Raw genomic sequence first — 53,228 nt, 5'->3', positions numbered from 1 at the left:
CCCGGTTCCGCCTGTGCGCTGCCGTCCTTGCCCGGCTGCGGCGCGCGGGCCTGCACCGGCTGCGGTGCGGCGGCCCACGGCAGTCTCGGCGCATCTGGCCACACCGAGGCCCGCCGGCCGCCCTGCGCTAGCCCCAGCGCGAGGCCAAGGGTCAGCGCAAGCAGCGTGCCCGCGGCGGCACCAGCCCCTTTTCGCCTAATCACGCGCCGCTTCCCGGCGCCGGGCCACCAGCAGCCAGGCCAGCGCCGCAATCACCACCAGCAGCACACCGACCAGCGCGACGGCCGCGATCACCAGCCCGGGCACGCCGCCGCGGGCTCGGCGGACGCGCCGGGCCTGGGCCGCCACGGTCGCCGCGCTCAGCGTCACCACCTGGGTGCGCGTCGCGCGGTAGCGGTAGCGCGTGCCGGCGGCGTCGGCGTACGGTCCCGCGGGATCCTTGACGTAGTGCGCCGTGGTGGTCACGCGGTAGCGCCCCGGCGCCGCGCCGGCCAGCGCCAGGCGGTAGCCGAAGCGCGAGTTGGGCGCCATCTGCAGCTGGCTGGCGTGGCTTCGGGTGTGGCGGCCGGTCGCCAGGTTGACCGCGGTGGCCGAGACCTCAAGCTGGTTCAAAAAGGTCGGCGCGACGTTCACCAGCGGCACGCTCAGCCCGCCGCGCGCGTCGAGGGTCGCCGTTCCCACCGCCAGGCGCGGCGCGAAGGTCGCGGCGCGGTTGCGGGCCACCACGGCGATGCTGTAGCGGTAGCGGTTAACGATGCCAAGGCCCGGCCCGGCCTGTTTGTCACCGGCCTTGGGCGTAAAGGTCAAGGCACCCGCAATCAGCCCGGCCAGCGGCTGGCGGGGCAGGGTCAGCCCGGCGCGGTAGGTCACCCGCCCGCGCGGCGGCAGGGTGACGGTGCGGGCGCCGGTCAGGCAGTCGGCCGCGGCCACCGTCAGCGTCTTGTCCGGGCGGCTGTGGCCCGAGTAATCGATCTGGCCGTTGGCCCCGGTGGCGGCGGTGTGAAACGCAACGGCGACCTCGACCCTCGCCGCCGTGCGGTTCTGCAGCACCACGGCTAGGTCGGTGCGGTGGCCCGGCGCCACCACCACGTCGAAGTAGCTGCCCGCCTCGCCGCGCTGCGCGGCGCCGGTCACGGCCCGCACGGCAAAGGGCAGGCTCGCGGCCCGGGCACGGTTGCCGGCGGCGAAGGCCACCAGCGCCCCGCCGAGCACCAGGCCGACCCCCACCGCCAGCAGTAGGCGCAGCCGCCGGCGCATCATGCCGGGTTGGCCGGGCCGGCCGCCAGCGTCCAGTCCAGCACGTTGGTGTAGCTGCCCGCCTTCACCGCGGTGCCGGCCGGGACGTCGAGGTACACGGTGGTGGCCGCGATGGCGGTCACCCCGGTCGCGCCGCCGCCGAGCTGGACACCGTCCTGCAGATCGACGAGCCCGTCGCCCAGGGCAACGCTCAGGTGCGCGTTGGCGTTGAGCACCGCCGCGCCGGCGGCCGTGCCGGAGTCGGCCTGCTGCCAGCCACCGGCGGTCACGTTCAGCGTCCAGCGGTCGGTGTCGAGCCCCTGGAAGTCCGTCACCTTGGCGGTCAGGTCGCGGTCCGCGGCCAGGTGGGTGATGCCCTTCTGCCAGACGCCGGCGACGGACAGCGGGTCGGTGGCGGCGGCAAAGCCCAGCCGCGGGGTCACGTCGGTCAGGGTCAGGTCGCCAGCGGTGAACTGCACCGCGGCGGCCGTCGTGTCGGCGGTGGCGGCCGGCGCGGCATCCGGGGTGGCCGTGGTGGTCCATGCAGCCGGGGTGGCGGCTATCGGCGCGGCGGCGGCCCCGGTCGGGCGGCCGGTGGCCAGGGTGGCGGCCGCAATCAGGGCGGCGGTGGTCAGGGGTGCAATCAGCTTGTGGGTCATCGTTTTTCTCCTCAAATGGGTTATTTAATAATAATAATAATAACTATATAAATTATTACGCTTCTTAAAATTATCACGCCATCCATTATACCCAATTGTTCGTATCTTGCAAGCACGGATAACCCCGTTATCATTTTCGCCTAAAAAACGCAATTCCCCGAGCGCCGCGCGCGCCGGATTAGTATAATGAGGAGGAACCAGAAGGGAGAACCTCGAATCAATACGCTGATTAACCTATACGCCCCATTCTTCTCCGGCGCGGAGTGGCACGCCGCGGTCATGACCGGCACCGGCCTGGCGACCATCCTGACGCTGGCCATCATGGAGTGCCTGCTGTCGGTGGACAACGCCGTGGTGCTCGCTGCGCAGACCGCCACGCTCAAGGAGCCGCACAAGGAGCACATGGCCCTGATGTACGGCCTGTGGGGCTCCTACGTCTTCCGCTTCATCGCCATCGGCCTCGGGAGCTTTCTGATCAAGTTCTGGGCCGCCAAGGCGATCGGCGCCGCGTACCTGTTGTACATGTCGGTGCATTTTTTCTACGAGCAGCACCAGCCGCGCCCGAGCGGCGAGGCCAAGCCGCTGACCAAGCCGCGCTCGTTCGCCGGCACGGTGGCGGCGATCATCCTGCTGGACATCGTGTTCTCCATCGACTCCATCCTGACCGCCCTGGCGATCGACAGCAACCCGGTGATTGTCCTGATCGGCGGCTGCATCGGCATCCTCGCCATGCGCTTCGTCGCCTCGGCGATGATCGTGCTGCTGGACAAAATTCCGGAGCTCTTGACCATGGCCTACATCCTGATCGGCTTCATCGCCCTGAAGCTCGGGCTCAGCCTGCCGATGATCAACCTCGAGATTTCCAACACGTTCTTCAGCGTGTTCGTGCTGGTCGCCTTCGTCGCGACGTTCGCGCTGCACTGGTGGCACGTCAAGCACCCGAAGAACCCAAGGTAGGGGCAACCTCGTTCGTCTCAATCAGTGCTCAGGCCCGCCGGAACGGCATCTATACCCCGGAAGTTGACGTCAACGTCAGCTCCGGGGTATTTTAGTCGCATCATTGCTGCGCTGATGTTGCCCGGTTGGCATGTTTTTACCGAAATGGTATAATCGAGGGGTGGTTGACGCAATGGAATACTTTGGCGAAACCAGCAAACTCACGCGTATCCTGAGCAACGAGCGTCTCCGCACCAAAGCTTATGGGCGCGCGATGGCGGTCAGAATCCGGCAACGCCTTGAAGAGATGACCGTCGCACACGATCTTTCACAGCTTTCACACCTACCACCAACGCGGCTCCACAAGCTGCAGGGACGCCGCGCACATCAATTTGACGTGGACATCAGCCCGAACTGGCGCATGATTATCGAAGGCTACGATGAACACGACGTACCTTCCACCGTGCCATCTGCCATTGTCACCGTCTCAATCATCAGCATTGAAGACTACCACTAGGAGGGACAACATGCTGAATCGCAACAACAAAATCACACTGACCGACGCAGGAGAAACCTCCGCCGCGGATGTGATTGAGGAGACCCTGGCGCTACACCGCATCACGCAAACCGCATTTGCCAAGCGAATTGGCGTGTCGCAGAAGCATCTCTCCCAAATTATGCACCACAAGGCCTTCGTCTCGACTAAGCTGGCCTTGGCCATTGAGCAGGTCACCGGCATCCCCGCAGCGATGATGCTGGAACTGGACGTTCGCTATCGTCTCAATCACACGCCCCGGCCGACTCCAACTGCACAAGAGAACCCGACCGAATTTCTCCAGCGTTACGACTGGGCCTCGGCCGTTTAGCAACCCAATGTGAAAAAGCTTGCGAGCATCCCTCTGGTGACAGGTGATGCCCGCAAGCTTTTTTATGACGTCGTCTTCTCTGCTTAGGCCCGGTCCACGGCAAAGCCGAGGTGCGGCATGTCCAGCCCGTAGTAGCGCTTGACGTCGCGGCCGCGCACCAGCATGCCGTTGCGGATTGCGACGTTCATCGACGCGAGGTTGGTGTCGCGGATGATCGACCAGACGCGCGGCACGCCGAGCGTCGAAAACGCGTAGGCCTTGGCGCCGCGGGCCGCCTCGATGGCCAGGCCCTGGTGCCAGTAGTCGCGCTGCAGCAGGTAGCCGATCTCGACCACCGATTCGCCTCGGAACTGCTGGATGGTCAGGCCGCACTGGCCGACGAAGCGACCGTCTGCTTTGCGCTCGAGCGCCCAGAGGCCAAAGCCGTCCTCGCGGTAGCGGCGCAGCTGATTGTCCAGCCACGCCTGCACCTCGGCTTGACTGAAGCCGTGGGCGTACGCGTACATGGTGAGCGGATCGGTCAAAGTCTTGCTGAGGCTGGCCAGGTCGGCCTGCGTGAGCGGCCGGGCGACCAGCCGTGGGGTTTCGTAGATCATGGGGGCTCCTTTTGGGTCGTGAGGCAAAAGCGGCGGCGCGTGAGTGACTCACGCGCCGCCAAGGACGTTGATTGGTTGAAGCGCATCGCGCTACACGTCTCGCGATACCCGCGCTTCTTCGCCCTGGGTTCGTCGAGCTACGAAGCGCACCACGGGAGCGGCTAGCTACGCCAAGTCACTCGGGCCAAAGTGCGGCCCAAGCGCCTCGGCTAGGCTAGGCGTCCCGCTAAATTCGCGTTGTTCCGCCCTGGTTTTCGTCGAGCTACGTCAGGCAACGCCGGAGCGCACAGCTAATCGGTGGCCTAAGTGCGCCCCGCTCCGCTCTGGGTTTTACGCCTCCGGGTTCTCCTGGTCGAAGGCCAGCTTGCGCTCGCGGTTGTAGCCGATGAAGGCAAAGACCGTGCCGATGATGCGCACGACCCAGGACGCGAAGCCGAAGATCATCGAGGCCAAGAGCCCGCCGACCATCTGCACCGCCTGATTGTCGGACAGCGCGTCGAGCTCCTTTTCCAGGTTGCTCAGGTCGGCAACCACGCGGCCGACCGACGAGATGGCGATGACCAGGAACACGATCTGCAGGGCCGTCGCCACGATGAACAGGATCAGCGCGGTGCGGCGCTTCTTGTCCTCGCGCGGCACCTTGACCAGCAGGTAAATCGACAGGCCGAACAGCACCAGCGCCAGCGCGATGTTCGCCACGCCGCCGAAGCCCGTGCAGGTGATGACCCCCAGAATCGCGATGACCAGGTACAGCGTCGCGTACGTCGCCTTAGGTTGTTCTTCTTCCATCATTATTTCCTCCTTGATGCGCCGGAATAAAAAGCGCAATGTCATAAGCATATTATCACGCAAAACCGGCGAAAGCACCAGCGCGCGGTGCCCCGCGGTGGTAAAATCACGGTAAAACGATTTAGGAGGTCCCCCATGACCGATCGCTTCTACCCCACCGAGCTCACCTGCTTTTGCCTCGTCGAAAGCCAGGGCCAGCTCCTGGTTCAGCACAAAACCGACTCCGAGTTCGCACCCAGCCTCACCTTCCCCGGCGGCCACTGCGAGCCCGGCGAGTCGCTGACCGCAAGCGCCACCCGCGAGCTTGAAGAGGAGTGCGGCCGGACCGTCACCGACTGGCGGCTGGCCGGCGTCGTCAACTTCAGGCGCGAAGACGGCAACAAGGAGCTGATCTTCCCCTTTGCGGCCACGCTGCCGACGCCGCTGCCCACGCGCGTGGCCCCTGGCACCAAGAACGAGGGCGCGACCGGCTGGCTGCCGGTCGCCCAGGTCGCCGCGGCGCCGATGAACGCCGTGGTCCAGGGCGTCTGGGACGCCTACCGCAAGGGTGAGGTGCGCGAGCTGTACTTCGACTAAACCGCCACTGCCGCAATTTTTTTCTTTTTACGCTTGCCTTGGAGTCCACTCCAGGGTGTACCGTAGTCCTCGAGGTGATCACATGACGTATCGAATCGGCGAGTTCGCCGCCCGGCTCGGCCTGTCCGCGGACACGCTGCGCTACTACGAAAAGGAGGGCCTGCTGGCGCCGCACAGAGACGCCAACGGGCAGCGCGACTACACGGAGGAGGACGTGGCCTGGCTGTTGTTTCTGCTGCACCTGAAGGGCACCGGCATGACCATGGCCCAGCTGCGTCGCTACGTGCGGCTGCGCGCGCAGGGCGACGCGACCATCGCCGCGCGCCTGGCGCTTTTGCAGGACGTGCAGGAGGAGGCCCAGGCCCAGCTGCGCGCGCTGCAGCACAACCTGACCGTGCTGGACGATAAGGTCGCGTGGTACCAAGGCAGGCTCGACGGCAGCGTGGCCGCCAGCGAGAGCTTCGCCGCCTACTTGCAACGCATTGCACATACGGAGGACTAAGTTAATGACTGAACAGATTTCCAAGCTCTACCCGCGCGGCGCGGCCAACGTCGACTACGCGCGCTTTTTTACCGGCAACAGCTACCTCAAGACCCTGATCGCCGACCCGCAAGTCAGCGTCGGCGTCGGCGAGGTGACCTTCGAGCCGGGGTGCCGCAACCACTGGCACATCCACCACGATGGCTTCCAGCTGCTGATCGTCACCGGCGGCACCGGCTGGTACCAAGAGGCCGGGCAAAAGGCGCGGCTGCTGCACCCGGGCGACGTGGTGGTGACCCACGACGGCGTCAAGCACTGGCACGGCGCGACCAAGGATTCCTGGTTCTCGCACCTCGCCATCACCGCCGGCACCCCGGAGTGGCTCGAGGCCGTCTCGGACGCCGACTACAACGCACTGGAGGACAATGACTAATGGCAAAACAAACCGCCGGTCGCGACGCGCTGGGCGACTTCGCCCCGCAGTTCGCGGCCCTGAACGATGACGTGCTGTTCGGCCAGGTCTGGGCGCGCGAAAACGAGCTGCCCCTGCGCGACCGCAGCCTGATCACCTGCTCGGCCCTGATGGCCCAGGGCCTGTTCCCGCAGCTGAAAGCGCACATGAAGATGGCCAAGCAAAACGGCGTGACGCAAACCGAGATGGTGGCGCTGATCACGCAGCTGGCCTTTTACACCGGCTGGCCCAAGGCCTGGAGCGCCTTCGACCTGGCCAAGCAAGTTTACGGAGGCAACGCGAATGACTGAGACTTACGAGCTGAGCAACGGCGTGCGCATCCCCGCCCTGGGGCTTGGCACCTGGCTGATCGACGACGCGGCGGTTGAGGCCGTGGTGGCCACGGCGCTTGACGCCGGCTACCGCCACCTCGACACCGCGCAGGCGTACGGCAACGAGGCCGGGGTCGGCCGCGCCGTGCGGCGGGCCGCGGTGCCGCGCGAGGAGCTGTTCATCACCACCAAGCTTGCCGCCGAGCGCAAGGACTACGCCGAGGCGAGTGCGGCAATCGACCGCTCGCTTGAGGTGATGGGCCTGGACTACCTGGACCTGATGCTGATTCACAGTCCGGAGCCCTGGGCCGATTTTCGCTCGGGCAACCACTACTTCGAGGGCAACCTTGCCGCCTGGCGCGCGCTCGAGGACGCCCAGGCCGCCGGCAAGCTGCGCGCCATCGGAGTGTCGAACTTCGAGCCCGCGGACCTGCAAAACATTCTGGACCACGGCCGCGTCGTGCCGCAGGTCAACCAGGTGCTCGCGCACATCGGCAACCTGCCGCAGGACGTCATCGCGTTCGATGCCGAACACGGCATCCTGACCGAGGCCTACTCCCCCGTCGCCCACGGCGCGATGCTGGCCAACCCGCAGATTCGCGCGGTCGCCGCGCGCTACGGCGTCTCCGTCGCCCGGCTGGCGATTCGCTTCATCCAGCAGCTCGGCCTCCTGCCGCTGCCCAAGGCGCAAACGCCGGCACACATCCGAGACAACGCCGAGCTTGACTTCACCATCGCCGACGCCGACATGGACGCGTTGACCGTCATTCACTTCGCCGACTACGGCGAAGACAGCGCCTTTCCGGTGTACAGCGGCAAGCGCGACTAGGGCCGCAGGTGGCCGCATCGACCGATTCGACCAACGCCACACAGTCTCACTGGCACCACACTGAAAAAAGGACCGTCGCCGGTTCGCCCGCGCAACGCCATCATGCACTGCGCGGGCAGACCAGGCGACTGGTCCCTTTTTGTGTCTGCTGATTCCAGGCCGGCCCGCGCCTTGGCGGTCAACTGGCCCCAACTTTTTCGCCGGCACTGGCCCTTGGTCGCCGCGGCCCGACGCCTATACTAAGAGGTGTTGCCAGGCCACGGCCATCGCGGCGATGCCGCCGGTGATCGCCGCGTCGTCGGTCTGGCGAAAGCTCAGCACGACGCTCGGGTAGGCCGGGCGCAGGTCGTGCCAGCAGCGGTCCGGGTCCACCAGCCCGACCCCGGCAGCGGCGGCGCGCGCGATCAGCTCCGCCACCGGCACCCGGGTGCGCAGGGCCAGCGGCACGAAGCTGCCGGCGGCCGTGCCAAGCGGCGTCACCGCCGGCCCGAACGCGGCCGCCACGGTGTCGACCAGAAGGCGCCGGCGGTTGGCGTAGACGATGGTCAGCTGGCGCAGGTACCGCTCCAGCGCGTCGTTGGCGATCAGCTGGCTGAGCACTTGCTGCTGCAGCTGCGAGTTGCGGTTCGGCAGCTTGCCGTAGATGGCCGCAAAGCGCGGCACCAGCGCCGCAGGAATCACCAGCACCCCGGCGCACAAAGACGAGCCCAGCGTCTCGTCGAAGTTCATGTAGTAAAACGCGTTCCGCCCGCCGAGCGCCTGGTGCAGGGCCGGCGCCGCCTGGCCGTCGTAGGTCAGCGTGCCGTCGGTGTCCAGCTCGATCAGGACCTGGTCGTTGGCGGCCAGCCGCGCGGCCACCGCGCGCCGGGTTACGGCGTCAAGCCCGGCACCGTCAGGAAAATTGTGCGTCGGCGCCAGCAGCAGCCCACCGGCGGCCGCGGCGGCCGCTGTCCCCTCGCCGCGTGCCAGCGCGGCCCCACCCGCACCGACAAGCCCGCCGGCGACCTGCGCCAGGTCGCGCACCGGCACCACCGGTACGCCCAGCGTCGCCCACACCTCGCGGGCATTGGGCGCCACGGGCTCCGGCACCGCCAGGCCGCGCTGCGCAAGCGCCGGCACCAGGTGGGCGATGATCGCCGCGGCCTCCGTGAAGCCCGCCGTCACCACCACCTGGCTTGGGTCGCAGGCGACGCCGTGCAGCCGCGCCAGCAGGTGCACCAGCTGCTGGCGGTAGCTGGGGTCCCCGGCCGCCGGCTGAATGTGCGCGATGCCGCGCGCCAGCACGCGCTGCGTCGCCGCCTGCCAGGCCTGGGCGGGAAAAAGCCGCAGCTCGTCGTAGCCCTCCGTGAAGTCGAAGGCAAAGGCGCGCTCCCGGCGCGGCAGCGCAGAGGCGGCCGGCACCGCCAGTGGAAGCGTTGCGGTCACCCGGTGGGCCGCCCCCGCCCGCGCGACGAGGTAGCCCTCGGCCACCAGGTCCTGGTACGCGTGGTCCACCGTGTTGCGGCTCACGCCCAGCTGCCGGGCCAAAAAGCGCGTGCTGGGCAGCTTTTGCCCGGCCGAACGCACCCCGGTCTCGATTTCGGCGCGCAGCTGCAGGTACAGCTGGCGGTGCAGCGGCGCCGCCAGCGTCTCATCAAGTCTCAGCATTTTTCCCTCACCCTCACAACGCAATCAGAAAGGACTCTCTCATGACCATTCTACTCATCAACGCCCACCCCGACTACCAAAACCCAGCCCGCGCCACCAACCAGCTGGAGGCCCACGCCCTCTCCGTGCTGCACCGCCTTCGCCCCGGCGCCACCGTCGAGCGGCTGAACCTGTACGACCCGGCCCTTGCGATGCCCGAGCTCACCGGTGCGGTGATGGCCGACCCGGCCAGCGTGGCGGCCCAGCAGGACGCGCTGATCGCCCAGTGGCGCCGCGCCGAGCTGATCTTGATCCTGTCGCCGCTGCACAACTTCAACGTCACCGCCAAGTTCAAGACCTACGTCGACAACATTTTGATCGCCAACAAGACCTTCAAGTACACCGACGACGGCTCCGTCGGGCTGCTCGACGGCACGCAGACCGTCGCCTACATCCAGACCAGCGGCAGCGACTACTCAAAGGACCTGCGCTACGTCAACGCCGACCTCGCGCCCCTGTACGTGCGCACCATCCTGAACTTCATGGGCCTCTCCAAGATGACCCTGATCCGTGCCCAGGGTCTGGACCTGATCGAAAACGACAAGCAGGCAATCATTGAGGCAACCAAGCGAGACATCACCGCGTACCTGAGCGGGCTGGCATCACGCTAGCCACCCCATCACAAACGCAAGCGGGCCCCCAATCATCGTCAGTTGACAATGGTTGGAGGCCCGCGTCAGTGGGGCGTCACGCCGCAACCCGGCGGCGCTTGGCGAGCCTGGTGCGGTTCAGCAAAAGTGAGCTGGTGACCACGGACAGCGACGAGGCCGCCATGGCCAGGCCGGCGAGCTCCGGGCTCAGCACCACGCCGAGGGCCGAGAAGACACCCGCCGCGACGGGAATGCCCAGCACGTTGTAGATGAAGGCCCAAAATAAGTTGAGCTTGATGCGCCCGAAGGTTTTCTGGCTCAGGGCCAGCGCCGTCGCAACGTCTCTCAGGTCGTTTTTGACCAGCACGATGCCACCGGCGTCGATGGCGATGTCCGTGCCCGAGCCCATCGCGATGCCGAGGTCCGCGACGGTCAAAGCCGGCGCGTCGTTGATGCCGTCGCCGACAAAGGCCACCTTGCCGTGTTCCTGCAGGCGCTGGACCGCGGCCGCCTTGTCCTGCGGCAGGACGTCGGCGATCACCTGGTCGATGCCGACCGAAGCCGCGACGGCGGCGGCGACGCGCTCGTTGTCGCCCGTCAGCATCACCGTCTTCAGGCCCCGGTCGTGCAGGGCCTGGATGGCCGCCTGCGAGGTCGGCTTGGCGACGTCTTGAATCGCGATCAGGCCGGTGACCGCGCCGGCCTGGCCGACGTACACCACGGTCTTGGCCGCGTCCTGAAGCGCTGCGACCTGGGCGGCCAAGTCCGCCGGCACGCGGTAATCGGCCGCAAGCTTGGCGTTGCCGACGAAGGCCGGCGCGCCGTCGACGGTACCGGTGACGCCCTTGCCGGCGACGGCGGCGAAGTCGCGCGGCGCCGGCGCACTCAGGTCAAGCGCCTTGGCCTTGGCCAGGATGGCGGCGGCCAGCGGGTGCTCGGACGCGCCCTCAAGCGCCGCGGCGAGGCGCAGCACCGCCGCTTCGTCGCCGATCACATCGGTGACCACCGGCGTCCCATTGGTGATGGTGCCCGTCTTGTCGAACACCACGGTGTCGATGCCGTTGGCGGCCTCCAGCACCTCGCCGTTCTTGATCAAAATCCCGGCGCGGGCGGCCCGGCCGGTGCCGACCATCAACGCGGTCGGCGTCGCCAGCCCCAAGGCACACGGGCAGGCGATGACCACAACGGACACGGCGAAGATCAGGCTGGTGGCCAGCCCCGCGCCGAGCAGCACGAACCAGAGCCAAAACGTCGCGATGGCGGCAATCAAAACCGCGGGCACGAAGACGTCGGCGACCCTGTCCGTCAGCTTCTGGATCGGGGCGCGGGAGTTCTGCGCGTTTTTGACCATCGCGACGATCTGCGCGAGCATCGTGTCCTCCCCCACCTTGTCGGCGGTGAAGTCCACGGTGCCGGTACCGTTGAGGGTCGCGCCGATCACGCGGTCACCGGTGGTTTTTTCGACCGGCAGGCTCTCGCCGGTGACCATCGACTCGTCGATGCTGGTGGCGCCTGAGACGATCACGCCGTCCACGGCGATTTTCTCCCCGGGGCGCACGCGGATGCGCTCGCCGACCACGATCTGGTCGACCGGCACCCGCACGACGTCATCCCCGCGGACCACCGCCGCGTCCTTGGCCTGCAGGTTGGCGAGCTTGGCGACGGCGCTCGAGGCGTTGTCGCGCATCCGCTCCTCGAAGACCTGGCCGAGCATGATGAAGGTCACCACCACCGCCGCGGTTTCAAAGAACACCGGCCGGCCGGTCGCCATCGCGTACAGGCTGTAGAAGTAGGTGATCGCCGTGCCCAGCGCGACCAGCGTGTCCATGTTCGCGTGGTGCTTGGTGAAGCTGGCCCAGGCGCTGCGCCAAAACGGCACGGCGGTGACGGCCATGATCACGGTGGTCAGGCCAAGCGCCAGCCAGTCGCCGCCCGGCAGCATCACCCCAAGTGGCATCAGCACCATCTGGGCCAGCATCGGCAGGCTGAGCACCAGGGCGACCCAAAAGCGTGTCCGAATGCTCATCAGCGAATCACCACCTGGCCGTGAAACATGTCCATGCCGCAGCTGAAGGTGTAAGTGCCGGCCGCCGTCGTGCTCAGCGTCACGGTCTGCGGCTGGTTCAACGGCAGCGCGGTGTCAAACCCGAGCTGCTCGGAGTGCACGACATCCAGACAGCCCTGGGCGCTGGTGCGGGTGAAGGTCAAGGTGGCCGGCACCCCGGCCTTGAGCTCGACAATCTGCGGCTGGTAGCCGCCTGCGACTTGAATGTTGACGTTTTGACTTGCTTGACTCATGTTGATTCCCTCCGGTATTATTCGATGACTAACTGACCGTGAAACATGTCCATCCCGCACGCCCAGGTGTAGGTGCCGGGCTTGCTGGTGTCGATGGTGATGGCCTCGGGCTCGCCCTGCGGCAGCGCCTGGTTGATGCCAAAATCGGGGAACACCACCCGGTCCAGGCAGGCCGACGGGTCGCTGCGCGTGAAGGTCAGCACCGCCGGCACCCCGGCCTGCAGCACCACGCGCTCCGGCGTGTAGCCGCCGGCCACCTTCACGTCGATGTGCTGGGTCGTCCCCTGCACCGTCGCCGCCGCGCTTGCGACCTGGTGCTTGCCGAAGAACCACCAGAGAATGAAGCCGATCAGGGCCAGCGCCACCACAGTCACGATGAGCTTACTCATGGCTTGCCTCCTTCATCTCGCAGGTGCAGGCGTCGCCCAGACAGTTGCAGGGCACCTCTTCCGGCGCCGTCTGCGCCTTGGCATTCAGCACCGCGTGCAGCTTGGCGATGTCGCCAAGGCTCAGCGTCGTGTCCTGCACCAGCGCGGTCAGCACCGCGCCTTTTTTCATGTCGCACAGCCGAGCAAAAAAGTCTTGGGCCTCCTGCTGCATCGTCGCCTGCTCGCCAATCAGCGGCGTGTAGGTGAACTGGCGCCCGTCCTTGGTCGTCGCCAGCGCGCCCTTGCCGACCAGCCGGCGCAGCAGGGTTTTGACGGTCGAGTCCGACCAGTCGCGCTTCTCACCCAGCACCGCGATGATGTCGTTGCTGGTCGCCGCCCCCTTGGTCCAGACGACGCGCATCACTTCCCACTCCGCGCGGGACATTTCTTGAACTGCCATGGTTAACCTCCTGTGTTTACATCTGTCACTCACAAGATTCATCTTAGCCATCGTGTTTACGTTTGTCAACGAAATGAGCAAAAAAAGTTTCGCCCACCACCTGGCGGGCGAAACTGAGGTGGTACTAAAGACGGCACGCGGCCGGTGCCTGCCGTCCATCCAGCACAGCAACGCGACCCTTCACGCGAACGCCAAACCCGATTCGGGTCAGGCGCCTCAGCGAAGCACACACGCTCGACCAAACACTGCCACCCTCCACTGTGTAGGGCGCCGGCGCGGCCCACCGCGGCTGGAGGCTCCGGGCCAAGGCGAGCCAGCGTGACATTGCTGTTAACCGGCCGCACTTGCCGGTTTACAGCAACGGCGGGTCCTGAGACCGCACTTCGGGCTCAGGAGAGCCGCACGCGTTCCGCCGCCTTGGCCCGGAGCCGGAAGCCACGGTGCGGCCACGCCTGCGCCCGGCATCTTGGCCCGGAGCCGGAAGCCGCGGTGCGGCCACGCCTGCGCCCGGCATCACAGAACCGCTACCGCAGCTGCTCGTCCGCGTTGTAGAAGCGCGGGTACGCCAGGTAGCAGGCGATGACGGAGCCGATGCTGGTGGCCGCCAGCAGCATGAACGTGACCATGATCTGGTACATGATCGCCTTGGTCGGGTCGACGCCGGCGAAAATCAGGCCGGACATCATCCCCGGCAGGCTAACGATGCCGACCGTTTTGGCCGAGTCGATGGTCGGCGCCATGCCGGTGCGGATCGCCTCGCGGACGATCGCGCGCGAGGCCTGTTTGAGGTCGGCGCCGAGCGCCAGCCGCTCGAGCACCGCCTGGCGCTGGTCGCGAAACTGCGTGTTCATGCTGCGGTAGGCCAGGCCGATGGCGACCATCGAGTTGGACGCGATCATCCCGGACACCGGCACAATCTGGCTCGGCGTGAAGCGCAGGGCGCCGGCGCCGACCAGAAGCGCCAGCGTCAGGATCGTCGCCGTGCCGATCGCCAACAGGCTGATTGGGAAGGCGTGCGGAATGCCGGCCGCGCGCTTGTTGGCGTTCAGCGCGGCGTTGAAGAGGATGATGGCGACCATCAAGCCGGTCAGCCACAGCCGGTCGACCTTGATGATGTAGGTCAGCACGTACCCGACGACGGTCAGCTGCACGACCGCCCGGACGACGCCGATCACCATGTCTTTTTCCAGGCCGATCTTCTCGTGCAGGTTGATGCCCAGCGCGATCAGCACCAGCACGACGGCGAAGGCCAGGGCCGTTGGGCTCACAATCAGGTTAGTCATGCTGCACCTCCCCACCGCGAATGGTGACCAGCTTGCCGGCGGCCGCGATCTCCGTCTCGTCGTGCGTCACCGACAGCACGGTCAGCCCCGCGTCGTGCTGGCGCAGGATCAACCGGTGCACCAGCGCCTTGGTGTCGGCGTCCAGGCCGGTGGTCACCTCGTCGAGCAGCAGCACCTTGGGCGGAAAAAGCAGGTTGCGAATCAAGGCGACGCGCTGCTTCTCGCCGCCGGACAGCGCGGTGACCTTGGCGTCCAGCTGGCTTGGCGCCAGCGCGACTGAATCCAGCGCGGCCAGCGCCCGGTCGCGGTCGAAAGGCTGGTTGCGGATTGCGAACGGGAAGGCCAGGTTGTCCTGGACGGTCTCGCCGAACAGGCTCGGCTGCTGGAAGCAGTAGGACACCTCCTTGCGGTAGGCCGGCTTTTCGATGGCGGCCTGCGGTTGGCCGTTGTAGGTGATGGTGCCGGAAGTCGGGGTCAAAAGCGTCGCGAGAAGCCTCAGCAGCGTGCTTTTGCCCGACCCGGACGGCCCGGTGATGGTCCACAGCGCGTTGGCCGGCACGGTCAGGTCGATGCCCTTCAGGATTGCCTGCCCGCCCGGCGCGTACGAGACGCGCGATAACTCGAACACGTTAGTCATGGTTGATTATCCTCCTGCCTCCAGTATACACGGTTTCCTGGGGATTGCCACTGGTGACCACGACGGCCGGCGTCGGCCCCACCGTTGTCTCGAGTGGGGCCGCCGCCGGCCTGACTTATGCTATACTAAGAAAAAACGTTACGGGGGCAGCGACATGTACAATCGCAAGCAAGAGTTCAAACACGACATCAGCGCAGAGGGGTACCGCAACCTAGGACGCCTCGGCAACAGTTTCCTGCTGCCGAGCTGGGCGCTGCTGGTCCTGCGCTCGCTGGTTCACTTCTCGCTGTTCGGGCTGATCTTCAACGTCTTCGGAGTCGGCTTCTGGTTGTGGGTGATTGGCACCATCTGGCAGGACTTCAGCGAGCCAGACCTGCGCCGTGGCGGCGCGGTTGGTTGGTCAATCGGCCTGGTCATCGGGCTGGCGTTCGTCGTTTATGCCTGCATCGCCCTCGGTGGCTGGCTGTGGTTCGACCTCGTTGTCAGCGTCATTGTCGGTATCCTGTGGTTCAAGTTTTTCCGCTACTACTACGCCTAATCAGGATGCCTGAACATCGCCCAAAAGCCCGTCTCGGGCTTTTTTTTCTTGGGCTCAATGACCTTCTCAGGCTTTGGCCGCGGCACAAACTCCGCGTCCAGGCGGGCCCGCAGCGCCTCGCCGTACTCACGGTCGGTGAGCCAGCCCGGCGCCGGCAGGGAAAAGCCATCCGCAATGCCATGATGCGGTGCAAGCTTCTCGCCGTCTTTGGCCACCAGCTGGTAGCGGAAGGCCGGCCCGTAATCCGGATGCAGCCGGGCGCCCCGGGTGCCTTCCAGCGCGCGGCGGCCGGTGTCCATCACCACGAGGTCCGACTGCTGGCCCTCCGCCATCAGTGCGGTCGGGTCCAGCTCGTCGAAGGCCGCCGCGATGTCGGTGATCATCGTGTACCGGTCGTAATGTTCGACCTGCCAAGTCGACTCCTCGTCCGAGCGGTAATGAAAGACCGGCCCCACGTCGAGCGGGTGGCGCTTGAGCCACTTCAGCAGCTTGGCCGGCACCGTGTAGTCATCCGTCGGGTAGTCGACGGGCACCACGGCTCCGATTTCGTCCTGGCTCAGCGCCTGCTCCGGATTGTCTGGACTGAACGTCGGGAGCTGGAAATGGCTGGCCAGCCAGAGCCCAATCGGCATCGGCACGGGGTAGGTGACGGTGGCCGCGTGCGAGTTGTAGCTGTTAAAAAGGGCGCTGAACGGCGCCTGGTGCGGCCAGGCCAGGTCCTGACCGAGCGTGGCGGCGCTCAGCCCCACCCGCTCATCGTCGGGCAGGCTGCGGGCGATGGCCTCCGCGGGATCCTCCTTGTCCCAGCCGGCCCCGTAAGCCACCATCAGGGTGCGCCACGCGTAAAGAATGCGCGCGAACAGCAGCTGATTCATCCCGCGCACCGGGACGATTTTGTAATTATCGTGATAGGTTACCTGTAGCATTGTCTCCCACGCTTTCTTCTGTCTCCGCCTTCGTTAGTCCCTGCCGTAGCCGATGCGAATAATCTCGCGAATGGCGCGAATCGTCTCGTTGCGCGTCATCCAGGCCGAGAGCCCGTCGGTGTAGACACGTTCATCGTAATAATGATTGGTCATCTTCCCGGCCGGCCCGTGCGACAAGTAACCGGTGTACCAATCACGGTGCTCATGCGCATCGATGACATAGCGCACCAGCGGCACGTGGTTGTGCTGGATGTAAAGCTCACGCCCCGATGTGTCCATCTGGCCGGCGCGGTTGAGGTAAGGGCCATCGAGCGGGCCACTGCTGCTCCGCATGAACCCCCCATCGCTCACCTCGGTCAGCGGGTAGGCAATCCCTCTCAGGTCGAAGTTGTGCTTGAACCAGGCCATCTGATCCGGGGTCACGCCGCTCAGCGTCTCCGGCACCGGATGATCGTCGTTCCACGCGATCACCGGGCTGGCGACGTCGTAGGTCGCGTCATCGTAATCGGCCGGCACAATCGCGTGCAAAAGCTCCGGCAGCAGCGGTGCCCGCTCCCCCGCTTGCCACTGGCCGAGCAGCCACAGCGCCATCGGCATCGGTAGCGGGAAGGTCGCATGCCGGGCATCCGCGTCGTACTGCCCGAGAAAAGCAACCGCCGCCTCATCGGTGGGCCAGGCGAGATCCTGATCCAGATCCGCGGGCCGCAGCGCACGGAAGCCGACGTCATCCACGTGCCGCCCCTCGACCACCGTGACCGGGGTGTCGGCCGGCAGGCTCATGGTCTCCCAGATGAACTGCATTCGCGCAAACAGGTCCTCATCGAGGTCGTCGATGGGAATCGCCTTCAGCGTTGCGGGTAAGTCAATCGTTGCCATCACACATCTCTCCTTACTAAGTCAGCCTAATCTTAGCAAAAACGGTGTCGCGACTCAACGGCCAGGCGCGCGGCGCCTCGCCGACCAGATGTGGCCATGCCGCACGCTACTTTGCCTTGCAACGTAGTCACGCATGCGCACGCCCCGGGACACGCAAAGACGCGCCAAACCCGGCCCGGGGTGGCCCCCGAACCGGATTCGGCGCGATTGAATTAGCTTCAGTTGAATCTGCGCGCGGTGCTGTGCACGGCCTGTTGCTGCAGGACCTCCCGGAACCGCCCGGGGCAATGCTGGTATGTGTGCAGCCGGTGCGTGCGCCGCGCGTCTGGGGACCGCCGCGGCTACCTCATCGAGTAGGCCGTCCCTGTGGTGCGACGCGCGGATGGTGATCCGTACCCTTTTCATCTTCCCGCTGTGGTGCTGGGCGGGTTCCACTATCCTATGCATACGATGGCCTAGTCGGGGCCTGGTCTGAGTTGGCTACTGGTGGCGCTTGCCGCCGGATCGTTCGCCTAAGCCGCGGGTGTTGCCGGCAACGCGTTTGCCGCCCCACGACTCCGATGCTCATCTATTGTGTATCGTACCCGCGGTAAAATTTCCCGTCAACTTATCTGCTCGCGCTACAGCATTCCCCGAATCGGCTCCGGTCGTGAACGCCGCGTGCAGCGTGTTGGGTGCAATCAGCGCGCAGTCACCGGCGCTCATCACCCGCGCCGCCCCGCCGCCACCGCGATCAGCTCCGCGGCTTCGTGCCAGTGCGGCGCGAAGTACGCGTGGTCCCACGCCTGCGTCAGGTTGGGGTACCACCCCAAGGGAAAATCGGCCGCCCCGTGGCTGGCGCCTCGTGGTACTGCGTTGCAAGACTCATCATGCTTTTTGCCTCCCGTCGTCTCGCGTCGCCTCCAGTCTCCCGCAGTCGCCCGTGCGCGCCAAAAAGGCCTCGCAATCGCTGTGCGAGGCCAGCGTATTGGACCGCTTCAGGCCGTCCGACTGCCGCGCGCCGTGCGCAGCCGCCACAGTGACCCGGCCGCGACCAGCGCGGCCAGCCCGAGCAGCACCACGACCGGCCACCGCGCCGCCGTTCTGGCCGGCGCCAGCACGATCCCCTGCAGCTGCCCCAGCGGGTTGGCGTCCCCCGGCACGACCCCGGCCGCGGCGGCGACCGCCAAAAGCAGTGCCAGCCTCCCGCTGAGCTGGCGCACGGCCAGCGTCCCCAGCTGGCACCAGCTCACCGCAAGCACGGCCAGCGGCAGCCAGTAGGCCAGCTGCGTCAGCCACTGGTGGCCCAGGGTCAAGTCGTTGCTCAGCGGGTACCGCCAGCTCACCACCTCGCCGCCGCCGAGCACCAGGCCCCACAGCGCGGCGACGCCGACCGCCACCGCGGCAAAGCCCGTCAGCAGCGACACGCCGACGCCGAGGTCCACGGCCTGCAGGTGCAAGCGCCGCCTGGTGGTCAAGAGCTGGAAGCGCCAGGCCGGCGTGTCGAACAGCTCCCGCCACAGCGCCCCGGCCCCGATTGCGACGAACACGACCACCGGCGCCCAGGCCAAAAAGGCGAGGCAGCGCGCCGCCAGTGCCCGCGGCGCCAGCGACCAGGTCGACCAGATCAGCGTCTGGCCGCTGGCCGCCACCTTGAGGGCGCGCCGGCGCCGGCTTTTCAGCGCCGCCAGCGTCGTCTGGGTCAGCGCCAGCCCGCTGCCGGGTTGCACCTTCTCAAGCGCCAGGGTCGTCGTCAGGGCGGCGGCGTAGTTGCGGGTGAAGCCTCGGTAGTCCCGCACTTCAAGCGCCGAAGCCGCGTGGTGCTGGTCGGTCACCAGCCGCTTTTTGAGTGCCAGCGCCTGCCAGTACGGCCGCTCGGCTGCCTTCGGCTGCTTCGGCTTCGCCGGGGCCTGCGCCACCTCCTGCGCCAGGTCCTCCACCTGCCGATTCAGCCTGGCCGCCAGCGCCTGCTCCTCCTGCGCCTTGCGCCAGTAGGTCACACCGGCCACCCCGCTGCCGAGCAGCATCGCCACCGCGGCTAGCGCCACCAGAAGGCGGGACCGCCGCAGCCGGCACCACCACAGATCAAGCATCGCCCTCACTCCTTTCCTCGCACCGCCACCCGGGTCGAGCAGGCGCCTCGCACCGCCAGCCCGGTCCGGATCACGCACCCAAGGCGCCGCCCGACTCGGCGCCTACTCCGTCGCCGCCCGGTGGAACAGCTCCTCGTACCGCGCCTCGGCCGCCGTTGTCACCACTTCCTCCTGCAGCGCGGTGCCGACCTTGAACAGGTAGTGGTTCGTGACCTTCTCAAGCTCCGCCAAGTTGTGCGACGACACCAGCACGATGCGGCCGCTGTCTTGCAGCCCCACCAGCAGCTTGCGGATGATGATCACCGAATCCGGATCCAGACCGTTCAGCGGCTCGTCCAGCAGCAAAACCGGCGTTTGCGGCAAAAGCGCCAAGGCGATCGCCACCCGCTGCTTTTGGCCCATCGACAGGCTGCCGACGGGCTGGGCCACGAAGGCGGCCAGGTCCAGCTGGGCCGACACGGCGGCGATGGCCGCGGCGTCTCGGCCGTGCTGTTTGGCCACGAAGCGCAGGTGGTCGGCACCCGACAGCCGCGGGTACAGGACACCCGCGTCCTGTCCGTAGGCGATGGTGTTGAAAACCACGCCGGCACTCGGCGCCGCGCCGTCCAGCGTGATCGTCCCGGTCTGTGGCCGCAGCAGCCCGCACAGCAGGTCGAACAGCGTGCTTTTGCCGCTGCCGTTCGGGCCCACCAGCCCGTAGACCCCGGGCTGGGTCAGCGTCAGGCTGGCCTTCTCGTACACGGGGTGGTGCCGGTAAGCAAAACTCATCTGGTACAAACTGATCTCAGTCATGCGACTCGCCGTCCTTTCACAGGTACCAAGGCCCCGAGCAGCGCCAGGGCCGCCACCGCGATGATGCCGCCCAGCACGTACGGCCACACCGTCGCACTGGTGCCCAGCACATGCGCCAGGTAATTGCTGGCGACCCAGTCGCCGTTCAGGTAGGTCCAAGGGCTGAACTTGCTGGTCGGCAGCACGAAGAACAGTAGCGGTGCCACCACGCCGATCATCAGCCCGGCGATGCGGCTGGGCAAGAAGCGGTTGACCAGCATGGCTAAGGCGCTGTTGGCGGCCAAAACCGCCACGACCAGCCCGGCGTAGCGGCCCAGGTACCGGGCCAGCGGCGCAATCTGGATCTGAAGCGGCAGGAAAAAGTTGGCGTCGTCCCGCGCGGTTGACCAGGCCCAGTGCGGCGTCACCGCCTTGCCGGCCACCCAGGTCTGAACCGGGTAGCGCAGGTCGCCGAGGCCGGAGCGAACCGCGGCGTAGATTAAAAACAGCCCGAACGCCGCAGCCACCAGCGCCAGTGACGCCACGAAGTGAAAGGCGAACTTGGTCAGCACCAGCCGCCGCCACGACACGTTTTGAAGCCGCAGCCACCGCACGTGGTCGACGCGGCCGTGCCGCTCCTCGGCTAAGGCATCGCCCAAAAACAGGTTCAAGACGGCCAGCGCCACCAGCAGGCCACCGACTGAAGCCCACTGCCAGACCTGGGTCCAGGCGTCGGGGTGGTACTGGCGCGTGTGGGCGAAGAACTGCTGATCGTAGGCGTCCAGGTTGTTGGTCGTCGCGGTGTCCGGGTTGGTCGGGATGGCCAGCGGCAGGATCGGCGCCACATTGTGCTGGCGCAAGTACACCAGCTGGGCGCGCATCGCCTCGGCCTCGCCCGCGTGCAGCATCGTCACCATGGTGTCCGCGATGGGCGCGACGGCCGGCAGTTTGTCGCCCTTCGTCCCGCCCTGAAAACTGCGCCAGGTCGCCGCGAGCACGCCGGCAGCATCCCCGGTCGCGATCCGCCGGCGGATCTGCTTTTGATTCGCCAGGTCCTGTTTCCCCAGCCGGCGCGCGGTTGGGTCGGCCGACTTGGCCATGCGTTGCGCCTGGGCCAGTCGCTTGTCGACCTGGCGCACCTGCCAGTCCGTTGCGGCGGCCTGCTGCCGCCGCTCCATCTCAAGGCAGCCGATCATCAGCGCCACCAGAATCAGCAGGCACGCCCACAGTCGCCGCCCGCGCACCCACTTGCGCCACTCCAGTCCCACCATCGTCCTCGCTCCTTCGCGCTCACGCCCGAAATTTGTCCGCCGTAAGCGCTTGCACTTCTTACCGATTGTACTACGCCGTTTCAGTAGTGTAAACGTGCAGCAAAAAACGGGGAGGTAATCTACTTATCCGCAACTTAAGACGCGTCAATTCCTGCTGAGTCCTAATAAAATAAAAGGAGTTCGGCCAAAGCGAAACTCCCAATAAGTATCAGACTGTTCTTCACCACCAGTTAACGCAGAGCCAGCAAAGCGCCTATTCACGCGACCCTGGACGCCTTCTCAAAGCAAAAAAATAAGTCCGCTCATAATGAGCGAACTTACAGTAGGCCGGGCCTCCGGTATCGTCGAAGAATCGACGATACCCGCGAAAATAGGATTGATATTAACGCTTGGAGAACTGACTAGCCTTACGGGCCTTCTTCAGACCTGGCTTCTTACGTTCCTTCATGCGAGGGTCACGCGTGAGCATGCCGGCGCGCTTGAGAGGGCCGCGGAAGTCTGGGTCAACGGTGAGCAGCGCACGGGAGATCCCGTGACGGATTGCACCGGTCTGGCCGGTGAAGCCGCCGCCATTGGCGTTAACCAAGACGTCGTACTGACCGGTGGTTTCGGTGATGCCGAACGGCTGGGTCAGATCGAGGATGAGGTTTTCATATGGCAGGTAGTCGTGGACGTCCTTGCCGTTGATTGTGATTTTGCCGGAGCCAGGAACCAGACGGACCCGGGCAACGGAGTTTTTGCGGCGACCAGTGCCGCTGTAAGATACTTGAGCCACAGTTGTATCCTCCTTAGATTAGGTTGGTGATGTCGAGTACTTCTGGCTTCTGTGCTTCGTGGGAGTGATCTTCCCCTGCGTACACGTGAAGCTTCATGAATTGCTGGTGACCAAGAGTGTTCTTGGTAGGCAGCATCTTCTTGACAGCGTATTCGACCAAGCGTGCTGGGTCGTTCTTCAGCAGATCGCCAGCAACTTCATGCTTCAGACCACCTGGATGTTGGCTGTGACGGTAGTAGATCTTGTCGCTGGCCTTGTTGCCGGTCAGCTTCAGGTTCGCGGCGTTGATCACGATGACGTTGTCACCGGTGTCAACGTGCGGGGTAAAGGTCGGCTTGTTCTTGCCGCGCAGGATGGAAGCGACGACGGAAGCCAAACGGCCAAGGCTGATGTCCGTTGCGTCGATCACATACCATTTACGTTCGATTTCGCCTGGCTTAGCCATAAATGTTGTACGCACGATTTGTTTCCTCCAATGTTTCTGTGCTTGTTTGACACGTCATAAGTTTCCGGGGCTTATCGTGGGGCAAACAATACCAGCTACTAACATACCAAAAATGGGCGCGGAAGTCAACGCGCCCGGCGCGTTTTTCTCGTCAACTCTACCAGGCGTACCCGGCTAGTCGCCCTCTGGTCATCGGGCTACACGGCGCAACGCCGGTTCGTCTAGCTAAGTGCGCGTCAAATGCGGGTCTTCCGCTAGCCGATTCGCTAAACCCGCCTTGCTTCGCCCTCTGGTCGTCGTCGGGCTACGCGCGGCAACGGCCACTCGTCTAGCTAAGGCCAGCGCTCGGGCCATAGTGCGGCCCAAGCGCTGGCCTTACGCTAGACGGTGTCCTAAGCCCGCCGCGCTCCGCCCTGGTCCGGATAATACACTTCCTTCAAATACAGCCCCGAGGCCGGGGCGGTGCCCCTCGCCTGCTGGCGGTCCAAGACCTCGTACAGCCGCAGGAAGTCGTGCACCGGGCGGCGGCCGTTGCCAATCTCAAGCAGCGTCGCCACCAGTATGCGCACCATGTTGTACAGAAAGCCGTTGCCGTAGAACTCGAACACGATTTCGTTTGTCGCCGCGTCCTCGCGCACCGTCGCCTCGTAGATGGTGCGCACCTTGTTCTCGATCACGCCGCCGCTGGCCGCGAAGCTCGTGAAGTCGTGCGTGCCGACCACGTCCGGCAGCGCCGCGCGAATCAAGTCGAGGTCCAGCGGGTACGGGTAGTGACCGGTGTACAGGCGGTTGAACGGGTCGGTGAAGCGCCCGCGCGCCACGCGGTACATGTAGCGCTTGCCGATGGCCGAGTAGCGGGCGTGAAAACTGGCCGGCACGATCTCGGCGTTCAGGATCTCGATGTCCAGGGGCATCAGCGAGTTCATCGCCAGAAGCATCGACCGCGCCGGGATCTCGCCCGGGTAGTCGAAGGAGACCACCTGCCCCAGCGCGTGGACGCCGGAGTCCGTGCGGCCGGAGCCGTCGATGTGAATCGACTCGCACTTGGCCATTTTGCCCAGCGCCTTTTGGAGCACGCCCTGCACTGTGCGCTGGTGCGGCTGGACCTGGTAGCCGGCGAAGTTGGTGCCGTCGTAGGCCAGCGTCAGTTTGTAATGCGTCATTGTCGTCCTTTCGGCAGTCAAAAGCGGCCGTCCCCGTGGGGGCGACCGCCCGACCGCAGTCCTATCTTGCGCGCAGCAGCACCAACGCCGCCGTCAGCACGACCATCGCGGCACCGGCAAGCCAGTCGGCGCGGTGGTAGCGCAGCACGCGGTACTTGGTGCGGTTGTCCCCGCCCTGGTAACCGCGGGCGTCCATCGCCGTCGCGAGGTCCTCGGCAATCGTGAACGAGTCCACGAACAGCGGGATCAGAAGCGGCACCACGGCCTTCATCTGCTGGAACAGGTTGCCGGAGCCAAAATCGACCCCGCGGGCGCGCTGTGCGTTCATGATCTTGGTGGTCTGATCCATCAACGTCGGCACGAAGCGCAGCGCGATCTGCAGCACCAGCGCCAGCTCCGTGACCGGCACGTGCAGCTTGCGCAGCGGTCGCAGCAGCGACTCCACCGCGTCCGCCAGAGACAGCGGCTGCGTGGTCAGCGTGAGCAGCGTCGAGACGAAGATGATCAAGACGAAGCGCATGAAGATGAACGCCCCGTTGATCAGCCCGAACTGCGTGATCGCCAGCCACCCGAAGGACCAGTACGTCGGCCCCCCCTTGGTGAAGAAGATCTGCAGCACCACGGTGAACAGGATCAGCCAGATCATCGGCCGCACGCCGCGCAGGAAGAAGCCCAGTTTGATTTTGGACGCCGCGAGCATCGCCATGGTGACGGCGAACATCAGGAGGTACGACTGCCAGTTGTTGGCGAGGAAAATGATGGCGATGTAGTAGAAGCTCGCCATCAGCTTGGTCCGCGGGTCCAGCCGGTGGACCCAGGAGTCGCCGGGCAGGTAACGCCCAAGCAGCAGCTTATTCACGGGCGCCACCCCCGATCTGCGGGACCAGCTGGTCGGCCAAAGCCGCCGCGGTCAGCGGCAGCGGATCGAAGCGAAAACCCTTGGCCGCAAGTTTTTCGGCCATCACCGCGGTTTTCGGCAGGCCCAGCGAGTGTTCGCGCAGCCAGGCGGGATCGGCGAACACGTCTGCTGGCGCGCCCTGGCGCACCAGGGCCCCGTTTTGCATCACCAGCACGTTGTCCGCGTAGTCCGCCACGTCGTCCATCTGGTGCGTGACCAGCACGATGGTCAGCCCGGACTCCTGGTGCAGCCGGTTGAACATCTGCATCATCTCCAGGCGCCCGGCGGGGTCAAGCCCCGCGGTCGGCTCGTCGAGCACCAGCACCTCCGGCTGCATCGCCAGCACCCCGGCGATCGCCACGCGGCGCATCTGCCCGCCGGACAGGTCGAAGGGCGAGCGGTCCAGCAGCGTGTCTGGCAGCCCGACCAGCGGCATCATTTTCGCCGCCAAGTCGAGGGCCTCCTGCTCCGGCACGCCGAAGTTCTTGGGCCCGAACGCGATGTCTTGGGCGACGGTCTGCTCGAACAGCTGGTTCTCCGCGAACTGGAACACCATCCCGACCTTCTGACGCAGCGGCCGCAGGTTCTTGTTCGACGTCTCGGCGGTGATGGTGAAGTCGCCGATGGTCACCGTGCCTGAGGTCGGCTTCAAAAGCGCGTTGAGGTGCTGCAACAGCGTCGACTTGCCCGACCCGGTGTGGCCGATGATCGCCGTGTACTCGCCGCCGCGAATCGTGGTGGTGATGTCTCTCAGCCCCACCCCGGCGAACGGCGTCCCGGCTTGGTACGTGAAGCTCACATGGTCGAATGTAATGTCCATAGGTAATCCACCAGGCCTTCCTCGTCAAGGTAGTGAGACGGCATCGCAACGCCGCGGGCGGCCAGCGCCGCCTTGAGCTTCTCCGGGTACGGCACGTCCAGCCCCAGGGAGATCAGCTCGGGGCCGTAAGCAAAAATCTCGGCTGGCGTCCCGGTTTCCTTGATCTCGCCGTCGTTGAGCAGGATCACGCGGTTGGCCTTGGCCGCCTCGTCGATGTCGTGGGTGATCGACAGCACGGTCAGGTTCGTGGCCTCTCGCAGCTTCTGGATCAGCGCGACGATCTCCGCGCGCCCGGCCGGGTCCAGCATCGACGTCGCCTCGTCCAGGATGATGATGTCCGGGCGCTGCGCGACAATGCCGGCGATGGCGACGCGCTGCTTCTGGCCGCCGGACAGCCGCGCCGGCTCGCGGGTCGCAAACTCGCTCATTCCGACCGCCTCAAGCGCGTCTTGCACCCGCACCAGCATCTCGGGGCGCGGCACGCCGCGGTTTTCCAGTCCGAACGCGACATCGTCGGCCACCGTGGCGCCGACGAACTGGTTGTCCGGGTTCTGGAACACGATGCCGACCTTCGCGCGGATCGCCCACACCGTCTCCTCGGACAGCGTCAGCCCGCCGACCACCACCGTGCCCGAGTCCGGCGCCAGCAGGCCGTTGATGTTCTTGGCGAGCGTCGACTTGCCGGATCCGTTGTGCCCGATGATGGCGACCCACTCGCCCTGGTTCACGGTCAGGCTGATGTCCTTGAGCGTGGGATGATCCGCATCCGGATAATGAAAATTCAAATGATCGATCGTGATCGCTTCGGCCATGATGCCCCTCTTTTCCGATTTTGCATGACGGAATCATGATACCATATTTACAACTGTCATGCCGCTAAAACGCTAACTGTATCACTAATGCCGTCGAACTGTCACCGTTTGGCCGCGAACGTGCGCATCCGGCCGGGCATCGTGAGACGCACAAAGGCGGCCCCCCACCGGGAGGCCGCCCCTTGCCGCGCTACGCCATGTACGACCGGCGCCCGTTGCGGTACAGGTCGTCGCCGTCGTAGTCCACCGAATTCACGGCGAACGTGTTGTCCGGGTTGATGTCGATGGCGTTGGCAGGAATGTAGCTCGCCGCGCTGGCCTGCATCATGTCCCCCAGGCTTTTGGCGGTCACCTTGCGCGAGGCCCCGGCGGCGATCTGCTTGTTCACCGGGCTGCGCACGTAGCGCACCTCGCCGTCCTTGTAGGTCACGCGCAGAAACAAGTTCGGCAGCATCGCCACCGAGTCAATGCGTGGTACGGGTGCTTCGGTCATGGTCGTCCCCACTTTCGTTGTTGCGTCAGCGGCGTCTCTCATCACTTCAATCGTAACACGCTTGGTTTTCGTCAGTAAACCCCCAAGCCACTGCGCGACCTTGAACGATGGGCGCCGCACGCCGGCGGACCGAACGGCGCGACACGCGAGCAGCAGGCACACACGTCATCGCGCACCACCCGAAGAACTCTAACACCGGCCGCCACACTGCATCGCCCACTGTGTAGCGGCCGGAGGGTTCCGGGGCGGGGCGGGCAGCGAAAGGAGCGGCGGCCCGGATGACCCGCGGGCTTGGCGGGGCATTCGCGCTGCCGCGCCCGGCAGATTTGGCGACGGGGTAGCCGCAACGCGGCTCCGGCGTCAAATCTAGGGGCGAGACCGCGGCTCGCCCCGGCCGCGCAGCCCGCCCCGCCCCGGGACCCGCAGGCCGCGGCCCACCCACTGCAACACAAAAAGCCGACCAGCGGCCGGCTTCAGTATGTAAAAAAATCATTTGAGATGGAGACACCGGTTGCCCGGTGCTCGCAAGCTAGACTCGGCAGGCCGAGGCCTGGGGCTGACGCCCATACCAATAGGTAGCCAACATCGTAACGCTCCATCGATCAAATGATCAAAGTGAACCGGCCACAGGGGTCGGCTCGGTTTTGAAAAAAGTGGTCAGGCGAACTTAGACGAGTTCGATGATGACCATTTGTGCGGCATCGCCACGACGAGGCGCGGTCTTCAACGTGCGGGTGTAACCGCCGTTGCGTTCTGCGTAGCGTGGGGCAACGTCAGAGAACAGCTTCTGCAGGGCGGACTGAACGACAACCTTGTCGCCGTCTTCCTTGACGTCCGCGATTTCGTTGCGCAGGAATGCGGCAGCCTGACGGCGTGCGTGCAAGTCGTTGCGCTTGCCCAGGGTGATCATCTTTTCCGTCGTGGAGCGGATTTCCTTGGCGCGGGCTTCGGTCGTCGTGATCCGTTCGTTGATGATCAGATCCGTCGTCAGATCGCGAAGCAGTGCTTTACGTTGAGAGCTCGTACGCCCTAATTTCCGGTAACTCATGGATTGGCCTCCTTTACGAGATTAATCTTCTTTGCGCAGACCCAGGCCCAAGTCGGATAACTTGTTCTTCACTTCTTCAAGTGATTTGCGGCCGAGGTTGCGCACCTTCATCATATCGGCTTCTGTTTTGTTGGTCAGTTCCTGAACCGTGTTGATGCCAGCACGCTTCAGGCAGTTGTAAGAACGGACGGACAAGTCGAGCTCTTCGATGGTCATCTCGAGCATCTTTTCCTTGTGGGTCTCTTCCTTTTCAACCATGATTTCGGCGTTCTTGGCCTCGTCGGTCAAGTTGACGAAGATGTCGAGGTGTTCGGTCATGATCTTCGCGGCCAGGCTGATCGCCTCGCGCGGAGAAATCGAACCGTTGGTCCAAACATCCAAAGTCAGCTTGTCGAAGTCGTTGCGCCGCCCAACACGTGCACTTTCAACCTGGTAGTTGACCCGACTGATGGGGGTGAAAATGGAGTCGACAGGCAATACCCCAATCGGCATGTCGTCGCTCTTGTTCTGGTCTGCCGGCACATAGCCGCGACCGGTGCGAACCGTCATCCGAACGTGGAAGCGGCCGCCCTCAGCAACGGTACAGATGTACTGCTCAGGGTTCAGCACTTCGACGTCACTGTCCGTCACGATGTCCGCGGCGGTCACCGTCGCCGGCCCCGTCACGTCGATTTCGACGGTTTTGTCGTCATCCGCCGTCATCTTCAAGGCGAGCTTCTTGATGTTCAGGATGATCTGGGTGACGTCTTCCAGCACGCCGTCGATCGTGGAGAACTCGTGGAGCACACCATCGATCTGGATGTTGGAGACCGCAGCACCAGGCAAAGAGGATAACAGGATGCGACGCAGCGAGTTACCTAACGTGGTCCCGTAGCCGCGCTCGAGCGGCTCAACCACGAACTTGCCGTAGTTGGTGCTTTCGTCAACTTTGGTGATGTTCGGCTTTTCAAATTCGATCATCTAGTCTGTACCCCTTTCAAAACGAGAAGTGAACATTGTCAACCAAGACGAGTCGTCTGGTAACAATTACACACGACGACGCTTTGGAGGACGGGAACCGTTGTGCGGAACCGGTGTAACATCGCGGATCGCGGTCACTTCAAGTCCAGTTGCCTGGAGGGAGCGAATCGCGGCTTCACGGCCAGAGCCAGGGCCCTTGACGGTTACTTCAACAGACTTCATGCCGTGCTCCATGGATTCCTTAGCTGCGGCTTCCGCTGCCATCTGGGCGGCGAAAGGCGTGGACTTACGGGAACCCTTGAAGCCCAAGGCACCGGCTGAGGACCAGGCGATCGCGTTGCCGCGAGGGTCGGTGATCATGACGATCGTGTTGTTGAACGTGGAGTGAATGTGAGCCACACCGGACTCGATGTTCTTCTTCACCCGACGCTTACGAGTTGTTTTGCGTGCTGCCATCGAATATTACCTCCTTCTTAGTTATTTCTTCTTGCCGGCAATGGTAACTTTCTTACCCTTGCGCGTCCGTGCGTTGTTCTTGGTGTTTTGACCGCGAACAGGCAGACCACGGCGGTGACGGATCCCACGATAGGAACCGATTTCCTGAAGCCGCTTGATGTTCAGGCTGACTTCGCGACGAAGATCGCCTTCAACCTTGATGTTGTCAACGGCTGCGCGGATCTTGTCTTCTTGATCTGGGGTCAGGTCTTCTTGGCGGACGTTTTCAGGAACGCCTGCGTCCTTGAGGATCTTCTGAGCGGTGGTCTTGCCGATCCCAAAAATGTAGGTCAGGGCAACAACGATTTGCTTACCACGTGGTAAGTCGACACCAGCGATACGAACCATACGATGGACACCTCCTATTTGTGTTTTAGGTTTTAGCCTTGGCGTTGCTTATGCTTAGGGTTTGCAGGGCAAATGATCATGACACGGCCTTTGCGGCGGATCACTTTGCAGTGCTCGCACATCTTTTTGACGGATGGACGTACTTTCATGATTAAGCCTCCTCTGGGTGTGCCAGAATGGCACAGGGTATTATCTAATCAGGCACGTGGCAGGGGTTGTGACACCCTACTTGAAGCGGTACGTGATCCGGCCCTTGGTCAGATCGTACGGCGACAGCTCCACGGTCACCCGGTCACCGGGCAGGATGCGGATGTAGTGCATCCGGATCTTGCCGGAGACGTGGGCCAGGATGGTCGCCCCGTTCTCAAGCTCGACTTGGAACATCGCGTTCGGTAAGGTATCGACCACGGTGCCTTGAATCTCGATTACATCGTCTTTTGCCACTAAGATTTTCCTCCTAAATGTCTGGTGCTACGCGCGAAAAGGGTGAGGCCACTGGCACTCACCGCACATACCGCGATATTGTACCATAAAAACAAGTTTTTGAAAACAGTCAGGGGTGTTTGCAAAAGGCGGTGCTTACTTCGCGATCTTCTTCAGGATCGCCTGGACCTCAGCAAAGACCAGGTCGATGTCTTGGTCGCCGTTGACGGTGAACAGCAGGTTGCGCGACTGGTAAAAGTCAAGCAGCGGCGTGTTCATCTCGATGTTGACCTTGAGGCGATTCTTCACCGTTGCGGGCTTATCGTCCTCGCGCTGGAAGAACTCGTGGCCGCCGCAGCGATCGCACGTGCCCGCCACCTTCGTCGGGTGGTAGAGCTTGTGGTAGGTCGCCCCGCAGGTCTTGCAGATGAAGCGGCCGGAAAGCCGATCCACCAGGACCTCTGGTTCAACGGCGATGTTGATCACTGCCTCGACGGGCTTGTTCAGGTCCGTCGTGATGGTCTCGAGCGCTTCGGCCTGCGCGATGGTGCGTGGGAAGCCGTCCAGCATGTAACCGGCATCGGTGTCGGACTCGCCTAGGCGTTCCTTCACGATGGCCTCGGTCACCTCGTCGGGAACCAAGGTCCCGGCGTCCATGTAGGACTTGGCCTTGAGCCCCAGCTCCGTGCCGGCCGCCATGGCCGCGCGGAACATATCCCCTGTACTGATGTGGGCAATGGGGTACTCGGCCTCGATTTTCTCGGCCTGCGTCCCCTTACCTGCACCGGGAAGTCCCATTAAAATGAGATTCACGTTGCATCCTCCTCGATATTGACTAGTCTGCGATGAGATCGTCCTGGATGAAGCCGACGTACTCGCGCTTCATGAGCAGCCCGTCCAGCTGGCGAACCAGCTCAACGGCGGTCATGACCACGATCAGAAGGCTCGTGCCGCCCAGCCCGATGGACTGTGGCAGGCCCCAGATGTTGGCGGCCAGCTGCGGCATCAAGGCGACAACCCCAAGGAACAGGGCGCCGACCGTTGACAGGCGCATCAGCACACCGGACATGTACTTTTCGGTCTCCTTACCCGGCCAGACGCCTGGGATGTAGCTCCCCTGCTTGGTCAGGTTCTCGGCCACCTTCTCCGGGTTGACCTGGACGAAGGCGTAAAAGAACGTGAAGACGACGATCAGCAGGGTGTAAATCGCGGTCCCGGCCGGCTTTTGCATGTTGAAGATGTTCGTCATCACCTGGTACCAGCCGTCGCCCGCGTGCTTGGCCTGGAAGGCCATCAGGATGGTCTGCGGCGTCACGATGAACGAGCTGGCGAAGATGACCGGGATAACCCCGGCGACGTTGACCTTCAACGGCAGGTAGGAATTGCTGCCGGCCGCGGTGACGCGGCGCGTGTACTGGATCGGAATCTTGCGGTTGGCCTGTTGAACCCAGGTGACGAAGGTCACGACTGCGATCAGCAGCACGGCCAGCGCAACCAGGAACAGGATGCCCTTCCACAGGTCGCTCGGGTCGTTGTTCGTGATGTTATCGGTGAACAACTCCTGGAAGCCACTTGGGAGGCGGGCGATGATCCCGGCAAAGATGATCATCGACACGCCGTTGCCGATCCCCTTATCGGTGATCTGCTCACCCATCCAGGTCAACAGCATGGTCCCACCGGTCAGGATGATCCCAATCACGACGTAGGTCTGAATGTTTGGGTTCTTGACCAGACCGTAGACCGACAGGGTTTGGAACCCGGCCGTGATCCCGATCGCCTGGAAGAATCCAAGGCCGATGGTCAGGTAGCGGGTGACCTGGTTCAGCTTGCGCCGCCCCACTTCACCCTGCTTGCTCCATTCGACGAACTTCGGCACGATGTCCATCTGCAACAGCTGGACCACGATCTGCGCCGTGATGTATGGTGAAACCCCCATGGAGAAAATCGAGTAGTTCGAAAGGCCGCCACCACTGACAGTGTCAAGTAACGGGATCAAGCCACTCTCACTGATTTTGGTCAACGCCGAGGCATCGACGCCCGGAACCGAGATCTGAGAACCTAACCGATAAACCAGTAATACGCCTAAGGTGAAGAGGATCTTGTTGCGGATCTCCTTGACTTTGAGCGCGTTAATGAGGGTCTTCAGCATTAGATCACCTCGATCGAACCGCCTGCGGCATTAACCGCCTCAACTGCAGCTTCGGACGCCTTGTTGACCTTGATGGTCAGCTTCTTGTCGAGTTGACCGTCAGCCAGCAGCTTGATGCCGTCCTTTGCGTCCTTGACAAGGCCGCTTTCGATCAGCAGTGCTGGGTTGACTTCGGTCCCGTCTTCGAACTTGTTGAGATCCTTCAAGTTGATCACAGCAAAGTCCTTGCGGTTGATGTTCTTGAACCCACGCTTCGGCATGCGACGGAACAGTGGCATCTGGCCACCTTCGAACCCGAGACGGGTCTTGCCGCCCTGACGTGCCAGTTGGCCCTTTTGACCCTTACCGGCCGTCTTACCCTGGCCGCTGGACGTACCGCGACCGAGGCGCTTGCCGTGCTGGCGAGAGCCCTCGCTTGGCTTTAATTCATGCAACTTCATACTCTAGGACACCTCCGTTTCGTGTAGTTTTAGTCCTTGATCTCTTCAACGGAAACCAAGTGGGAAATCTGGAAAATCGCACCACGGGTGGCTGCGTTGTCGGGTTTGATAACCGAGCTGTTAACCCGACCAAGACCGAGTTCCTTCACAATCGTACGTTGCTTAGGCAACCGGTGAGCAGCACTCTTGGTCAGCGTAATTTTTACTTGAGCCATTATGTGCCCTCCTAGTCTTGTAAGTGAGAAACGGACACGCCGCGAAGATCGGCGGTTTCCTCAATCGTCTTGAGCTGCTTGAGCCCAGCGACGGTCGCGCGGATCATGTTGATCGGCGTGTTACGGCCGAGGGACTTGCTGGTAACGTCTGCGATACCGGCGAGTTCCATGACGGCACGAACCGCGCCCCCAGCAGCGACCCCGGACCCTTCAACGGCAGGCTTCAGCAGTACTTCGCCGGCGCCGAAATGGCCGATGACTTCGTGAGGAATCGTGGTGCCGACGACCGGCACTTCGATCAGGTTCTTCTTGGCGTCTTCGACGGCCTTACGGATCGCTTCAGGCACTTCCTGCGCCTTACCGGTACCGAAGCCGACGTGACCGTGCTTATCGCCAACGACCGCGATGACTGCGAAACGCAGACGGCGACCACCTTTGACAACTTTGGTGACGCGGTTGATCGCGATGACGCGGTCTTCCAAGTCGAGTTGGTTTGGATCGATGTATGATGCCATGTGTTGGTTATCCTCCTTTGATTAGAATTCGAGGCCGTTTTCACGCGCAGCTTCAGCTAAAGCCTGCACGCGACCATGATAGAGGTAACCACCACGGTCAAAGACCACGTCTTTGTGACCGGCGGCTACGGCGCGCTTGGCGATCAGTTCACCAACGGCGGTTGCCTGGGCGGTCTTGTTGTCAGTTGCGGCAATTTCTTTATCAAGAGTGGAGGCACTTGCTAGCGTCACACCCGCTACGTCATCAATTAATTGCGCGTAGATGTTCTTGTTAGAACGGAAAACGTTCAAGCGTGGGCGCTCGCTCGTACCAGAAATCTTACCCCGGACACGCGCGTGACGCCGCTGCCGAGTTTTGTTTTTATCTGGCTTAGAAATCACAATGTTCACCTCTTGTTAGTGTGTTAACGACTACTTACCGGTCTTACCTTCCTTACGACGAACAACTTCATCGACGTAACGGATACCCTTACCCTTGTAAGGTTCTGGGGAACGAACGGCACGAATCTCGGCTGCAAACTGACCGACAACCTGCTTGGAAATCCCAGCCACGTTGATCTCGGTGTTGCTTGGAACCTCGAAGGTTACGCCGGCCGGTGCTTCCATCTCAACGGGGTGGGAGTAACCGACGGCCAGGACGAGCTTTTCGCCCTGCTTCTGGGCACGGTAGCCGACCCCGACGAGCTTAAGCTTCTTGACGAAGCCATCGGTCACGCCGACGATCATGTTGTTCAGGTTCGCACGCATCGTGCCGTGCATGGCCTTCCAGGAATCATCTGGGCGGGTGAATGTGATCTCCGCGCCTTCCTGGTGCATTTCGATTTCAGGCGCAAAGTGGCGAGTCAATTCGCCCTTAGGACCCTTAACGGTGATGTTCTCGCCGTCTGCGGTGATGGTGACACCCGCTGGGACGGTGATGGATTTATTACCAATACGACTCACTTGTAGGCACCTCCTTTTAAGTGTTTTAGATTACCAGATGTACGCGAGCACTTCGCCGCCGACGTTCTTCGCGCGGGCTTCTTTGTCGGTGATAACGCCTTCTGGAGTGGAAAGGATCGCGATGCCCAGGCCGTTCAATACCTTCGGCACTTCGTTCGCCTTCACGTATGAACGCAGACCCGGCTTGGAGATCCGCTTCAAACCGGAGATGACGCGTTCGTTGTTCTTCCCGTACTTCAGGAAGAGACGGATCACGCCTTGCTTGTCGTCTTCGATGACTTCGTAATCACGAATGAAGCCTTCAGACTTAAGGATCTCGGAAATGTTGATTTTCATCTTAGATGCAGGTACGACCAGGGATTCGTGACGAACCATGTTGGCGTTGCGAATCCGGGTCAAGTAATCTGCGATTGGATCGGTCAAGACCATTGATTTAACCTCCTTTGACTTGTACTGGTTTACCAGCTAGCTTTGCGCATACCTGGGATTTGACCGGCATGTGCTAATTCACGAAGGCAAATCCGGCAGAGTTTGAATTTACGGTAGACGGAATGCGGACGGCCACAGCGTTGGCAGCGTGTGTATTCTTGCACTGCGAACTTTGCAGGCCGATTGTTCTTCACGATCATTGACTTCTTAGCCAAGTGTGTCCCTCCTTATTTGGCGAATGGCATCCCAAGCTTGGAAAGCAGCTCGAGTGCTTCTTCATCGGTGTTAGCCGTCGTAACGATGACAACGTCCAGGCCCCGAACGCGGTTTACCTTGTCGTAATCCACTTCAGGGAAGATCAGTTGTTCCTTGACCCCAAGCGTGTAGTTGCCGCGCCCGTCGAAGGACTTCGCGGAGATACCGTGGAAGTCACGAACTCGAGGCAGGGAAACGTTGATCAGCTTGTCAAGGAAATCGTACATGCGTTCACCGCGCAGGGTCACCTTGGCGCCGATGGCCATGCCTTCACGCAGGCGGAAGTTCGCGATGGACTTCTTGGCCTTGGTGATCAAAGGCTGCTGGCCGGAGATGAGCTTCAGCTCGGCAACGGCTTCGTCAAGGTTCTTGGCGTTTTGGGTCGCGTCGCCGACACCCATGTTCAGGACGATCTTTTCGACCTTCGGGGTCTGCATCGTGCTCTTGTAGCTGAATTTCTCAACCAGAGCGGGCGCGATCTCAGTGTTGTAGCGTTCTTGTAAACGGTTGGTCATGCGAGTTTAGTCCTCCTTTCTGATTACTTTTCGATTGCGGAACCAGACTTCTTGGCGATCCGCACTTTTTTACCGTCTTTGATCTCGGTGCCGATGCGCGTAGGCTTGTCGGTTTCCGGGTCGAGCAGCATCACGTTGGACACGTGAATCGCTGCTTCCTTGTCGACAATGCCGCCCTGAGGGTTGGCATTGCTTGGCTTTTGGTGCTTCTTGATCATGTTGACGCCTTCGACGATCACCTTGTCTGTGTTGAGCAGAACCTTGGTCACCGTCCCGGTCTTGCCGGCGTCTTTACCGCGCATGACCCGCACTTTGTCACCAGTTTTGATTTTCATGTTTCGCACCTCCTATAGGTCAGATTACAGAACTTCGGGCGCTAAGGAAACGATCTTCATGAAATCGCCGTCACGCAGCTCACGTGCGACTGGTCCAAAGATACGAGTCCCCTTTGGGCTCTTGTCGGCGTTGATGATGACAGCCGCGTTCTCGTCGAACTTGATGTAGGAGCCGTCGACACGACGCGCACCGGACTTGGTGCGGACGATGACAGCCTTCACGACATCAGCCTTCTTGACAACGCCACCTGGTGTAGCTTGTTTTACGGTTGCGACAACGATGTCACCGATGTTACCGGTCTTGCGGTAGGAACCGCCAAGCACTTTGATGACCAGTAATTCGCGGGCACCGGAGTTGTCCGCCACTTTAAGACGACTTTCTTGTTGAATCACGGGTTGGTCCTCCTTTCGTCTCGATCTCGATTAGATACGAACTGCCTTTTCGACAACGTTCAATAAACGGAAACGCTTGTTGCGAGACATCGGACGAGTTTCCATGATGCGGACCAAGTCGCCGGTCTTAGCGGTGTTTTCCTCATCGTGGGCGTAGTACTTCTTCGAGTACTTGACCCGCTTGCCGTATACCGGGTGAGTCTTAGTCGTCTTCACTTCGACGGTAATGGTCTTGTCCATTTTGTCTGATACGACGCGGCCTTGATAAACTTTACGAGAATTACGTTCTTCCAAGGTGATTGTCTCCTTTCCGATTATTTGTTGAGTTCTTGCTGCCGAAGGACCGTCTTGATCCGTGCGATGTTGTGGCGCACTTGCTTCAAGCGAGCAGTGTTTTCAAGCTGACCAGTTGCTTGTTGGAAGCGCAGGTTGAAAAGTTCTTCTTTGTACTGCTTTTCCTTTTCGAGCATCTCAGCAGCGCTTAATGCCGTAATTTCCTTAGCCTTCATTAGATTGCTCACCTACTTCCTCGCGTTTCACGATCTTGGTGCGAACCGGCAGCTTGGTGGAGGCGAGACGCAAAGCTTCCTTTGCGACTTCTTCAGGCACCCCTGCGACTTCGAACATGATCTTTTCGCGCTTAACAACTGCGACCCAGCCGGACGGTGCACCCTTACCATTACCCATGCGGACCCCAACACCCTTAGAGGTGTAGGACTTTTGAGGGAAAATGCGGATCCAAACCTTACCGCCACGCTTCATGTAACGGGTCATTGCAACACGGGCAGCTTCGATCTGACGGTTGGAGATCCAGTGGGATTCCAAAGCTTCAAGACCGAATTCGCCAAAGCTGACTTCCTTGCCACCCTTAGCGGCACCACGCATCTTACCGCGGAATTCGCGGCGGTGCTTAACACGCTTAGGTACTAACATCGGTTATTTCCCTCCTTTCGCTTGAGGACGGTTAGGCCGATCTGGGAGAACTTCGCCCCGGTAAATCCAGGTCTTGATCCCGATCTGACCGTAAGTCGTCGTCGCTTCTTCCCATGCGTAGTCGATGTCGGCACGCAGGGTGTGCAGAGGCACGGTACCTTCGGAGTAGTGCTCACGACGGGCAATGTCGGCACCGTTCAGACGACCGGCAGCCTGGGTCTTAACACCCTTGGCACCGGCACGCATGGTGCGCTGCATTGCTTGCTTCATGGCACGACGGAAGGCCACGCGCTGTTCAAGCTGAGCGGCGATGCTTTCGCCGACGAGCTTGGCGTCCAGATCAGGCTTTTTGATCTCGACGATGTTGATGTGAACCTTGCGGCCGGTCAGGTCGTTGAGCTGCTTGCGCAGACTTTCAACCTGGGCGCCGCCCTTGCCGATCACCATGCCAGGCTTGGCAGTGTGAATGGAAATGTTCACGCGGTTAGCCGCGCGCTCGATTTCGATGGTCGAAACGGAGGCTTCCGCAAGCTTGCCGTTGATGAATGAACGGATCTTGATGTCTTCGTGAAGGTACTTAGCAAAGTCTTTGTCTGCGTACCACTTGGATTCCCAGTCACGAATGACGCCAACACGGAAACCGTTTGGATTAATTTTCTGACCCACGCGTTATCCCTCCTTATGCTTCTTTTTCCGCAACAACCACGGTGATGTGGCTGGTGCGCTTGTTGATCGGTGATGCAGAACCCTTGGCGCGCGGACGGAACCGCTTCAAGGTTGGGCCTTCGTTAACGTAGGCTTCCTTGACGTAAAGGTTTTGCGCATCTAAGTCAAAGTTGTGTTCGGCGTTCGCAATGGCGGACTTGAGAACCTTCTCGACGAGCGGGGAACCCGCGCGTGGCGTGAAGTCCAAGATTGCCAGTGCTTCGGCAACGTCGCGATCACGGATCAAGTCGATTACCAGACGCGCCTTGCGAGCAGCGATCCGAACCGTCTTGGCCGTTGCGGTTGCAGACGTAATTTGTTCAGCCATGAATATGCTCCTTTCTAGCGCCCTTTGGTCTTCTTGTCGTCCTTAGCATGACCACGGAAGGTGCGGGTTGGGACGAATTCGCCCAGCTTGTGACCAACCATGTCTTCGGAAACATAAACTGGGACGTGCTTGCGACCATCGTAAACGGCGATGGTGTAACCGATGAAACTTGGGAAAATGGTAGAGCGACGAGACCAGGTCTTGATGACCGTCTTCTTGTCGCTGTCCGCCTGCGCTTCGATCTTCTTCATCAGATGAGCATCGGCGAAAGGTCCTTTTTTAAGACTGCGACCCATTGTGTGACCTCCTTTATTGGATGTGATTCAGTAAATGAATTACTTCGTCTTACGGTGACGAACGATGAACTTCTCGGACTTGGCCTTGTGATCACGGGTCTTCTTGCCGAGGGTCTTCTTACCCCATGGAGAAAGTGGAGATGGACGGCCGATAGGTGCCTTACCTTCACCACCACCATGCGGGTGATCGTTAGGGTTCATGACAGAACCACGAACGGTCGGACGGAAGCCGAGCCAGCGCTTGCGGCCGGCCTTACCGATGCTGATCAGTTCGTGCTGTTCGTTGCCGACAGCGCCGATGGTCGCGCGGTTAACCGCGAGGACCATGCGCACTTCACCGGAGGCCAGGCGAACCGTGACGTACTTGCCGTCGTCGTTCTTACCCAGCAGCTGAGCGGAGGCGCCGGCGGAACGGGCCAGTTGGCCGCCCTTGCCAGGCTTGAGCTCGATGTTGTGAATCGTCGTCCCATCCGGGATGTTCTTCAGTGGCATCGCGTTGCCGACCTTGATGTCGACTTCTTCACCGGAGACGATCTTGTCGCCGACGTTCAGGCCCTTAGGTGCCAGAATGTAGGTCTTGACCCCGTCTTCGTAGTGAAGCAGTGCGATGTTCGCGGTCCGGTTTGGATCGTATTCGATCGCCTTAACCGTTGCGACGACACCGTCTTTTTGACGCTTGAAGTCGATCGTACGGTAGAATTGCTTGTGGCCGCCGCCACGGTGACGAACCGTGATGTGACCGTATGAGTTGCGGCCAGCCGTGTGGCTCTGGCTTTCAAGCAGCGTCTTTTCAGGACGCGTCTTGGTGATTTCAGCGAAATCAGAGCCAGACATGTTGCGCCGACCATTGCTGGTAGGTTTGTACTTAATAATCCCCACGCTTGTTCCCTCCTATGCTTATTATTTGAACTAGTCTTCGAAGATCTTGATTTCTTTGGAATCGGCGGTCAAGGTCACAATGGCCTTGCGGCGCTTGCGGGTGTAGCCCACGTAGTTGCCTTGGCGCTTCTTCTTGCCCTTGACGTTGGCAATGTTGACGCTGGCCACCTTGACGTCGAAGATTTCTTCAACGGCGCGGCGAACGGCGGTCTTCTCGGCGTGCTGGGCAACTTCGAAGGTGTACTTCTTGTCGTCCATGGCAGCCATGGATTGCTCGGTCACGATTGGGCGTAAAACGATGTCGCGTGCTTCCATTATGCGAGCACCTCCTCAATCTTTGAGAGTGCGGATTGGGTCACGATCAGCTTGCCGGAGTTGACAACGTCCAGGACGTTGACCCCGTCGGCGGCGATAACCTTGACGTTCGGCAGGTTGCGCGCAGCCAGGGCTGCGTTGTCGTTGCCGGCCTCAAGAACCACCAGGGCCTTTTCGTTCACGTTCAGCGCGGACAGCGCTGCTGCAAAGTCCTTGGTCTTCGGTGCGTCGAAGCTCAAAGCGTCAACGACGACGAGCTCAGCATCGGTAACCTTCTGAGACAGAACGGACTTGATCGCCAGGCGGTAAGCCTTCTTGTTGATGCGGTAAGCGTAGGAACGCGGGTGTGGGCCAAAGACGATCCCACCGCCACGCCACTGTGGGCTGCGGATCGAGCCCTGACGCGCACGGCCAGTCCCCTTTTGGCGCCATGGCTTGCGGCCACCGCCGGAAACTTCGTGGCGGTTCTTAACTTTAGAAGTGCCTTGACGAAGGGAAGCGCGTTGCATCACAACTGCGTCAAACACGACGTTTTCGTTTGGTTCGATCGCCCAGATTGCATCGTTCAGTTCAACGGTGCCGTTCTCGGAGCCATCTTGCTTGTATAAAGTAACGTTTGCCATTAGTTAATGTCCTCCCTTCGTATTACTTGGTCGCTGACTTAACAGCGGAACGGATCGTCACGAACGACTTGTTGGCGCCTGGGACGTTACCCTTGATCAGGATGACGTTGTGCTCCAGGTCGGTCGAGATGACGGTCAGGTTTTGCATGGTGCGGGTGTGGTTACCCATCCGGCCAGGCAGCTTCTTGCCCTTGAACACCTTGTTGATGATGGCGCCAAGAGAACCTGGACGACGGTGGTAGCGAGAGCCGTGGGCCATAGGACCGCGGGATTGGCCATCCTTCTTGATGTTACCTTGGTAACCGTGGCCCTTGGAAGTACCGGTGACATCCACGATGTCGCCAGCGGCAAATTCGTCAGCCTTGACTTCTTTGCCCACTTCGTATTCGCTAAGCGCTACATCACGGATTTCCTTAATGAAGCGCTTAGGGGTCGTATCCGCCTTCTTGGCGTGACCGACGCTTGGCTTGTTGCTAAGAATTTCACGCTTGTCGCCGTAGCCCAGCTGAACTGCTTCGTAACCGTCGGATTCAACGGTCTTGACCTGCAGGACGATGTTTGGGGTAACGTCGATCACGGTAACGGGAACGAGTTCGCCGTTAGCGGTGAAAACTTGCGTCATGCCAATTTTCTTACCTAAGATTCCTTTACGTGTCATGGGTACACCTCCAATACTATGAATTATAATTTGATTTCGATGTCAACGCCGCTTGGCAGATCGAGCTTCATCAGCGCGTCAACGGTCTTGGGCGTCGGGTTGATGATGTCGATCAGGCGCTTGTGGGTGCGCATTTCGAACTGTTCCCGAGAGTCCTTGTACTTATGCGGGGAACGCAGCACCGTGTAAAGCGTGCGCTCCGTCGGCAGAGGGATCGGACCAGAGATAGTAGCACCTGTGCGCTTGGCTGTCTCGACGATCTTATCTGCGGATTGATCAAGGATGCGGTGTTCGTAAGCCTTCAACCGGATCCGAATCTTTTGTTTTGCCATTGTGTGACCTCCTTCGTCTATTATCAGTTAGTAGACTAGCTCCGTGAAAATTTCCGCCACGCCGCCGTGGCAAAGCGGCCGGGCGTGTCGCAACCTCTCACATCCACGCTACCGTGACTCAACACGAGCCAGAAGTGCATAGTAACCCATAGATTACACAGCACTCTTGATAGTATACAGACTTGCGCCTCAAAACGCAAGGAAAATTCGCCCGTCAGGCAACTTTTTTCACGCGCAAAATGCCGCCGCGCCGGGCTTTGGCCCCGCCTCACTTGCGCACGCTTTCACGTGTTTCATCTGTCTTGACATCCCGCCCGATTCTGCTACAGTTGGGCCATGGAGGTGTTACACCATGCCCAAAGCCCTGTTGATCATCGATTACACCAATGACTTCGTCGCCCCGACCGGCGCCCTGACCGCCGGTGCCCCCGCGCAGGCGATCGCGCCGCGCATCGTCGAGCTGGCTTCGCAGTTCGTAACGGCTCACGACTTCGTCTACCTGCCGACCGACGTGCACACGCCCCACGACCCCTACCACCCAGAAAGCAAGCTGTTCCCGCCGCACAACGTCCGCGGCAGCTGGGGCCGTGAGCTCTTTGGCCCGCTTGCCCCGTGGTACGCCGAACACCAGGGCGCCAACGTCGTGCTGTTTGACAAGACCCGCTACTCCAGCTTCGCCGGCACCCCGCTTGACCTGTGGCTGCGCGAGCGCGACGTCACCGAGGTGCACCTGGTCGGCGTCTGCACCGACATCTGTGTGCTGCACACCGCCGTGGACGCCTACAACCTGAACTACCCGCTGACCATCCACCAAGACGCCGTGGCGACCTTCAAGCCCGGCGGCCAAGAGTGGGCGCTGGACCACTTCAAGACCTGCCTGAACGCGACCATCGCGTGAGGCGCTGCAGGGTCAACCGACCCAGACCACATCCGGCACGCGCCCGTCAGCATCGCGTCAGAACAAAGCAAAGCGAGCCACCGATCACAAAACGTGATCGGTGGCTCGCTTTTGTGTGACCGACCGGCCGCGTCGGGCCCCGCGCAACGCAAAGAGGCATCACCCCAGTCGGGGTGATGCCTCTAGTGCTGCCTAGTCTTGAGTCGACGAGTCGGTGTCGGCGGCGGCCTTGGCCGCCTCCTTTTCCTTCATCTGCTTTTCGATGTCGGCGATGGAGTAGACGCTGTCGGAAACGGTGCCGACGGCCTTGGGCTCCATGTGACGGTAGGTCGCCATCCCGGTACCAGCCGGGATAATCTTCCCGATGATGACGTTCTCCTTCAGGCCGACCAGCGGATCGTTCTTGCCGCGGATCGAGGCATCCGTGAGGACACGGGTGGTTTCCTGGAAGGACGCCGCGGACAGGAAGGAGTTGGTCTCAAGGGAGGCCTTCGTGATCCCGAGCAGAACCGGGCGGCCGGTGGCCGGAATGCCACCCTGCACCAGGGTCTGCTTGTTGCGCTCGGTGAATTCGGCGATGTCCAGAAGCGTCCCCGGCAAAATGTCGGTGTCGCCCGGATCCATCACGCGGATCTTGCGCAGCATCTGCCGCACCATGACCTCGACGTGCTTGTCCCCGATTTCAACCCCCTGCATGCGGTAGACCTTCTGCACTTCGTTGATCAGGTAGTTTTCCGTCGAGATGACGTTTTGCACCTTGATCAGCTGCTTCGGGTCGATCGAGCCGCCGGTCAGACGGCCGCCGCGGTCGATGTGGTCGCCCTCGGCAACCGCAACGGAGGAGGCGTAAGGCACACTGTAGGTGCGCGTGTCGGTCTCACCCTTGACCGTGATCTCACGGGTGTGCTCGGCCGGGTTCTCGTCGATGGCGGTGATTTCACCGTCAACCTCGGAGATCACCGCAAGCCCCTTCGGGTTGCGGGCTTCGAAAATTTCCTGAACACGTGGCAGCCCCTGCGTGATATCTTCGCCGCCGGCAACACCGCCGGTATGGAAGTTACGCATGGTCAGCTGGGTCCCTGGTTCGCCGATGGACTGGGCGGCAACGGTGCCGACCGCCTCGCCGACTTCGACCTGGGTGCCGGTGGCCATGTTGCGGCCGTAGCACTTCTGGCAGACGCCGTGCTTGGTGTCGCAGGTGAAGACGGAGCGGATGGTGACGGCCTCAACGCCGGCATCCACCACGGCCTGAGCCGCGTCCTCGTCCATCAGGGTGTCCTTAGGCACGATGACGTCACCGGTCTTCGGATCGTAGACGGTCTTTTGGGTGTAGCGCCCGACCAGACGATCGTACAGCGGCTCGATCATTTCGTTGCCTTCGCGGATGGCCGTGACCAAAAGGCCGCGGTCGGTGCCGCAATCCTCCTCGCGGACAATGACGTCCTGCGCAACGTCGACCAGACGACGGGTCAGGTAACCCGAGTCGGCGGTCTTCAGCGCGGTATCGGTCATCCCCTTGCGGGCGCCGTGGGTGGACATGAACATTTCCATGACGGACAGGCCTTCACGGAAGTTCGACAGAACTGGCACTTCCATCATCCCACCGTTCGGCGCCGCCATCAGGCCACGCATCCCGGCAAGCTGGGTGAAGTTCGAGATGTTACCACGGGCACCGGAGTCACTCATCATGGAGATTGGGTTCGTCGGGTCGAAGGCGTCGATCAGCTTCTGCTGGATGTCGTCTTTGGCGTCGTTCCAGATGGTGATGACGCGGTCGTGGCGCTCCTGGTCGGTGATCAGCCCGCGACGGAACTGCTTGGAAACCGTGGCGACCTTCTTGTGGGCCGCCTCAACGATCTCGCCCTTTTCCGGCAGGTTCGGCACGTCGGCAACCCCGACGGTCAGGCCGGAGTGCGTCGCCTGGGTGTAGCCCAGGGTCTTCATGTCGTCCAGCAGGTCGGACGTCCGCTGCACCTTGTAGGTCTTGAAGACCTCCGCGATGATGTCGGACAGGAAGCCCTTCTTGAACGGCAGGATCAAAGGCGCGTCCTGCAGGTAGGCGAACAGGTCCTCGCCCGGCTGCAGGAAGTACTTGGCGGGCACACCGTTGACAATGTTGTCTTGGGTCGGCTCGTTGAGGTATGGGAAGTCCTCCGGCATGATCTCGTTGAAGATCACCTTGCCGACGGAGGTCACCATCAGCTTGTTGCGCTGGGCGTCTTCGAACGGCTTCTCCGGCATGGAGTTGACGGCAATCGCGATGCGGCTGTGCAGGTGCACGTAGCCGTTTTGCAGCGCCATCAGGACCTCGCTTGCGTCCTTGAAAATCATGCCTTCGCCTTCGCGGCTCTTCTGCTCCATCGTCAGGTAGTAGTTCCCCAGCACGATGTCTTGAGAAGGCGTTACGATCGGCTTGCCGTCCTTAGGGGCCAGGATGTGGTGCGCGGCGAGCATCAAAAGGCGCGCTTCGGCCTGGGCCTCGTCGGACAGCGGCACGTGGATCGCCATCTGGTCCCCGTCGAAGTCGGCGTTGTAGGCTTCACACACCAGCGGGTGCAGGCGCATCGCCTTGCCGTCGACCAGCACCGGCTCAAAGGCCTGGATGCCCAGACGGTGCAGGGTAGGCGCGCGGTTCAGCAGAACCGGACGCTCCTTGATCACGTCTTCGAGCACATCCCAGATGTCCTCGTCCTCGCGGTCGATCTTGCGCTTGGCGTTCTTGATGTTGGACGCCATCTCGCGGGCGACCAGCTCGCGCATCACGAACGGCTTGAAGAGCTCAAGCGCCATGGAGCGCGGCAGACCACACTGGTAGAACTTCAGCGTCGGGCCGACGTCGATGACGGAACGGCCGGAGTAGTCGACACGCTTGCCCAACAGGTTCTGGCGGAACCGGCCCTGCTTACCCTTGAGCATGTGGCTCAAAGACTTCAGCGGGCGGTTACCCGGACCGGTGACCGGACGGCCACGGCGCCCGTTGTCGATCAGGGCGTCGACGGCCTCTTGGAGCATGCGCTTTTCGTTTTGCACGATGATGTTCGGCGCGTTCAGGTCGAGCAGCCGCTTGAGACGGTTGTTGCGGTTGATCACGCGGCGGTACAGGTCGTTCAAGTCGGAGGTGGCAAAGCGCCCACCCTCGAGCTGAACCATCGGGCGCAGGTCCGGCGGGATGACCGGGATGGTGTCCATCACCATCCAGGCCGGGTCGTTGCCGGATTCCAGGAAGGCATCGAGGATGTCCAGACGGCGAATCGCGCGGGTGCGCTTTTGGCCCTGGGCGGACTTCAGGTCTTCCTTCAGCTCGGCGACTTCCTTGGGGAGGTCGACGGCCTGCAGCAGCTCCTTGATCGCCTCGGCACCCATCTTCGCGTTGAAGACGTTGCCGTACTCGTCGCGCTTGTCGCGGTACTCGCGCTCGGTCAACAGCTGCTTTTTCTCAAGCGCCGTGTCGCCGGGATCGATCACCACGTAGGAGGCGAAGTAGATCACTTCCTCAAGGGCGCGCGGGGACATGTCGAGGACCAGACCCATGCGGCTCGGGATCCCCTTGAAGTACCAGATGTGAGACACCGGTGCGGCAAGCTCGATGTGGCCCATGCGCTCGCGGCGCACCTTGCTGCGGGTCACTTCGACGCCGCAGCGGTCGCAGACGATGCCCTTGTACCGGATGCGCTTGTACTTCCCGCAGGCACACTCCCAGTCCTTGGTCGGCCCAAAGATGCGCTCGTCGAACAGCCCATCGCGTTCAGGCTTCAGCGTCCGGTAGTTGATCGTCTCGGGCTTCTTGACTTCCCCGTACGACCAGCTGCGGATCTTGTCCGGCGAGGCCAAGCCGATCTGCATGCTTTCGAATTTATTGACATCAATCAAAGGGCTAACCTCCTAGTGTTCGTCGTGTTGCTCGGAAGCGGCTGTGGCAGCCTCCTGGGCCTTTTTCTCTTCCTGCTGGGCGGCGAACTTGGCCAGGGCATCGACGGATACCACATCGTCGTCCTCGTCGTCCATGTCGCGCAGTTCGATCTCGTTCTTGGCGGCGTCCAGGACCTTCATGTCGAGGCCGAGGGCTTGCAGCTCCTTGACCAGCACGCGGAAGGACTCCGGCACGCCAGGCTTAGGAATCGGCTCGCCCTTGACGATCGCCTCGTAGGTCTTCACACGGCCCACGACGTCATCGGACTTGTAGGTCAGGATTTCCTGCAGGGTGTAGGCGGCACCGTAGGCTTCCAGGGCCCAAACTTCCATTTCCCCGAAGCGCTGGCCACCGAACTGGGCTTTACCACCCAGCGGCTGCTGCGTAACCAGAGAGTAAGGCCCGATGGAGCGGGCGTGCAGCTTGTCGTCGACCATGTGGGCGAGCTTCATGTAGTACATGACGCCGACGCTCACGCGGTTTTCGAACGGCTCGCCGGTGCGGCCGTCGTACAGGACGGACTTCCCGTCGGACGCCATGCCGGCCTCCTTGACGGTGGCCCACAGGTCGTCATCGTTGGCCCCGTCGAAGACCGGCGTTGCCACGTGGATGCCCAGCTTCTTGGCGGCCATCCCGAGGTGAAGGTCGAGCACCTGCCCGATGTTCATACGGGACGGCACACCCATTGGCGACAGCAGAATGTCGACCGGGGTGCCATCAGGCAGGAACGGCATGTCCTCTTCCGGCACAACGACGGAGACGGTCCCCTTGTTGCCGTGACGGCCGGCCATCTTGTCGCCGACCTGGATCTTGCGCTTCTGGGTGATGTAGACGCGCACCATCATGTTCACGCCAGGTGCCAGCTCGTCGCCGGCCTCGCGGGTGAAAATACGCACGTCCTGGATGATGCCGCCGCCGCCGTGAGGCACACGCAGCGAGGTGTCGCGGACTTCGCGGGCCTTTTCGCCGAAAATGGCGTGCAGCAGGCGTTCCTCGGCGGACAGCTCGGTGACGCCCTTAGGGGTGACCTTGCCGACCAGGATGTCGCCGTCGCGGACCTCGGCGCCGATGCGGATGATGCCGAACTCGTCGAGGTCCTTCAGGGCGTCGTCGCCGACGTTCGGGATCTCGCGGGTGATCTCCTCAGGGCCGAGCTTGGTGTCGCGGGCCTCTGATTCGTACTCCTCGATGTGAATCGAGGTGTAGGCGTCTTCCTTGACCAGCTTCTCGGACAGCACGATCGCGTCTTCGTAGTTGTACATGTTCCAGGTCATGAAGGCGATGATTGGGTTTTGGCCCAGGGCCAGCTCGCCGTTCTCCATCGCCGGGCCGTCGGCGATGATCTCGTCGGCGTCGACCTTGTCGCCCAGGCGGACGATCGGACGCTGGTTGTAGTTCTTGCCGGCGTTAGACCGGCGGAACTTCATCAGCTTGTACTTGTCGAGCGCGCCATCGTCGCGGCGAACGCGAATCTCCTTGGCGTCGACGTACTCAACGGTCCCCGGGTGCTCGGCCAAAACGGCGATCCCGGAGTCGTGGGCGGCCTTGTACTCCATGCCGGTGCCGACAAGCGGCGCGTGCGGGTTGACCAAAGGCACCGCCTGGCGCTGCATGTTGGCCCCCATCAGGGCACGGTTGGAGTCGTCGTTTTCGAGGAACGGGATGCAGGCGGTCGCGACCGCGACTACCTGCTTTGGCGACACGTCCATGTAGTCGATGTGGTCGGCCGTGGTCTCGATGTTTTCATCCTTCTTACGAGCCAGGATGGTCTCCTCGGCGAAGGCCCCGTCGTCGGTCAACGGCGCGTTGGCCTGGGCCACGACGTAGTTATCTTCCTCGTCGGCGGTCAGGTAGTCGATCTTGTCGGTGACCTTGTGATCGGTCCAAGACACACGGCGGTACGGGGTCTCGATGAAGCCGTACGGGTTGACCACCGCGTAGGACGCGAGGCTGTTGATCAGCCCGATGTTCGGGCCTTCAGGCGTTTCGATCGGGCACATGCGGCCGTAGTGGGTGTAGTGCACGTCTCGCACTTCGTAGCCCGCGCGGTCACGCGTCAGCCCACCAGGCCCAAGGGCGGACAGGCGACGCTTGTGCGTCAGCTCGCCCAGCGGGTTGGTCTGGTCCATGAACTGGGACAGCTGGGAGGAACCGAAGAATTCCTTAATGGAGGCAACAACCGGCCGAATATTGATCAGCTGCTGCGGCGTGATGGTCGCGGTGTCCTGGATCGACATGCGCTCGCGCACGACACGCTCCATGCGGGACAGCCCGATGCGGAACTGGTTTTGAAGCAGCTCGCCGACCGAGCGAATGCGACGGTTGCCCAAGTGGTCGATGTCGTCCGTCGCGCCCAGGCCCTCCTGGAAGTTCAGGAAGTAGTTCATGGAGGCGATGATGTCGGCCGGGGTCAGGTACTTGACCTTCTTGTCGATGTGGCCGTTGCCGATCAGGTTGATTTCCTTCTCCGGGTTGACCTGGGAGTAAACCTTGATCACCTGGATGGTCATCGGGTCGGTGACGACGCCCTGGTCGGAAGGCTGGATCGTCACGGTCTTGAAGTCCGGCTGGTCGAGGTAGCCGCCCAGCGTGTCCATCACGTGGCGGTCGATCTTGTCGCCCTTGGCGGCGATGACCTCACCGGTTTCGGGGTCGGCCAGGGTCTCGGCCAAAGTCTGGCCGAGCAGGCGGGTCTTCAGGCTGAGCTTCTTGTTGACCTTGTAGCGGCCGACGTTGGCCAGGTCGTAGCGCTTTGGATCGAAGAAGCGCGCGTACAGCAGGGACCGGGAGGAGTCCGCGGTCTTCGGCTCGCCTGGGCGTAGGCGCTCATAGATGTCCTTCAGGGCCTCGTCGGTGCGGGAGTCGTCCGTGTTTTTGTGCACGTCCTTTTCAAGCGTCAGCATCAGCGAGTCGTTGTCGCCGAAGATGTTGATGATGTCCTGGTCGGCGCCAAAGCCCAGCGCGCGCACGAGCTCCGTCAAAGGAATCTTGCGGGTGCGGTCGATGCGCACGTAGGCCAGATCCTTGGCGTCGGTTTCGTATTCAAGCCACGCGCCGCGGTTCGGGATCACGGTGGTGCCGAACGTCACGCGGGAGTTCTTGTCGGTCTCGCTGCTGTAGTACACGCCAGGGGAGCGGACCAGCTGGGAGACGATGACACGCTCCGCGCCGTTGATGATGAAGGTCCCCTGCTTGGTCATCAGCGGGAAGTCGCCGAAAAAGACGTCCTGGGACTTGATCTCGCCGGTTTCGTGGTTGGTCAGACGCAGCGTCACGTGCAGCGGCGCGGAGTAGTTCGCGTCGTGCTGGCGCGCCTCTTCGACCGTGTACTTCGGCTCAAGCAGCTGGTAATCGACGAATTCGAGCGACAGGTTGCCCTGGAAGTCCTCGATCGGCATGATGTCGTCGAACATTTCCTTCAGGCCTTCATCTAAAAACCACTGGTATGAGTTGGTCTGGATCTCGATCAGGTTGGGCAGATCGAGTACTTCTTTGATCCGGGAATAGGAACGGCGGGTGCGGTGCTTGCCGTAATTCACTAAGTGTCCTACCAAGTTTGTTCACCCCTCATAGAATTTACCGTCAAATATTACAGTTAGGTTACATCTGCTGGTTGGGCGGCGTTTTGAGCAAAAAAAAACGAAAAGTAAGCGCGTTCGCCGTTACTTTTGCGTTTTTATTTGCGCTACGCCGGACAATAGATCGACGCAGCCACATCCTAACCGAAATGCAATTGCACTAATGGTACCAGATTCGGTGTTTGTTTGTCAAGCCTTGACCGGCTCCGGGGCGGCCGGGGCCGGGTGCACGGCGAAGGTCAGCTTGCCCTTCTTGGCGCCAATGGTGATGGTGTCGCCCGCCTTGGCCTGACCGGTTAACAGCAGCTCGGACAGCTCGTCTTCGACGTCGCGCTGCAGCGCCCGGCGGATCGGCCGCGCCCCGTACTCGGGGTCAAAGCCCGCCTTGGCGACCGCATCGATGCCGGCCGGCGTGATCTTGACGTTGATGTCCTGATCGGACAGGCGGTGCAGCACGTTTTTGGCCATGATCTTGACGATCTCGCGCAGCTGCTTGGCGTCGAGGCTGTGGAAGACCACGGTCTCGTCGATGCGGTTGAGGAACTCCGGCCGAAACGCCCGGCGCAGCTCCGCCAGCATCCGCGACTTCATCGCCTTGAAGTCCCCGGCCCCGTTGACCGCGCCGAAGCCGACGCTCTTGTCGTCGCGCAGCGCGGTCGCGCCGATGTTGGAGGTCATGATCAAAATGGTGTTGCGGAAGTCGACCCGCCGGCCCTTGGAGTCGGTCAAAAAGCCGTCGTCGAGGACCTGGAGCAGGATGTTGAACACATCCGGGTGCGCCTTTTCCACCTCGTCGAGCAGCACCACCGAGTAAGGCTTGTTGCGCACCTTCTCGGTCAGCTGCCCGCCCTCGTCGTAGCCGACGTAGCCCGGGGCCGCGCCGATCAGCCGGCTGGTGGAGTACTTCTCCATGTACTCGGACATGTCAACGCGGATCATCGCGTCCTCTGAGCCGAACATCGCCTCCGCCAGGGCCTTGGCCAGCTCGGTCTTGCCGACGCCGGTGGGGCCGAGGAACATGAAGGAGCCGATCGGGCGGGTCGGGTCCTTCAGCCCGCTTCTGGCCCGGCGAATCGCGCGGGCGACGGCGGACACCGCCTCATCCTGCCCGACGACGCGCTCGTGCAGGACCTTCTCCAGGTTGACCAGGCGCTCGCTTTCCTTCTTTTGCATCTGGGTGACCGGCACGCCGGTCCACTGCGACACGACCTCGGCCACGTCCTCGGGCGTCACCTTGACGTCCTTGCGAATGCCGTCGCCCTGGTCTTCCGCCTCGACCTTGGTGCGGAGCTTTTGCTCCTTTTCGCGGATGGAGGCCGCCAGCTCGAAGTCCTGGTGCATGATCGCCTCGTTCTTGGCGTCGACCGTCTCGCGCAGCTTCTCTTGAAGCTTGTCGGCCTTGGTCGGCTTGTCCGCCTCGTCCAGGCGCACCTTGGCCGCGCTTTCGTCGATCAGGTCGATCGCCTTGTCGGGCAGGAAGCGGCTGGCGATGTAGCGCGTCGACAGCACGACGGCCTCGTGCAGCGCCGCGTCGGTGATGGTCACGCCGTGGTGCGCCTCGTAGCGCGGCCGCAGCCCGGCCAGGATCTGCTCGGCCTCGGCCGGGCTTGGCTCGTCGACTTGGATCGTGGCGAAGCGCCGCTCGAGGGCCGCGTCCTTTTCGATGTACTTCTGGTACTCGTCCAGGGTGGTCGCGCCGATCAGCTGCAGCTCGCCGCGGGCCAGGGCCGGCTTCAAAATGTTGGAGGCGTCGATGGCGCCCTCCGCGCCGCCCGCGCCGATCAGCGTGTGCAGCTCGTCGATGAACAGGATCACCTGGCCGTCTTGGTAGATCTCGTCGATCACCTTCTTCAGCCGGTCCTCGAACTCACCGCGGTACTTGGTGCCGGCGACCAAAGAGCCCATGTCGAGCATCATCAGCCGCTTGTTGCGCATGTCGGCCGGGACCTGGCCCGCGACGATTTTCTCCGCGAAGCCCTCGGCGATCGCCGTCTTGCCGACGCCGGGCTCGCCGATCAACACCGGGTTGTTCTTGGTGCGCCGCGCGAGGATCTGGACCAGACGGCGGACCTCCTTGTCGCGCCCGACCACCGGATCCATCTTGTTCTCGCGCGCCAGCTGCGTCAGGTCGCGCGCCAGGCCGTCGAGCGTCGGGGTGCCGGCGCTGGCCGCGCGGGCAGGCCGGGCGCCCGGGCCGCCCTTGTGCTTGGCCGGCGCGTCGGTGATGCCCATCTTCTTGAGTACCAGCTGGCGGGTCTTGGCGAGGCTCAGGTCAAGGTTTTGCAGGATGCGCGCGGCGAGGATGTCGTCCTCGCGCAACAGCCCCAGCAGGATGTGCTCGGTGCCGATCTTCAGCGCGCCGAGCCGCTTGGCCTCGTCGCCGGCGAAGCTCAGAATCTCCTTGCCCTTGGGTGAGTACGGCAGGTAGGCGTCCTTGGCGGTGCGGCCCGCGTCGGTGGTGCCGTAGCCGGTGAAGCGCTCGATTTCATCGTGCACGTCCCCCTCGGTCACGGACAGCTGCCGCAGGGTCTTGCCGGCGATGCCCTCGGGCTCCATCACCAGGGCGATCAGAAGGTGCTCGGTGCCCACGGCGTGGTGGTGGAAGGCTTTGGCCTGGTCCTGAGCGATTTGTAAGACGTTCTTCGCACTTGGGGTAAATAAGTTGTCCATCTGCTAGCTCCTTTGATCACTGGGATCGATTGGCGAAATTGTTCTATCTGTCATACCGCAAACTGTCGAGGAATGCAAGCATCACCCGCGCCCGCAGCCGTGCCGTGGCGCCGGCATCGGCCTGCGCCAAGGTGTGGTCGCTTTGCACGTTCAGCATCGCGGTGCCGGTCTGGCGGCTGATCACCCCGGCCTCGTACAGCTGCTGGAGCATGCCCTGGCCCTCGGCCGCGGTGAGCCGTTCGGGCATCGCGTCGGCCATCAGGCACACCAGCGACTGGTCCGACAGCTTGCTGACCTTGTGGATGCGGATGTAGCCGCCCCCGCCGCGCTTGCTCTTGACCACGTAGCCGCGCTCCGGCGTGAACCGCGTCTTGATGACGTAGTTGATCTGCGACGGGACGCAGTTGAACTGGTCGGCCACCTCTGCGCGCGAGATCTCGACCTGGCGCTGGGCGGCCAGCATCGCCTTGAGGTACTGCTCGATCACGTCCGACATGTTTTGACCCTGCATGCGTTCACCTCCCCAGATGCAGTCTGACTAATCTTGACTTTTATTATAGCCAACCCCCGCGCAAAAAGCGAACGCAAAAAAAGGGGTCTACACTTTCTGGTGTTGGAGAATTCCAACGCCGAGAGTGTAGACCTTTTTTCAATAACAGCGCAAAATAAAAGGGCACCATCTAGCACCCGTTCTTCGCTCCAAGCGAC

General features: G+C 62.3%; 68 protein-coding genes (1 of these 68 running past the window's edge). 11 read left to right on the top strand and 57 right to left on the bottom strand.

The features are described from left to right. The 3 genes in view from LE416_RS00340 to LE416_RS00330 are tightly spaced (each overlapping or abutting the next) and all read right to left on the bottom strand, a layout consistent with a single transcriptional unit that may run on beyond the window. A protein-coding gene (locus LE416_RS00340; protein WP_225046520.1) for a hypothetical protein crosses the window boundary here: on the bottom strand, positions 1-203 show its beginning. Its footprint begins 1,534 nt before the window's first position; only the first 203 of its 1,737 coding nucleotides appear in the window; its start codon is at positions 201-203; the stop codon falls past the left edge of the window. Next, positions 196-1,260 carry a WxL protein peptidoglycan domain-containing protein gene (locus LE416_RS00335; RefSeq protein ID WP_225046519.1) on the bottom strand — a complete coding sequence of 355 codons (1,065 nt, stop codon included), beginning with the start codon at positions 1,258-1,260 and terminating at the stop codon, positions 196-198. Before LE416_RS00335 ends, LE416_RS00340 begins: the two co-directional genes overlap by 8 nt. Next, positions 1,257-1,895: a hypothetical protein gene (locus LE416_RS00330; protein ID WP_225046518.1), complete on the bottom strand. Its 639-nt coding sequence runs from the start codon at positions 1,893-1,895 to the stop codon at positions 1,257-1,259. The genes LE416_RS00335 and LE416_RS00330 overlap by 4 nt, the downstream gene beginning before the upstream one ends. A 186-nt stretch (positions 1,896-2,081) precedes the next feature. Between LE416_RS00330 and LE416_RS00325 the strand changes: the two genes are divergently transcribed. The 3 genes from LE416_RS00325 to LE416_RS00315 all read left to right on the top strand — a co-directional run bounded on the left by LE416_RS00325 (position 2,082) and on the right by LE416_RS00315 (position 3,697). Further along, positions 2,082-2,852, top strand: coding sequence for a TerC family protein (locus LE416_RS00325; RefSeq protein WP_225046517.1), 771 nt, complete (start codon positions 2,082-2,084; stop codon positions 2,850-2,852). A 172-nt stretch (positions 2,853-3,024) separates the two neighbouring features. Next, a complete protein-coding gene (locus tag LE416_RS00320) occupies positions 3,025-3,348 on the top strand; it encodes a type II toxin-antitoxin system RelE/ParE family toxin (protein ID WP_225046516.1) in 324 nt (107 codons plus the stop codon). A gap of 10 nt (positions 3,349-3,358) precedes the next feature. After that, positions 3,359-3,697: a helix-turn-helix transcriptional regulator gene (locus LE416_RS00315; RefSeq protein WP_225046515.1), complete on the top strand. Its 339-nt coding sequence runs from the start codon at positions 3,359-3,361 to the stop codon at positions 3,695-3,697. Between the two features lie 83 nt (positions 3,698-3,780). On the opposite strand, the gene LE416_RS00310 is transcribed toward LE416_RS00315, so the two are convergent. Together LE416_RS00310 and LE416_RS00305 are read right to left on the bottom strand one after the other, a co-directional pair. Beyond that, positions 3,781-4,293 carry a GNAT family N-acetyltransferase gene (locus tag LE416_RS00310; protein ID WP_225046514.1) on the bottom strand — a complete coding sequence of 171 codons (513 nt, stop codon included), beginning with the start codon at positions 4,291-4,293 and terminating at the stop codon, positions 3,781-3,783. Between the two features lie 330 nt (positions 4,294-4,623). Next, a complete protein-coding gene (locus LE416_RS00305; protein WP_225046513.1) occupies positions 4,624-5,085 on the bottom strand; it encodes a hypothetical protein in 462 nt (153 codons plus the stop codon). A 132-nt stretch (positions 5,086-5,217) separates the two neighbouring features. Between LE416_RS00305 and LE416_RS00300 the strand changes: the two genes are divergently transcribed. From LE416_RS00300 to LE416_RS00280, 5 genes are all read left to right on the top strand, one after another. Next, the gene (locus LE416_RS00300; protein WP_225046512.1) at positions 5,218-5,658 is read left to right on the top strand and encodes an NUDIX domain-containing protein; all 441 of its coding nucleotides are present in this window, start codon (positions 5,218-5,220) and stop codon (positions 5,656-5,658) included. Between the two features lie 82 nt (positions 5,659-5,740). Next, positions 5,741-6,160 (top strand): MerR family transcriptional regulator, encoded by a 420-nt coding sequence (locus LE416_RS00295; RefSeq protein WP_225046511.1) that lies wholly within the window; start codon positions 5,741-5,743, stop codon positions 6,158-6,160. Between the two features lie 4 nt (positions 6,161-6,164). Further along, a complete protein-coding gene (locus tag LE416_RS00290; protein WP_225046510.1) occupies positions 6,165-6,572 on the top strand; it encodes a cupin domain-containing protein in 408 nt (135 codons plus the stop codon). Continuing rightward, positions 6,572-6,901 carry a carboxymuconolactone decarboxylase family protein gene (locus LE416_RS00285; protein WP_225046509.1) on the top strand — a complete coding sequence of 110 codons (330 nt, stop codon included), beginning with the start codon at positions 6,572-6,574 and terminating at the stop codon, positions 6,899-6,901. The genes LE416_RS00290 and LE416_RS00285 overlap by 1 nt, the downstream gene beginning before the upstream one ends. Continuing rightward, the gene (locus LE416_RS00280; RefSeq protein ID WP_225046508.1) at positions 6,894-7,751 is read left to right on the top strand and encodes an aldo/keto reductase; all 858 of its coding nucleotides are present in this window, start codon (positions 6,894-6,896) and stop codon (positions 7,749-7,751) included. Before LE416_RS00285 ends, LE416_RS00280 begins: the two co-directional genes overlap by 8 nt. A gap of 234 nt (positions 7,752-7,985) precedes the next feature. Here LE416_RS00280 and LE416_RS00275 read toward each other — a convergent pair whose 3' ends face one another. Further along, complete coding sequence (locus LE416_RS00275) at positions 7,986-9,398, bottom strand: aminotransferase-like domain-containing protein (protein WP_225046507.1); 1,413 nt, start codon at positions 9,396-9,398, stop codon at positions 7,986-7,988. A 41-nt stretch (positions 9,399-9,439) separates the two neighbouring features. Between LE416_RS00275 and LE416_RS00270 the strand changes: the two genes are divergently transcribed. Then, the gene (locus LE416_RS00270) at positions 9,440-10,048 is read left to right on the top strand and encodes an FMN-dependent NADH-azoreductase (RefSeq protein ID WP_225046506.1); all 609 of its coding nucleotides are present in this window, start codon (positions 9,440-9,442) and stop codon (positions 10,046-10,048) included. 76 nt (positions 10,049-10,124) lie between these two features. On the opposite strand, the gene LE416_RS00265 is transcribed toward LE416_RS00270, so the two are convergent. The 6 genes from LE416_RS00265 to LE416_RS00240 all read right to left on the bottom strand — a co-directional run bounded on the left by LE416_RS00265 (position 10,125) and on the right by LE416_RS00240 (position 15,073). After that, positions 10,125-12,053: a copper-translocating P-type ATPase gene (locus LE416_RS00265; RefSeq protein ID WP_225046505.1), complete on the bottom strand. Its 1,929-nt coding sequence runs from the start codon at positions 12,051-12,053 to the stop codon at positions 10,125-10,127. Continuing rightward, on the bottom strand, positions 12,053-12,325 hold the full coding sequence (locus LE416_RS00260; protein ID WP_225046504.1) for a cupredoxin domain-containing protein: 273 nt from the start codon (positions 12,323-12,325) through the stop codon (positions 12,053-12,055). The genes LE416_RS00265 and LE416_RS00260 overlap by 1 nt, the downstream gene beginning before the upstream one ends. 17 nt (positions 12,326-12,342) lie before the next feature. Continuing rightward, on the bottom strand, positions 12,343-12,714 hold the full coding sequence (locus LE416_RS00255) for a cupredoxin domain-containing protein (RefSeq protein WP_225046503.1): 372 nt from the start codon (positions 12,712-12,714) through the stop codon (positions 12,343-12,345). Then, the gene (locus tag LE416_RS00250; protein WP_225046502.1) at positions 12,707-13,153 is read right to left on the bottom strand and encodes a CopY/TcrY family copper transport repressor; all 447 of its coding nucleotides are present in this window, start codon (positions 13,151-13,153) and stop codon (positions 12,707-12,709) included. Before LE416_RS00250 ends, LE416_RS00255 begins: the two co-directional genes overlap by 8 nt. A gap of 524 nt (positions 13,154-13,677) precedes the next feature. Further along, entirely contained in the window at positions 13,678-14,436 is a 759-nt protein-coding gene (locus LE416_RS00245; RefSeq protein ID WP_225046501.1) for an ABC transporter permease, read from the bottom strand. Next, the gene (locus LE416_RS00240; RefSeq protein ID WP_225046500.1) at positions 14,429-15,073 is read right to left on the bottom strand and encodes an ABC transporter ATP-binding protein; all 645 of its coding nucleotides are present in this window, start codon (positions 15,071-15,073) and stop codon (positions 14,429-14,431) included. The genes LE416_RS00245 and LE416_RS00240 overlap by 8 nt, the downstream gene beginning before the upstream one ends. 154 nt (positions 15,074-15,227) lie before the next feature. On the opposite strand from LE416_RS00240, the gene LE416_RS00235 reads away from it, so the two are divergent. Next, positions 15,228-15,611, top strand: a complete 384-nt coding sequence (locus LE416_RS00235; protein ID WP_225046499.1) for a hypothetical protein — start codon at positions 15,228-15,230, stop codon at positions 15,609-15,611. Here LE416_RS00235 and LE416_RS00230 read toward each other — a convergent pair. The 41 genes from LE416_RS00230 to rpsJ all read right to left on the bottom strand — a co-directional run bounded on the left by LE416_RS00230 (position 15,608) and on the right by rpsJ (position 41,464). Continuing rightward, positions 15,608-16,537: a hypothetical protein gene (locus LE416_RS00230; RefSeq protein WP_225046498.1), complete on the bottom strand. Its 930-nt coding sequence runs from the start codon at positions 16,535-16,537 to the stop codon at positions 15,608-15,610. The genes LE416_RS00235 and LE416_RS00230 overlap by 4 nt on opposite strands. Positions 16,538-16,570: 33 nt before the next feature. After that, entirely contained in the window at positions 16,571-17,413 is an 843-nt protein-coding gene (locus tag LE416_RS00225; protein WP_225046497.1) for a hypothetical protein, read from the bottom strand. Between the two features lie 977 nt (positions 17,414-18,390). Next, positions 18,391-19,485, bottom strand: coding sequence for a hypothetical protein (locus LE416_RS00220; protein ID WP_225046496.1), 1,095 nt, complete (start codon positions 19,483-19,485; stop codon positions 18,391-18,393). Between the two features lie 102 nt (positions 19,486-19,587). Further along, positions 19,588-20,277, bottom strand: a complete 690-nt coding sequence (locus tag LE416_RS00215; RefSeq protein ID WP_225046495.1) for an ATP-binding cassette domain-containing protein — start codon at positions 20,275-20,277, stop codon at positions 19,588-19,590. After that, a complete protein-coding gene (locus LE416_RS00210; protein WP_225046494.1) occupies positions 20,274-21,527 on the bottom strand; it encodes a hypothetical protein in 1,254 nt (417 codons plus the stop codon). The genes LE416_RS00215 and LE416_RS00210 overlap by 4 nt, the downstream gene beginning before the upstream one ends. A 382-nt stretch (positions 21,528-21,909) precedes the next feature. Beyond that, entirely contained in the window at positions 21,910-22,302 is a 393-nt protein-coding gene (gene rpsI / locus LE416_RS00205; RefSeq protein ID WP_225046493.1) for a 30S ribosomal protein S9, read from the bottom strand. A 13-nt stretch (positions 22,303-22,315) separates the two neighbouring features. Beyond that, on the bottom strand, positions 22,316-22,762 hold the full coding sequence (gene rplM / locus LE416_RS00200; protein WP_225046492.1) for a 50S ribosomal protein L13: 447 nt from the start codon (positions 22,760-22,762) through the stop codon (positions 22,316-22,318). Between the two features lie 377 nt (positions 22,763-23,139). Next, positions 23,140-23,910, bottom strand: coding sequence for a tRNA pseudouridine(38-40) synthase TruA (gene truA / locus LE416_RS00195; RefSeq protein ID WP_225046491.1), 771 nt, complete (start codon positions 23,908-23,910; stop codon positions 23,140-23,142). Positions 23,911-23,971: 61 nt separating this feature from the next. Then, the gene (locus LE416_RS00190; protein ID WP_225046490.1) at positions 23,972-24,769 is read right to left on the bottom strand and encodes an energy-coupling factor transporter transmembrane component T family protein; all 798 of its coding nucleotides are present in this window, start codon (positions 24,767-24,769) and stop codon (positions 23,972-23,974) included. After that, on the bottom strand, positions 24,762-25,628 hold the full coding sequence (locus LE416_RS00185) for an energy-coupling factor ABC transporter ATP-binding protein (protein WP_225046489.1): 867 nt from the start codon (positions 25,626-25,628) through the stop codon (positions 24,762-24,764). Before LE416_RS00185 ends, LE416_RS00190 begins: the two co-directional genes overlap by 8 nt. Continuing rightward, complete coding sequence (locus LE416_RS00180) at positions 25,604-26,440, bottom strand: energy-coupling factor ABC transporter ATP-binding protein (RefSeq protein WP_225046488.1); 837 nt, start codon at positions 26,438-26,440, stop codon at positions 25,604-25,606. Before LE416_RS00180 ends, LE416_RS00185 begins: the two co-directional genes overlap by 25 nt. Positions 26,441-26,630: 190 nt before the next feature. After that, on the bottom strand, positions 26,631-26,933 hold the full coding sequence (locus tag LE416_RS00175) for a hypothetical protein (protein ID WP_225046487.1): 303 nt from the start codon (positions 26,931-26,933) through the stop codon (positions 26,631-26,633). A gap of 667 nt (positions 26,934-27,600) precedes the next feature. Beyond that, positions 27,601-27,981 (bottom strand): 50S ribosomal protein L17, encoded by a 381-nt coding sequence (rplQ, locus tag LE416_RS00170; RefSeq protein WP_225046486.1) that lies wholly within the window; start codon positions 27,979-27,981, stop codon positions 27,601-27,603. A 21-nt stretch (positions 27,982-28,002) separates the two neighbouring features. Continuing rightward, the gene (locus tag LE416_RS00165) at positions 28,003-28,941 is read right to left on the bottom strand and encodes a DNA-directed RNA polymerase subunit alpha (protein ID WP_225046485.1); all 939 of its coding nucleotides are present in this window, start codon (positions 28,939-28,941) and stop codon (positions 28,003-28,005) included. A gap of 66 nt (positions 28,942-29,007) precedes the next feature. Next, on the bottom strand, positions 29,008-29,397 hold the full coding sequence (gene rpsK / locus LE416_RS00160; RefSeq protein WP_225046484.1) for a 30S ribosomal protein S11: 390 nt from the start codon (positions 29,395-29,397) through the stop codon (positions 29,008-29,010). 21 nt (positions 29,398-29,418) lie between these two features. Then, positions 29,419-29,784, bottom strand: a complete 366-nt coding sequence (gene rpsM, locus LE416_RS00155; RefSeq protein WP_225046483.1) for a 30S ribosomal protein S13 — start codon at positions 29,782-29,784, stop codon at positions 29,419-29,421. A 32-nt stretch (positions 29,785-29,816) separates the two neighbouring features. Next, complete coding sequence (rpmJ, locus tag LE416_RS00150) at positions 29,817-29,933, bottom strand: 50S ribosomal protein L36 (protein WP_125706037.1); 117 nt, start codon at positions 29,931-29,933, stop codon at positions 29,817-29,819. Positions 29,934-30,009: 76 nt separating this feature from the next. Beyond that, a complete protein-coding gene (gene infA, locus LE416_RS00145; protein WP_225046482.1) occupies positions 30,010-30,228 on the bottom strand; it encodes a translation initiation factor IF-1 in 219 nt (72 codons plus the stop codon). A 135-nt stretch (positions 30,229-30,363) separates the two neighbouring features. Continuing rightward, positions 30,364-31,020, bottom strand: a complete 657-nt coding sequence (locus LE416_RS00140) for an adenylate kinase (protein WP_225046481.1) — start codon at positions 31,018-31,020, stop codon at positions 30,364-30,366. 22 nt (positions 31,021-31,042) lie between these two features. Next, positions 31,043-32,356: a preprotein translocase subunit SecY gene (gene secY, locus LE416_RS00135; protein WP_225046480.1), complete on the bottom strand. Its 1,314-nt coding sequence runs from the start codon at positions 32,354-32,356 to the stop codon at positions 31,043-31,045. Then, positions 32,356-32,796 (bottom strand): 50S ribosomal protein L15, encoded by a 441-nt coding sequence (gene rplO, locus LE416_RS00130; RefSeq protein WP_225046479.1) that lies wholly within the window; start codon positions 32,794-32,796, stop codon positions 32,356-32,358. Before rplO ends, secY begins: the two co-directional genes overlap by 1 nt. Before the next feature lie 29 nt (positions 32,797-32,825). After that, positions 32,826-33,011 (bottom strand): 50S ribosomal protein L30, encoded by a 186-nt coding sequence (gene rpmD / locus LE416_RS00125; RefSeq protein WP_225046478.1) that lies wholly within the window; start codon positions 33,009-33,011, stop codon positions 32,826-32,828. A gap of 11 nt (positions 33,012-33,022) precedes the next feature. Beyond that, positions 33,023-33,526, bottom strand: coding sequence for a 30S ribosomal protein S5 (gene rpsE, locus LE416_RS00120; RefSeq protein ID WP_225046477.1), 504 nt, complete (start codon positions 33,524-33,526; stop codon positions 33,023-33,025). A 21-nt stretch (positions 33,527-33,547) separates the two neighbouring features. Next, positions 33,548-33,907, bottom strand: a complete 360-nt coding sequence (gene rplR, locus LE416_RS00115; RefSeq protein WP_225046476.1) for a 50S ribosomal protein L18 — start codon at positions 33,905-33,907, stop codon at positions 33,548-33,550. A 30-nt stretch (positions 33,908-33,937) separates the two neighbouring features. Next, positions 33,938-34,468 carry a 50S ribosomal protein L6 gene (gene rplF / locus LE416_RS00110; RefSeq protein ID WP_225046475.1) on the bottom strand — a complete coding sequence of 177 codons (531 nt, stop codon included), beginning with the start codon at positions 34,466-34,468 and terminating at the stop codon, positions 33,938-33,940. Positions 34,469-34,498: 30 nt separating this feature from the next. Further along, positions 34,499-34,897 carry a 30S ribosomal protein S8 gene (rpsH, locus tag LE416_RS00105; RefSeq protein WP_225046474.1) on the bottom strand — a complete coding sequence of 133 codons (399 nt, stop codon included), beginning with the start codon at positions 34,895-34,897 and terminating at the stop codon, positions 34,499-34,501. 29 nt (positions 34,898-34,926) lie between these two features. Continuing rightward, positions 34,927-35,112 carry a type Z 30S ribosomal protein S14 gene (locus LE416_RS00100; protein ID WP_054717680.1) on the bottom strand — a complete coding sequence of 62 codons (186 nt, stop codon included), beginning with the start codon at positions 35,110-35,112 and terminating at the stop codon, positions 34,927-34,929. Positions 35,113-35,124: 12 nt separating this feature from the next. Continuing rightward, positions 35,125-35,667 (bottom strand): 50S ribosomal protein L5, encoded by a 543-nt coding sequence (gene rplE, locus LE416_RS00095; protein WP_225046473.1) that lies wholly within the window; start codon positions 35,665-35,667, stop codon positions 35,125-35,127. A gap of 23 nt (positions 35,668-35,690) precedes the next feature. Then, positions 35,691-36,002, bottom strand: a complete 312-nt coding sequence (gene rplX / locus LE416_RS00090) for a 50S ribosomal protein L24 (RefSeq protein WP_225046472.1) — start codon at positions 36,000-36,002, stop codon at positions 35,691-35,693. Positions 36,003-36,026: 24 nt separating this feature from the next. Next, positions 36,027-36,395: a 50S ribosomal protein L14 gene (gene rplN, locus LE416_RS00085; protein ID WP_225046471.1), complete on the bottom strand. Its 369-nt coding sequence runs from the start codon at positions 36,393-36,395 to the stop codon at positions 36,027-36,029. Positions 36,396-36,425: 30 nt separating this feature from the next. Then, positions 36,426-36,689: a 30S ribosomal protein S17 gene (gene rpsQ, locus LE416_RS00080; protein WP_225046470.1), complete on the bottom strand. Its 264-nt coding sequence runs from the start codon at positions 36,687-36,689 to the stop codon at positions 36,426-36,428. A 20-nt stretch (positions 36,690-36,709) separates the two neighbouring features. Next, positions 36,710-36,904 carry a 50S ribosomal protein L29 gene (gene rpmC / locus LE416_RS00075; RefSeq protein WP_225046469.1) on the bottom strand — a complete coding sequence of 65 codons (195 nt, stop codon included), beginning with the start codon at positions 36,902-36,904 and terminating at the stop codon, positions 36,710-36,712. Further along, positions 36,894-37,328, bottom strand: coding sequence for a 50S ribosomal protein L16 (gene rplP, locus LE416_RS00070; protein ID WP_225046468.1), 435 nt, complete (start codon positions 37,326-37,328; stop codon positions 36,894-36,896). The genes rpmC and rplP overlap by 11 nt, the downstream gene beginning before the upstream one ends. Before the next feature lie 3 nt (positions 37,329-37,331). Continuing rightward, entirely contained in the window at positions 37,332-37,994 is a 663-nt protein-coding gene (rpsC, locus tag LE416_RS00065) for a 30S ribosomal protein S3 (protein WP_225046467.1), read from the bottom strand. Between the two features lie 13 nt (positions 37,995-38,007). After that, positions 38,008-38,361 (bottom strand): 50S ribosomal protein L22, encoded by a 354-nt coding sequence (rplV, locus tag LE416_RS00060; protein ID WP_225046466.1) that lies wholly within the window; start codon positions 38,359-38,361, stop codon positions 38,008-38,010. Positions 38,362-38,375: 14 nt separating this feature from the next. Next, positions 38,376-38,657: a 30S ribosomal protein S19 gene (gene rpsS / locus LE416_RS00055; protein WP_225046465.1), complete on the bottom strand. Its 282-nt coding sequence runs from the start codon at positions 38,655-38,657 to the stop codon at positions 38,376-38,378. Between the two features lie 39 nt (positions 38,658-38,696). Further along, entirely contained in the window at positions 38,697-39,536 is an 840-nt protein-coding gene (gene rplB, locus LE416_RS00050; protein ID WP_225046464.1) for a 50S ribosomal protein L2, read from the bottom strand. A gap of 30 nt (positions 39,537-39,566) precedes the next feature. Then, on the bottom strand, positions 39,567-39,851 hold the full coding sequence (gene rplW, locus LE416_RS00045) for a 50S ribosomal protein L23 (RefSeq protein WP_225046463.1): 285 nt from the start codon (positions 39,849-39,851) through the stop codon (positions 39,567-39,569). Beyond that, positions 39,851-40,474 (bottom strand): 50S ribosomal protein L4, encoded by a 624-nt coding sequence (gene rplD, locus LE416_RS00040; RefSeq protein ID WP_225046462.1) that lies wholly within the window; start codon positions 40,472-40,474, stop codon positions 39,851-39,853. Before rplD ends, rplW begins: the two co-directional genes overlap by 1 nt. A gap of 22 nt (positions 40,475-40,496) precedes the next feature. Continuing rightward, positions 40,497-41,132, bottom strand: coding sequence for a 50S ribosomal protein L3 (gene rplC / locus LE416_RS00035; protein ID WP_225046461.1), 636 nt, complete (start codon positions 41,130-41,132; stop codon positions 40,497-40,499). 23 nt (positions 41,133-41,155) lie between these two features. After that, positions 41,156-41,464, bottom strand: a complete 309-nt coding sequence (rpsJ, locus tag LE416_RS00030; RefSeq protein ID WP_225046460.1) for a 30S ribosomal protein S10 — start codon at positions 41,462-41,464, stop codon at positions 41,156-41,158. 352 nt (positions 41,465-41,816) lie between these two features. On the opposite strand from rpsJ, the gene LE416_RS00025 reads away from it, so the two are divergent. Then, positions 41,817-42,362: a cysteine hydrolase family protein gene (locus LE416_RS00025; protein WP_225046459.1), complete on the top strand. Its 546-nt coding sequence runs from the start codon at positions 41,817-41,819 to the stop codon at positions 42,360-42,362. Between the two features lie 192 nt (positions 42,363-42,554). Here the strand turns inward: LE416_RS00025 and rpoC are convergent, their stop codons facing one another. The 4 genes from rpoC to LE416_RS00005 form a co-directional block, all read right to left on the bottom strand. Continuing rightward, positions 42,555-46,232 (bottom strand): DNA-directed RNA polymerase subunit beta', encoded by a 3,678-nt coding sequence (gene rpoC / locus LE416_RS00020; protein ID WP_225046458.1) that lies wholly within the window; start codon positions 46,230-46,232, stop codon positions 42,555-42,557. Positions 46,233-46,244: 12 nt separating this feature from the next. Next, entirely contained in the window at positions 46,245-49,826 is a 3,582-nt protein-coding gene (gene rpoB / locus LE416_RS00015) for a DNA-directed RNA polymerase subunit beta (protein ID WP_225046457.1), read from the bottom strand. Between the two features lie 213 nt (positions 49,827-50,039). Then, positions 50,040-52,520 carry an ATP-dependent Clp protease ATP-binding subunit gene (locus LE416_RS00010; RefSeq protein ID WP_225046456.1) on the bottom strand — a complete coding sequence of 827 codons (2,481 nt, stop codon included), beginning with the start codon at positions 52,518-52,520 and terminating at the stop codon, positions 50,040-50,042. A 43-nt stretch (positions 52,521-52,563) separates the two neighbouring features. Next, positions 52,564-53,031 carry a CtsR family transcriptional regulator gene (locus LE416_RS00005; protein WP_225046455.1) on the bottom strand — a complete coding sequence of 156 codons (468 nt, stop codon included), beginning with the start codon at positions 53,029-53,031 and terminating at the stop codon, positions 52,564-52,566. Positions 53,032-53,228: the final 197 nt, after the last annotated feature.

Source organism: Lacticaseibacillus kribbianus, from assembly GCF_020180945.1.
In the GTDB taxonomy this organism is placed as follows: Bacteria; Bacillota; Bacilli; order Lactobacillales; family Lactobacillaceae; genus Lacticaseibacillus; species Lacticaseibacillus kribbianus.
The sequence above is the reverse complement of the archived record's forward strand: the minus strand, read 5'-3'. Positions and strand labels throughout refer to the sequence as shown.

What these genes read in the sequence shown, in the direction of transcription:
- LE416_RS00335 (WP_225046519.1), bottom strand. Translation starts at nt 1,260, where the DNA reads ATGATGCGCCGGCGGCTGCGCCTACTGCTGGCGGTGGGGGTCGGCCTG.
- LE416_RS00330 (WP_225046518.1), bottom strand. Translation starts at nt 1,895, where the DNA reads ATGACCCACAAGCTGATTGCACCCCTGACCACCGCCGCCCTGATTGCG.
- LE416_RS00325 (WP_225046517.1), top strand. Translation starts at nt 2,082, where the DNA reads ATGAGGAGGAACCAGAAGGGAGAACCTCGAATCAATACGCTGATTAAC.
- LE416_RS00320 (WP_225046516.1), top strand. Translation starts at nt 3,025, where the DNA reads ATGGAATACTTTGGCGAAACCAGCAAACTCACGCGTATCCTGAGCAAC.
- LE416_RS00315 (WP_225046515.1), top strand. Translation starts at nt 3,359, where the DNA reads ATGCTGAATCGCAACAACAAAATCACACTGACCGACGCAGGAGAAACC.
- LE416_RS00310 (WP_225046514.1), bottom strand. Translation starts at nt 4,293, where the DNA reads ATGATCTACGAAACCCCACGGCTGGTCGCCCGGCCGCTCACGCAGGCC.
- LE416_RS00305 (WP_225046513.1), bottom strand. Translation starts at nt 5,085, where the DNA reads ATGATGGAAGAAGAACAACCTAAGGCGACGTACGCGACGCTGTACCTG.
- LE416_RS00300 (WP_225046512.1), top strand. Translation starts at nt 5,218, where the DNA reads ATGACCGATCGCTTCTACCCCACCGAGCTCACCTGCTTTTGCCTCGTC.
- LE416_RS00295 (WP_225046511.1), top strand. Translation starts at nt 5,741, where the DNA reads ATGACGTATCGAATCGGCGAGTTCGCCGCCCGGCTCGGCCTGTCCGCG.
- LE416_RS00290 (WP_225046510.1), top strand. Translation starts at nt 6,165, where the DNA reads ATGACTGAACAGATTTCCAAGCTCTACCCGCGCGGCGCGGCCAACGTC.
- LE416_RS00285 (WP_225046509.1), top strand. Translation starts at nt 6,572, where the DNA reads ATGGCAAAACAAACCGCCGGTCGCGACGCGCTGGGCGACTTCGCCCCG.
- LE416_RS00280 (WP_225046508.1), top strand. Translation starts at nt 6,894, where the DNA reads ATGACTGAGACTTACGAGCTGAGCAACGGCGTGCGCATCCCCGCCCTG.
- LE416_RS00275 (WP_225046507.1), bottom strand. Translation starts at nt 9,398, where the DNA reads ATGCTGAGACTTGATGAGACGCTGGCGGCGCCGCTGCACCGCCAGCTG.
- LE416_RS00270 (WP_225046506.1), top strand. Translation starts at nt 9,440, where the DNA reads ATGACCATTCTACTCATCAACGCCCACCCCGACTACCAAAACCCAGCC.
- LE416_RS00265 (WP_225046505.1), bottom strand. Translation starts at nt 12,053, where the DNA reads ATGAGCATTCGGACACGCTTTTGGGTCGCCCTGGTGCTCAGCCTGCCG.
- LE416_RS00260 (WP_225046504.1), bottom strand. Translation starts at nt 12,325, where the DNA reads ATGAGTCAAGCAAGTCAAAACGTCAACATTCAAGTCGCAGGCGGCTAC.
- LE416_RS00255 (WP_225046503.1), bottom strand. Translation starts at nt 12,714, where the DNA reads ATGAGTAAGCTCATCGTGACTGTGGTGGCGCTGGCCCTGATCGGCTTC.
- LE416_RS00250 (WP_225046502.1), bottom strand. Translation starts at nt 13,153, where the DNA reads ATGGCAGTTCAAGAAATGTCCCGCGCGGAGTGGGAAGTGATGCGCGTC.
- LE416_RS00245 (WP_225046501.1), bottom strand. Translation starts at nt 14,436, where the DNA reads ATGACTAACCTGATTGTGAGCCCAACGGCCCTGGCCTTCGCCGTCGTG.
- LE416_RS00240 (WP_225046500.1), bottom strand. Translation starts at nt 15,073, where the DNA reads ATGACTAACGTGTTCGAGTTATCGCGCGTCTCGTACGCGCCGGGCGGG.
- LE416_RS00235 (WP_225046499.1), top strand. Translation starts at nt 15,228, where the DNA reads ATGTACAATCGCAAGCAAGAGTTCAAACACGACATCAGCGCAGAGGGG.
- LE416_RS00230 (WP_225046498.1), bottom strand. Translation starts at nt 16,537, where the DNA reads ATGCTACAGGTAACCTATCACGATAATTACAAAATCGTCCCGGTGCGC.
- LE416_RS00225 (WP_225046497.1), bottom strand. Translation starts at nt 17,413, where the DNA reads ATGGCAACGATTGACTTACCCGCAACGCTGAAGGCGATTCCCATCGAC.
- LE416_RS00220 (WP_225046496.1), bottom strand. Translation starts at nt 19,485, where the DNA reads ATGCTTGATCTGTGGTGGTGCCGGCTGCGGCGGTCCCGCCTTCTGGTG.
- LE416_RS00215 (WP_225046495.1), bottom strand. Translation starts at nt 20,277, where the DNA reads ATGACTGAGATCAGTTTGTACCAGATGAGTTTTGCTTACCGGCACCAC.
- LE416_RS00210 (WP_225046494.1), bottom strand. Translation starts at nt 21,527, where the DNA reads ATGGTGGGACTGGAGTGGCGCAAGTGGGTGCGCGGGCGGCGACTGTGG.
- truA (WP_225046491.1), bottom strand. Translation starts at nt 23,910, where the DNA reads ATGACGCATTACAAACTGACGCTGGCCTACGACGGCACCAACTTCGCC.
- LE416_RS00185 (WP_225046489.1), bottom strand. Translation starts at nt 25,628, where the DNA reads ATGGACATTACATTCGACCATGTGAGCTTCACGTACCAAGCCGGGACG.
- LE416_RS00180 (WP_225046488.1), bottom strand. Translation starts at nt 26,440, where the DNA reads ATGGCCGAAGCGATCACGATCGATCATTTGAATTTTCATTATCCGGAT.
- LE416_RS00175 (WP_225046487.1), bottom strand. Translation starts at nt 26,933, where the DNA reads ATGACCGAAGCACCCGTACCACGCATTGACTCGGTGGCGATGCTGCCG.
- rplQ (WP_225046486.1), bottom strand. Translation starts at nt 27,981, where the DNA reads ATGAGTTACCGGAAATTAGGGCGTACGAGCTCTCAACGTAAAGCACTG.
- LE416_RS00165 (WP_225046485.1), bottom strand. Translation starts at nt 28,941, where the DNA reads ATGATCGAATTTGAAAAGCCGAACATCACCAAAGTTGACGAAAGCACC.
- rpsK (WP_225046484.1), bottom strand. Translation starts at nt 29,397, where the DNA reads ATGGCAGCACGCAAAACAACTCGTAAGCGTCGGGTGAAGAAGAACATC.
- rpsM (WP_225046483.1), bottom strand. Translation starts at nt 29,784, where the DNA reads ATGGTTCGTATCGCTGGTGTCGACTTACCACGTGGTAAGCAAATCGTT.
- rpmJ (WP_125706037.1), bottom strand. Translation starts at nt 29,933, where the DNA reads ATGAAAGTACGTCCATCCGTCAAAAAGATGTGCGAGCACTGCAAAGTG.
- secY (WP_225046480.1), bottom strand. Translation starts at nt 32,356, where the DNA reads ATGCTGAAGACCCTCATTAACGCGCTCAAAGTCAAGGAGATCCGCAAC.
- rplO (WP_225046479.1), bottom strand. Translation starts at nt 32,796, where the DNA reads ATGAAGTTGCATGAATTAAAGCCAAGCGAGGGCTCTCGCCAGCACGGC.
- rpmD (WP_225046478.1), bottom strand. Translation starts at nt 33,011, where the DNA reads ATGGCTCAAGTAAAAATTACGCTGACCAAGAGTGCTGCTCACCGGTTG.
- rpsE (WP_225046477.1), bottom strand. Translation starts at nt 33,526, where the DNA reads ATGGCATCATACATCGATCCAAACCAACTCGACTTGGAAGACCGCGTC.
- rpsH (WP_225046474.1), bottom strand. Translation starts at nt 34,897, where the DNA reads ATGGTCTTGACCGATCCAATCGCAGATTACTTGACCCGGATTCGCAAC.
- rplE (WP_225046473.1), bottom strand. Translation starts at nt 35,667, where the DNA reads ATGACCAACCGTTTACAAGAACGCTACAACACTGAGATCGCGCCCGCT.
- rplX (WP_225046472.1), bottom strand. Translation starts at nt 36,002, where the DNA reads ATGAAAATCAAAACTGGTGACAAAGTGCGGGTCATGCGCGGTAAAGAC.
- rpmC (WP_225046469.1), bottom strand. Translation starts at nt 36,904, where the DNA reads ATGAAGGCTAAGGAAATTACGGCATTAAGCGCTGCTGAGATGCTCGAA.
- rplP (WP_225046468.1), bottom strand. Translation starts at nt 37,328, where the DNA reads ATGTTAGTACCTAAGCGTGTTAAGCACCGCCGCGAATTCCGCGGTAAG.
- rplV (WP_225046466.1), bottom strand. Translation starts at nt 38,361, where the DNA reads ATGGCTGAACAAATTACGTCTGCAACCGCAACGGCCAAGACGGTTCGG.
- rpsS (WP_225046465.1), bottom strand. Translation starts at nt 38,657, where the DNA reads ATGGGTCGCAGTCTTAAAAAAGGACCTTTCGCCGATGCTCATCTGATG.
- rplW (WP_225046463.1), bottom strand. Translation starts at nt 39,851, where the DNA reads ATGGAAGCACGCGACATCGTTTTACGCCCAATCGTGACCGAGCAATCC.
- rplD (WP_225046462.1), bottom strand. Translation starts at nt 40,474, where the DNA reads ATGGCAAACGTTACTTTATACAAGCAAGATGGCTCCGAGAACGGCACC.
- rplC (WP_225046461.1), bottom strand. Translation starts at nt 41,132, where the DNA reads ATGACACGTAAAGGAATCTTAGGTAAGAAAATTGGCATGACGCAAGTT.
- rpsJ (WP_225046460.1), bottom strand. Translation starts at nt 41,464, where the DNA reads ATGGCAAAACAAAAGATTCGGATCCGGTTGAAGGCTTACGAACACCGC.
- LE416_RS00025 (WP_225046459.1), top strand. Translation starts at nt 41,817, where the DNA reads ATGCCCAAAGCCCTGTTGATCATCGATTACACCAATGACTTCGTCGCC.
- LE416_RS00010 (WP_225046456.1), bottom strand. Translation starts at nt 52,520, where the DNA reads ATGGACAACTTATTTACCCCAAGTGCGAAGAACGTCTTACAAATCGCT.
- LE416_RS00005 (WP_225046455.1), bottom strand. Translation starts at nt 53,031, where the DNA reads ATGCAGGGTCAAAACATGTCGGACGTGATCGAGCAGTACCTCAAGGCG.